This window comes from Hymenobacter sp. UV11 (genome assembly GCF_004684095.1).
GTDB lineage: Bacteria > Bacteroidota > Bacteroidia > Cytophagales > Hymenobacteraceae > Hymenobacter.
Genome location: NZ_SRII01000001.1, coordinates 288357 through 346027, shown reverse-complemented (window position 1 = coordinate 346027; position 57671 = coordinate 288357). Strand labels below are relative to the sequence as shown.

Genomic DNA, 57671 nt, shown 5'->3' with positions numbered 1-57671 from the left:
TAGGCCACCGAGCCGGCAAAGAAATTAGCAGACAGAACGTGCAGGATGCGCATAGCGCAAAGGTCCGTGAGAATGACTAGTGAGTAATGACTAATGTTGTGCTGGTTTTCTGTACGACATTAGTCATTAGTCATTCATCTTCTACGCCCAGGCGCGGCCGGCCACGTTGCTCATGTATTTCTGGCCGCTGCCGGTGTTGAGGAGCAGGATGCGCTCATCGGCCTTCAGCCAGCCATCGGCCAGCAGCTTGCGGGCGGCCATCCACACGGCGGCGCCCTCGGGGGCTACGAACTGTCCCTCGTGGCGGCCCAGCTCGCGCATACCTTCCAGCATACCTTCTTCACTGATAGCCACCACGGTACCAAGCGACTCGCGCAGCACTTGCAGCATCAGCGGCTCGCCCAGGGGGCGGGGCACGGCCAGGCCGTTGGCCAGCGTGGGGCGGCCCTGGTAGTTGTGGCAGTTGGGCTGGCGGCCGAGGTAGGTTTCGAGCAGCGGGCAGCAGTTTTCGGCCTGCACGGCCACCATGCGGGGTAGGGCCACGTCGGGCGCGAGCCAGCCCAGCGCCTTCATTTCCTGAAACGCCTTCCAGATGCCGATGAGGCCCGTGCCACCGCCGGCGGGGTAGAGCAGCACGTCGGGCAGCTGCCAATTGAGCTGCTCCGCGATTTCGTAGCCCATCGTTTTCTTGCCTTCGAGGCGGTAGGGCTCCTTCAGGGTCGAGATGTCGAGCAGCTCGCCGCCGGCGTTGAGCTGGCGCACGCGGGCCGCGCAATCGTTGATGAGGCCATCGACCAGCTCCACCTGGGCACCGTACCAGTAGCACTCTTCCTTGAAGGCTTCGGGTGTGTGGCGCGGCATCACTACGGTGGCTTGCAGGCCGCCGCGGGCGCAATAGGCGGCCATCGCTACCCCCGCGTTGCCGGCCGTAGGAATAATGCAGCCCGTAACGCCCAGCTCTTTGGCTTTGGAAATGGCCATGCTCAGGCCACGCGCCTTGAACGAACCGGTCGGGTTCTGCCCTTCATCCTTGAGCAGCAGCGAGTGCAGGCTATAGCGAGCGGCCAGCTGGGGCAGATTTAGCATCGGGGTCATTCCTTCGCCTAGTGTCACCTTGTTGGCTTCCTCGAGCAGGGGTAGGAGCGCGCCGTAGCGCCACATCGAGCTGTCGGCCAGGTTGATGCCGGCCTCGCGGCTCAAGGGCTCGTGCAGGTCGTAGTCGGCCACCAGCGGCTGCTGGCAGCAGGCCGACACCGCCTGCAATTCGAAGGGCGAATACTGCGTGCCGCATTGGGCACAGTGCAGGGCTTGGACCCGCGAAAGGGGCAGTGTGGCAACGTGGTTCATGGGGCAAAGTTCAGGTTGCCTTATGCAGGTTGCTATGCCCCAGCGAAATGTTGTTTTCGCATAGCCTATTCCTTTTCGGAATAGTAACGCTGGGTAAATCGCAGAAAATCCCGGTACGGCCCATTGTTCTCAGTGCCTCGCCGCTGAATGAAGCTGAATTGCCTTTTCAAGTATAAATCTTTGACTTTCACCTCTTTTAGTTCGCCACTCGCCAGTTCCTTCAGCACTGCTTGGCGGGGTAGGAAGGCCAGGCAGGTGGTTTCGACCCGCACGAAGTTCTTGAGCGCCTCGGTGCCGCCCAACCGTACCCGCACGGGCAGGGCCGCCAGCCGAATGTGGTGCCGCTCCAGCGCCTCTTCCAGCACGGCCAGCGTGCCAGAGCCCACTTCGCGCAGGGCCAGCGAAATGCTGAGCAAGTCGCTGGCTACCAGCTCGCGGCCGGCCAGCGGGTTGTCGGCGGCGCACACCGCCACTACCTCGTCGGTGAGCAGTGGCGTGTAGGTCACGTTGCTGACTTTGTGGATGCCCTCGATAATGCCCAGCTCAATCTCGTGCTCCAAGAGCGCCTTGAGAATGTTGTCGCTGTTCCGGTTTTTGAGGCTGAGCTGGTGCTGCGGGTGCTGCCGCAGATACGCCGCCACCACCGGGGGTAGCACGTAGAGCGAGATAGTGGTGCTGGCCCCGATGAGCAGGTGCACGGCCGGCGCGAAGGCCGGGCTCACCTCGCTCATCTCCTGCTGCAGCTCCTGCTGCAACTGCTTGGCCTGCAAAAGCTTTTGATACAGCTTCTGCCCGGCCGGCGTGAGCTGCACGCTGCCGCCCAGCCGCTCGAAAAGGCCCGTTTTGTAGTGTTCTTCCAGCGCCTTTACTTGCTTGCTCACCGCCGACTGGCTAATGAACAGCGCTTGCCCGGCCTTGGTAAAGCTCAGGCGCTGCGCTACTTCGAGAAAGACTTCGTGGGGGTGAGAAAGCATGGAGATTATACCAAACAGGTGGCCGAGCGGCGGTATAAAGAACGTCATGCTGAGCTTGTCGAAGCATCTCGCTCAAATCGTTTAATTAGTAATCCTCACGGCGCGAGCGAGATGCTTCGACAAGCTCAGCATGACGTTCTTTTAATCTCAAAGGGTCTGCTTTTTATCAACCAGCTACCCTACCTTTCCTGCCTCGCTCCTCCCCTACCCCGCTATGCCCCGACAACGCCTGCTGCCACTGCTCTTTCTGGCCCTGCTAGCCACTTTTTCCTGCTCCAAAAAAGATGGGCAAAGCCAGGCCGATGCGGCTGCTCAGGCGGCTGGCGACGAAATTGACCCGTACCAGAACCTGGTGTTCAGTTTCGATGAGCCGGTGGTACCGGCCGGGCAGGCGGGGCGCTGGGATACCACGCGCTACGTGCAGTTTGAGCCCGCCATCCGAGGCAAGTTTAAGTGGCAGAACGATGGGCGCGAGCTGGTGTTTTCGCCGCTAGAGCCGTTTCGGCCCAGCACGGCGTTTTCGGCTAGTCTGCGGCCGGCGGCGCTGCCTTCGGGCAAGCAGAAATTGACCCTGAGCCGGGCGAAGTTTCACACGCCGTTTTTGCAGCTGGGTGGGGCGCAGGTGTTTTACGGGCGCAGCAGCCGGGCGGCGGGCACCGCCGAAATGCGCGCCAACGTGCTCTTCAACTACCCCGTGCGGCCAGCCGACCTACGGCCCCGCTTGCGCCTCAGCCAGGGGGGTAGGCCGGTAGCGTTCACGCTCACTGCCGCCGAACCCGATAAGACGCTGGGCCTGACCATCAACCAGGAAATCAGGCCTGACCAGCCGCTGCACTTCGAGGTCGAAAGCGGGCTCGAAGCGGTGGCCGGCAGCCAGCCCACCACTGCCGCCCTGCAAGCCGACGCCCAGGTGCCCGACCAGCAAACCCTGCAAGTGCGCGAGCTGACCGGCCAAATCCTCGACGGTAAAGCCGTGGTGACACTGCTCACCAACCAGCCCGTGTCGGTGCCCGACATGCAGCCCCTGCTGAAGGTGACGCCCGCCGTGCCCTTCGAAATCGAGGCGCTCGAAAGTGGCCTGCTGCTGCGCGGTGGCTTCGAGGTAGGCAAGACTTACCAGGTGAGCATTGGCCCCGGCGTGCGCGGGGCGCTGGGCGGGCAGCTGGCCGAGAAGTTTGACCAGGCCGTGAGCTTTGGCAACAGCCAGCCGAGCATCGCATTTGCCAGCGCCGATAAAGCCATGTACCTGGGCGCCAACGGGAACCGCAACCTGGCCCTGCGCCTCAACGAGGTGGACAACGTGCAGGTGACGGTGGCCAAAGTCTACGCCAGCAACATCCAGGACCTGCTGCGCCAGGACAAGCAGTACGGCTACGAGAGCAACGATGACGGCGAAGGAGGGGGTAGCGAGGACGGCGAATACGTGGACCGCAGCTACCAGTATTACGACCTCGAAAACCGGGGCGACGTGCTCTTTACGCGGCGCTACGCCACGGCCGGGCTCAGCAAAGTGAACGGCCAGCGCCTGCTCAATCTCAGCCTGAAAGACCTGGAATTCAGCGGCCCACTCAAAGGATTGTACGTGGTGCGGGTGCAGGACACCGAGCGCCAGTGGCTGCGCCAGGACAAGCTGGTGGCCCTCACCGACCTGGGCTTGATTATAAAGCAGGGGGTAGGCGGCAACGCGGTGGTATTCCTGAACTCGCTGCGTACGGCGCGGCCGGTAAGCGGGGCCGCGGTGCGCTTCATCTCGACCAACAACCAGCTCATGGGCACGGCCACCACCAACGGCCAGGGCGTGGCCCGGCTCGACAGCGTGCTGGGCTCGCCGCTGAAGCTGGGCATGGTGACGGCCACCAGCGGCAGCGACTTTTCCTTTCTCACCCTCAAAAACAGCCAGGTCGAAACCTCGCGCTTTGAGGTGGGCGGGCTGACCAGCAACGCCGCCCACTACCAGGCGTTTTTGTACGGTGACCGCGACCTGTACCGGCCCGGCGACACTATTTATACCAACACCGTGGTGCGAGCCGACGATTGGCGCACGCCCCCCGCCGGCCTGCCCGTGAAGGTGCGCCTGCTGCTGCCCACCGGCCAGGAATACGCCAGCCTGGGTGGCCGCCTGAACGCCACCGGCGCGGTCGAGTCGCGCTTTATCCTGCCCGGCACGGCCATGACGGGCCTCTACTCGCTGGAAGTGCTGACCGGCAACGACGTGCTGCTGACCTCCAAGGCGGTGAGCGTGGAGGAATTCATCCCCGACCGGCTGAAAGTGACCGTGACCGCCGCGCCCGCCGTGCTGCGCCCGGCCCAAACCGTGACGGCCACTATCCTGGCCCAAAACCTGTTTGGCCCGCCGGCCGCCGGGCGCAAGTTTGAGGTCGAGTTTTCGCTGAAAGAGAAGAAGTTTTCGGCCAAAAACTATGCTGATTACGACTTCGATATCAACACCGGCGAAAGGCCGCAGCGCAACGATTATGGCGAGAATACGCCCCCGGCCGGCATCGCGGCGCGCTTCCAGAAGGAGGTGCGCCAGGGCGAAACCGACGCCGCCGGGCGCGGCACCGCTACCTACACGCTGCCCGATGCCCGCGACCTGGGCACGCTGGAGGGGGTAGCGTTTGCCACGATTTTTGACGAAACCGGCCGGCCGGTAAACCGCCTCGCCACCTTCGAGGTGCAGACCCAGGCGGCGATGTTCGGCATCCAGAAATTGCCCGAGCTGGTGAGCACGCGCCAGGAAGTGCCGATAAAGCTGGTGGCGCTCACGCCGGGCGGGCGGCCCACCACGGCGCCGGCGCAGGTGCGCATCGTGCGGCTGCTTTGGGAAACGGTGCTGGAGCGCCAGGGCGGGCGCTACGTATATAACTCGCAGAAGCGCGAGCAAGTGCTTAGCAGTCAGGTTATGAGCGTTTCCGGAAACGGAGTACCACTCCGTTTTACACCCATTTACTCGGGCGAGTACGAGGTGCGGGTGGCGCGGCCGGGCGCGGCCAGCTACGTGGCCACGCATTTCTACGCCTACGGCAGCGGCGACACGGCCGGCAATGCCTTCGAGGTGAACACCGAGGGCGAGGTGACGATAGAGGCCGACAAACCAAAGTACGAGCCGGGCGAAACGGCTCAGTTGCTGCTCAAAACGCCCTTCGCCGGCCGGGTGCTGGTGACGGTGGAGCGCGACCACGTATTCGACCATTTTTACGTTGATAGCGACCAAAAATCGGCGCGGGTGAGCGTACCCATCCGCGCCGGCCACGTGCCCAACGTGTACGTGACGGCCACCGCCATCCGGCCCATCACCGACAATTCCCTACCCCTCACTGTGGCCCGCGGCTTCGTGCCGCTGACCGTGGAGAAGCCCGGCACCCGCCTACCCCTCACCCTGAAGGCGGCCGCCCTGAGCCGCTCGCAGACCTTCCAGACCATTGAAGTACACACCGCGCCGCGTGCCCAAGTGACGCTGGCGGTGGTGGACGAGGGCATTTTGCAGCGCAAAAACTACCAGACGCCCGACCCCTACGGCTACTTCTACCAGAAGCGGGCGCTCGAAGTGAGCGCCTTCGACGTGTACCCCTTCCTGCTGCCCGAGCTGGGCAGCAGCAGCAGCGGCGGCGACGCGGCCGACATGGCCCGCCGCACTTCGCCCGTGCCCAGCCGCCGCGTGAAGCTGGTGGCCAAGTGGAGCGGCCTGCTCACCGCCGATGCCGCCGGCCTGGTGCGCTACCGGGTGCGGGTGCCGCAATTCAGCGGGGCGCTGCGCGTGATGGCCGTGGCCTACAAAGACGACGCTTTTGCCAACGCCGAGCAAACCATGCGCGTGGCCGACCCGGTGGTGATTTCCACGGCGCTACCGCGGTTTATGTCGCCGGGCGACACGATTGACGTGCCGGTGACGCTGACGAATACGACGAATAAGCCGCTCAATGTAGTCGTGGGAATTCAGGTGAGCGGTCCACTAAACTCACGTGAAGCGGGTACGGATGTTCCTAAATGGAATCTGCCGATGGTCAATCTACTGACCTTAAAACCAAACACTGAGCAACGGGCAGTATTTCACGCAAATGCTTCCCAACAGATTGGAAACGGACAAGTAAAAATTGTCGTGGAATCCAAGGATATGAGGAAGTTTATCAATGAAGAAACCATTGACATTCCCATCCGCCCGGCCGCGCCGCTGGCCTCGCGCACGGGCAGCGGGGAGGCCACGGCCAGCGCACCGGCCACACTCAACCTGCGCAGCGACTTCCTACCCAGCACCTTGCGCAGCAAGCTGGTTCTGAGCCGCTCGCCGCTCACGGCCTTTGCCAAGGACCTGAACTACCTGCTCGAATACCCCTACGGCTGCCTGGAGCAAACCGTGTCGGCCGCGTTTCCGCAGCTGTATTTCGGCGATTTGGCGGCCACGCTGCGGCAGCAAACAGGGACGCGGGCCAAAGCCCAGCGCTACAACCCCAACTACCACGTGCAGGAGGCCATCCGCAAAATCGAGAGCATGCAGCTCTACAACGGCAGCTTAAGCTACTGGCCGGGCGGCGACTACGACAACTGGTGGGCCACCGCCTACGCCGCGCATTTTCTGCTCGAAGCCAAGCAGGCCAGCTTCGCCGTGAACCAATCTATTCTGGATAAAACGCTGCGCTACTTGCAGCTGCGCCTCAAGAAGCGCGAGACGGAGAAGTACCAGTACTTCGACGCCGGCAACATCGCCCGCGAGCGCATCATTGCCCCGCGCGAAATCGCCTACTCGCTCTACGTGCTGGCCCTGGCCGGCCGCCAGGATGCCGTGGCCCTCAACTACTACCGGGCCAACCGGCCGCTGCTCACGGCCGATGCGCGCTTCCTGCTGGCCTGCACCTACGCGCTGGGCGGCCAACAGCGGGCTTTTCAGGAAACCCTACCCCGGCAGTTTAGCCCCGAGCGGGCGCAGCGCGAGCTAGGCGGCGCGTTAGCCTCGCCCATCCGCGACGAGGCGCTGGCTCTCAACGCCTTGCTGAGCGCCGACCCGACCAACCCGCAGGTGAATACCATCGCCCGCCAGCTGAGCCGGCAGGTGCACGACGCGCCCTACCTCAACACCCAGGAGCGGGCCTTCGCGCTGCTGGCGCTGGGCAAAATTGCGCGCCGCGCCCAGGCCAGCACCGCCGTGGCCGACCTGCTGGCCGACGGCAAGCTCGTGGGCAAGTTTGATGGCAAAGACCTCACGGTGAACAACGTGGCCAACCGCACGCTGATGATAAAGCCCAGCGGCGCGGGCGCGCTCTACTACTTCTGGCAGCAGCAGGGCGTGCGCGCCAGCGGCCGCGTGCCCGAGGAAGACCACTACCTCAAGGTGCGCCGCTACTTCGCCACCCGCGACGGTAAGCCGCTTACCAACCCAACTTTTCAGCAAAATGACCTGGTGCTGGTCGTCATCGCGCTGCAAAGCGGCGACGCGGCCGGTGAGGTCAAGAATGTGGCCATCACGGACCTGCTGCCCGCCGGCCTCGAAATCGAAAACCCGCGCCTCGGCGTGCAGCGCGACCTCCCTACCCTCCCCCACCTCGCCCAACCCGACTACCTCGACGTGCGCGACGACCGCCTCAACATCTTCACCACCGCCACGCCGCAGCCCAAAATCTTCGCCTACCTGGCCCGCGCCGTGAGCAAGGGCACCTTCCAGCTCGGCCCCGTCAGCGCCGAGGCCATGTACAACGGCGAGTACCGCTCGGTGAGCGGCGCCGGCGTGGTGCGGGTGCGGTGATGCAGGCCTACAAGGGCTCGCACACTGGGGCTGGCGCGGAGGGCGATGTCCTCTTGTTAGTGATTTGCGCTAGTCGCCGCCGCAACGCGCCACATTTTCTCGCGTCCCTACCCCCCGTTTCGTCTGGTAAAGCGCCGCTTTGGCAGACTTTACCCAGATTCTCAGAAACTTATACTTCGGCACGCCGCTTGTATTCGTAGATAACCAGCGGATATTCTGCTAACTTGCGCTGCCTTTACGGCTGCGCCTCCTAATTCTCCTGCCCATGCGCCTTGCTACTCGTATTTTATCCCTGGCTTTAGCTGCCCTGGCCTTGTTGCCGGCGGCCGTTGGGGCCACCACCTACGCCGCCCAGCGCACGCCGGGCAGCTCCGTCGCCTTCCTGCCTCAGAGCCGGTCGACCAACGGTCACTTTGAGCTGGCCTGGCCTTCGGAAGGGCACCCTACCCTAGCCGAGAGCGCGCCCGCCGTGTGGGCTATGCCCACGTTGGGCAGCTACGTGGCCATGCCGAACGCGACTATTACCAAAACGAACATTTACCTTGCGCTACGCGGCAACCGCACCCTGCACTCGGTGCTGGCCCCGGTGCCGCTTCAGGGCTTCAACCCGACCCTGAGCCTGTTTCCAAACCCGGCCCGCGGGCAGCTCATGGTGCAGCTCTCGGCCCAGCTCGGGCCCGATTACAAGCTGCGCTTGAGCAACGTGCTGGGCCGCGAGGTACGCCTGCTACCGCTGCCGCTGGCCACCGCCAGCAGCGGCCTACCCCTCGACGTGAGCGGCTTGCCGGCCGGGCTGTATTTCTGCTCGCTGCTGGTCAATGACAAGGCCGTGAGCACCAATCGCCTCACGCTGCTGTAAGGTTTTCAAAAAGCGTTGGTCATTGCGAGCGTAACGAAGTGGAGCGCGGCAATCTTTCCTTGTTATTTGGGTTACTAGCCCAACAAGCAGGAAAGATTGCCGCGCTCCACTTCGTTACGCTCGCAATGACAGACGTTTTTATGCGTCAGCCCTACCCCCCCACGCAACCCTCGGCGGTTGTTGCCTACTTTTGGGGGCTTCTTGCCAAATGGCAATGGTTTAGCTATAACGGAATTTCCCTCTGGTTGGCTGGTAGCTGCTCTTGGCAGTAATAGCCGGCCCTTTTTGCCCCGTATGCGTTCTTTTCAACGGTTGAATAACCTGGTCGGTTGGGTGGTATTTGCCATCGCTACCGTCGTTTTTATGCTCACGCTGGAGCCCACGGCTTCATTCTGGGACTGCGGCGAATTTATTGCCTGCTCCTACAAGCTGCTAGTGCCACACCCGCCGGGCGCGCCGACGTTCCTCATTCTGGGACGGTTGATGTCGCTGCTCAGCTTTGGTGACGTGACGAAGGTGCCGGTGCTGGTAAATGCCCTGTCGGGCCTCAGCAGCGCGTTTACGGTGCTGTTTCTGTTCTGGATTATCACCCGCATGGGGCGCAAGCTGTTGGTGGCCCGCAGCGAGTTTGAGACCGAAACGCCCGAGCCGACCGGCTACCAAACGCTGCTCATTCTGGGCGCGGGGGTAGTGGGCGCGCTCTCGTTTGCGTTCTCCGACTCGTTCTGGTTTAATGCCGAGGAAGGCGAGGTGTACGCCATGTCGTCGCTGTGCACGGCCGTTGTGGTCTGGATAATGATGAAATGGGAAGAGCACGCCCACGATGCCGACTCGGATAAGTGGCTCATTCTCATTGCCTACGTTATTGGCCTCAGCATCGGGGTACACTTGCTGAATTTGCTGGCCGTACCGGCATTGGCGTTCATCTACTACTACCGCCGCTCGGCCAACCCTAATGTGATGGGTGGCATTATCACGCTGGTGGTCAGCCTCATCATTGTGGGCTCGGTACTGGTGGGTATCATTCCGGGCTTGCCCACGCTGGCGGGCTGGTTTGAGGTATTCTTCGTAAACACCCTGGGCCTACCCTTCGATTCGGGCCTGGTTATCTTCCTGCTACTGTTCGTGGGCCTCATTTGGTTTGGCTTCCGGCTCTCGTACCAGCGCCGCAGCCAGCTGCTGAACACGGCCATGCTGTGCTTCACGTTCATCCTCATCGGGTACTCGACCTACCTGATTGTGCCGATTCGCTCGTCGTTTCACCCCACCATCAACGAAAACAACCCCGAGGATGTGCTGAGCTTCGTGAGCTACCTCAAGCGCGAGCAGTACGGCTCGCGGCCCCTGCTCTACGGCCCGCAGTTCAACGCCCAGCCCGACCACTACGAAGAAGGCGCCCCGCGCTACAAGCGCCAGGATGGCCACTACGTCGAAATCCTGCCCCGCGCCCAGGAGCCCGGCTACAACGACGCCGACAAGATGCTCTTACCCCGCATCTACAGCTACGAACCTTCTCACATTCAAGAGTATAAGAAATGGGTGCCCGACTTGCAGGAGGGCGTAAAGCCCACGATGGGTCAGAACCTGGGCTTCCTGTTCCGGTACCAGATTGGGCACATGTTCTGGCGCTATTTCGGCTGGAACTACATTGGGCGCGATTCGGACGTGCAGCAGGCGGGCGTAATCACGCCCTTCAGCCCACCCAAGAGCACGCTGCCCGACCGCGTTGGCGGCAGCTTTGCGCACAATAATTTTTACGCTATTCCGCTCATTCTGGGCCTCATCGGCTTGTTTGTGCAGGTAAAGCGGCGCGGGCACGACGCGCTCATCGTGGGCTTGCTGTTCCTATTTACGGGCATCGCCATTGTGGTGTATCTCAACCAGCCGCCGCTGGAGCCCCGCGAGCGTGACTACACGTTTACGGGTGCCACGTTCGCGTTTGCCATCTGGATTGGCCTGGGCGTGATTGGGCTGGGCCAGGCGCTGGCGTCGATGCTAAAGGCCGAGAATGCCCGCGCCACCGTGGCCATTCTGCTGGGCCTGATTTCGCCGACCATTTTGCTGGCGCAGGGCTGGGACGACCACGACCGCACCGGCCGCTACAACTCGGTAGACTCGGCCCGCAACCTGCTGAATAGCTGCGCCCCGAATGCCATCCTGTTCACCAACGGCGACAACGACACGTTCCCGCTTTGGTACATTCAGGAAGTGGAAGGCGTGCGCACCGACGTGCGCGTGGCCGTGCTCTCGTATCTGAACACCGACTGGTATATTCAGCAGATGAAGCGCCGCGCCTACCTCTCGCAGGGCGTGCCCATCTCGATGAGCGACGCGACCTACGCGCAGGGTAACAACGACATGCTGCCCTTCTCGCCCAACCCGGCCGTGGACAGCCTCGACCTCAAGCAGTTTATCAGCCTCGTGGGGCAGGGTAGCCCGCTGCTGAAGTACACCGAAGGCAACTACTCGACCATGACCTTCCCTACCCCCAAGTTTTTCCTGAACGTGGACACGGCGGCGGTAAAGGCGTTGGGTATCATTCCGAAAGACCGCCAGAACCAGCTCGTGAGCCACATGGAATGGAGCATGGGCAAGCGCGCCATTGAGAAGAAAAACCTGGTGATTCTGGACATGATTGCCACCAACAACTGGAAGCAGCCCATCTACTTCAGCTCCACGGTGGCCCCGTCGGACTACATGAACCTGCAGCCCTATTTCCAGCTCGAAGGCATGGCCTACCGCCTGCTGCCGCTGCGCGACCCGGCCTACGACAAGCGCGCCGACGAGGGCTATGTGGAGAAATCCATCTGCTACGACGACCTAATGAACAAATTCCGGTACCGCGGCCTCGATAACGCCAGCGTGTTCTACGACGAGAACAACCTGCGTTTCCCGGCCAACTACCGCGACAAATTCGCCCGCCTCGCCAATGCCTACGTGGCCGCCGGCGACCTGGCCAAGGCCAAGGAAGTGGCCAACAAATGCCTCACCGTGATGCCTGACAGCGCGGTACCCTTCGACTACTACACGCCGCAGCTGGTGCCGGTGCTCTACGCCGTGGGCGAAAAAGACAAGGCCAACGCCATCCTGGACAAGCTCACGACCCGCAGCATCAACATCCTGAGCTACTACCAGACCCACGACGGTGCGCTTTTCGACGACTCGCAGCGCGGCTACCTGCTCACCCTGCAGAGCGTGTACCAGGCGGCAGCCCAGGTCCACGACGAAGCCCGCGCCAAAAAGGCGTATGAAGTGCTCGCGCCTTACTTGCAGGAGCGGCAGTAGTATCATTTTTCCATAAAAAAGTCCCGCCAGCAGCTTGCTGGCGGGACTTTTTTGTAGCGTGGACTCAGGGATTCCGCGCTACTTCAGCTCGTAGCCCGCGAAGTCCTTGCGTAGCTGCGTTTTGAGCAGCTTGCCGGTGGCCGTATGGGGTAGGGAGGCCACAAACTCGACGGCGTCGGGCCGCCACCAAGGCGCGATTTTGCCATCCAGGAAGGCCAGCAACTCGGCGCCAGTTACCTCGTGGCCGGGCTTCATCACGGCAATCAGCAGCGGGCGCTCGCTCCACTTGGGGTGCGGCACACCGATGACGGCCGCCTCGGCGATGCCGGGGTGAGCGATGGCCAGGTTTTCGAGGTCGATGCTCGAAATCCACTCGCCGCCTGACTTTATTACGTCCTTCGAGCGGTCGGTGATGTTCATGAAGCCTTCGGGGCCGATGGTGGCCACGTCGCCGGTGCGGAACCAGCCATCGGCGGTGAGCTGGCCGGGGGTAGGCGACCCGAAATAGTCGCCCACTACAAACGACCCGCGCACCAGCAAGTCGCCAAAGGCCACGCCGTCGTGCGGCAACGGCTGGCCCTCGCCGTCCACTATTTCCATATCGATGCCAAAAATGACGCGGCCCTGCTTGATTTTCAAGAAGAACTGCGCCTCCTCGGGCAGGTCGAGCTGGTTGCCCTTGAGAGTACTCACGGTACCCAGCGGCGAAGTTTCGGACATGCCCCAGGCGTGCCGAATCTCTACCCCCAGCTCTTCGTCGAAGGCGCGCAGCAGGGCCGGCGGGCATGAGGCCCCGCCCACTATCATCTTGCGCAGCGTGGAGAATTGGCGCTGGCCCTCACGCATATAGTTCAGCAGGCCAAACCAGATGGTGGGCACCCCGGCCGAGAACGTAACCTTTTCGCTCTCAAACAGCTCGTAGAGGCTGGCCGCGTCGAGCGCGGGGCCGGGCAGCACCAGCTTGCAGCCGTTGAGCGCCGCCAGGTAGGGCACGCCCCAGGCATTGACGTGGAACATGGGCACAACGGGCAAAATCACGTCGCGCGCGCCGCAGTTGAAGCAGTCGGGCAGCGAGGCGGCGTAGCTGTGCAGCAGCGTGGAGCGGTGCGAGTAGAGCACGCCCTTGGGCTCGTCGGTGGTGCCGGAGGTGTAGCAGAGCGATGACGCCGTGTTTTCATCAAACGTAGGCCAGTCAAATTCAACGCTTTCGGCGGCCAGCAGGGTTTCGTAGCTGATTAGGCCAGGCAGGGCCGAGTCGGCGGGCAGGTGCTCGGGCCCGGCCATCAAAATCCACTTCTCGACGGTGGGACAGTGCGGCGCCAGCTTGTTGACGAGGGGTAGGAAAGTGCTATCAAAAAACAGCAGCCGGTCCTGAGCATGGTTGACGATGTACACCAGCTGCTCAAAAAACAGTCGCGGGTTGATAGTGTGGCACACCGCCGCAATGCCCGAGATGCCATAGTACAGCTCGAAGTGCCGGTGCGTATTCCAGGCCAGTGTGCCGACCCGGTCGCCATCTTTAATACCTAAGCGCGTGAGGGCGTTGGCCAGCTGCTTGGCGCGCTGGTGCGCGGCGGCGTAGGTGTAGCGGTGCAGCGGGCCGCCCTCGGGCAGGCGCGACACGATTTCGGTGGTGCCGTGCCACTTGGCGGCGTGTTCAAGCAGCCCCGCGATGCGCAGGGGCGTTTGCATCATGAGTCCGAGCATAAGCGGGGGGGTAGGGTGGGAAATTGGATAGAAGCTGGAAGATAGCAGCCAGCAGAGTTGACTTGCTAAATTGGCCCACAAGAAGGCAGTTGCTTCTGCGTCTTCTGCGCAAACCGCTGCGGCTTCTGCGGGCTAAAAGCTATTGGCAGTGTATGTCAACTTAGCAAACCCAAGTTGCGAGGCATGCTCCCCGGTCCGCCGGCTCGCGCCGGCGGACCGGGGAGCATGCCTCGCAACTTGGGTTTGCAAGTCAATTCAGCCAGGGGCTGCCCAGCCCTAGCGCAGCGCCTCAATCGCCACCTGCTGAATCTGGGTGCGCAAGTTCAGCTCGCTCAGCTTGTTGTTGCGCCGCGAGGGGTTAACGCGGTTGGTGAGCACGACTACCACCAGCTCCCGCTCGGGGTCGACCCAGAAATACGTACCCGTGAAGCCCGAGTGCCCGAAGCTACCCACCGAAGCGCCCGGCGCGGTGTTGCCGGCCGCTGCTGGGCTGGCGGGCCGGTCGAAGGCCAGGGCGCGCCGGTTGTTGGCCGCCTGCTGGCGCGTCCAGTCAGTCAGGATTTCTTGGCTGAAAAGCTGCTGGCCACCGTAGCGCCCGCCCCAGGCGTAGGCCTGCGCCAGCTGCGCCACGTCGTTGCTGGAGCCGAAGAGGCCCGCGTGGCCCGAGATGCCGCCCAGCAGCGCCGCACCCTCATCATCGACGTAGCCGTGCAGCAGCTGCCGCCGGAAAAGCGAGTCGTATTCAGTGGGCACGATGCGGCGCAGCGGCGCGTGGTGCAGCGGCTGAAAGTGCAGCCCAGAGCCCAGCGGCCGGTACACTTCCTTCGCCAAAAACTGCTCAAATGGCTGGCCCGTGCGCCGGAGCACCAGCTCGGGGTAGAGGTAAAAGGACAAGTCCGAATACACGTAGCCCGGCTTGGCATTGAGCGGCGCGGCCCCGATTTGCCCGTAGATGTAGCCCGGCAGCCGGCGGCTGCCCCACAGCCCGCGCGCCACCGGCAGCGGAAAGCGCGCCGATGAGTCGGCCCGAAACCAGGTGCGGCGCAGACTGCTATCGGGCTTGGTAAAGGCCTTCCAGAACGGAATCCAGGCGGGCAGGCCGGCTTGGTGGGCCAGCACATCGCGCAGCTTCAGGCCGGCCTTATTGGTCTTTTTCAGGAAAGGAAACAACTGCCCCAGCGTGCTGTCGGGGCTGAACCTACCTTGCTCTTGCAGCTTAAGCAACGCGGGCGTGGCGGCCAGCACTTTGGTGAGGGAGGCCAGGTCGTAGAGGTCGGTATTTTGCACCAGTGGGGGGCCGCTGGCCAATGGCCGGCTGGCTGCGGGCGCAGCGCTGGCGGCTTGCGCGCCGGGCTCGCTGGCCATGCTGCTCGCGGCTAGTAGCGCCGCTTGGCCCGCTGGCAGGGGGGTAGGCGCCTGCCCGGCCCCGGTGTATTGCTGGTAGCCGTAGCTTTTGCGCAGCACTATTACCCCGCGCCGGGCAATGAGCACCTGCCCGCCGGGCGTGGCGTGGGCCGCCAGCGCCTGCTGCATCAGGCTATCTACCCGCGCCTCCAGGCGGTTGTCCATGCCGGCATCCTCGGGGTGGGCGTAGGCTAGGCGCAGGCCGGGCTGGGTTGTGAGGCCGAAGCCGGCGGGCAGGTTATTCGCCACGGTGACGGGCAGCTTTCCCACGGCCCCTACCCCTCCAAAAATGAGCTGAGCCGCTAGCTGCTGGGCCTCGGGGCTTTCCTGGTAAGCCATGACCACGGCACTGGCTCGGTCGAAGTCGCGCACCTTGGCCGCCGCGTAGGCCGAGCCGAAGATGCTCAGAATCACTTGCTGGCCGGGTTTGGTCAGCTCGCGCAGCAGCAGGTTGGCCTCGGGCGCAATGCCGAAGTTGGTGGCGGGCAGGCGCCCCAGGCTTTGGAGCACCACCAGCACCACATCGTAGCCAAATAGCTTGGCGCGCATATCGGCCAGCTCATCGAGAGTAGGCGCGGCGGGCAGGTGAAAGTGCGCCACCTGGGCGTCGTAGTCCGTCACGGCCCGCTGAAACTCCGTGGTATCGGTAGGCTCGCCACCCAGCACCAGGGTAGCCAGGCGCAACGTATCGAGGCGTTGCAAGGGCAGCAAGTTGCGCTGGTTGCGCAGCAGCGTGAGGCTGCGCGCGGTGAGGCGGTGGGCCAGGTAGCGGGCGTGCGGCGGGTTAAGGTCGGCAAACAGGTTTTGCTCCGCAATGGGCCGGTAGCGGCGCAGGCCGGCCCACTGCTTGAGGGCCAGCACGCGCCGACAGCTCTCATCAATGCGCGCCTGCGAAATGCGCCCGCTGTCCACGGCGGCCAGCACGCTGGTGAGGGCCAGCGGCACGTTTTTGCTGAATTCCAGCACGTCGTTGCCGGCCAGCAAGGCGCGCACTTCAGCCTCGCCGGGCGGTACCAAGTTGGTGAGGCCCTTCATATTCATGGCATCGGTAAACACTACCCCCCGAAACCCCAGCTGCTGGCGCAGCACGCCCGTCACAATAGGTTTCGACAAAGTACTGGGTTCGCGCACGGTATCGAGGGCGGGCACGTTGAGGTGCGCCACCATCATGCCGCCTATCCCGTTGGCAATCATGTTTTTGAAAGGCGGTAGTTCCAGGGTATCGAGGCGCTGGCGGTCTACGCGCACCACTGGCAGGCCCAGGTGCGAGTCGGCGTCCACGTCGCCGTGGCCGGGGAAGTGCTTGGCCACGGCCAGCACGCCTGCGTCCTGCATACCGCGCATGTAGAGGCGGCTGAGGCGGGCCACGGCGGCCGGGTTTTCGCCCCACGAGCGAAAGCCAATTACCGGGTTGCTGGGGTTGTTATTGACATCGACCACCGGCGCGAAATTGACCTGCATGCCCAGCCGCCGAAACTGCCGCGCCACCTCGCGGCCCATGTCATAAATGAGCAGCGAGTCGGCCGCCGGGGCCGCACCCAGCGTCATCTGATACGGAAATTTCAGCACGCTGTCGAGGCGCATACCCACGCCCCATTCGGCGTCCATGGCCACCAGCAGCGGCACCCGGCTCTCTCGCTGAAAACGGTTCAGCAGCCGCGTTTGCCGCACCGGCCCACCCTGAAAATAGATGAGCCCCCCGATGCCATAGTCGCGTATCAGCGTCGAAATCGAGTCTTGGTAAATCGCGGGTTTATTGGAATACGCCGCCAGCATAAACAGCTGCGCCACCCGCTGCCGGGGCGTGAGCGTGCGCATCAGGCTATCGACCCAGCTGGAATGCAGGTATCGCAAAAAAGCGGGCGCCTGACCTACTACGGCCTTTTTAGGGGGGGTAGGCGCCGCGTGGCGCGGGTGCAAGCGGGCAGCCCGAGTAGCAGGGCGGCGCTGGGCCGAAGCCAGCAGCGGAGCCGCCAGCAACAGCAGCAGCCACAGGTATTTTTTAGAAATCAAGCGAAGGAGCGACAAAAGGGAGGGCTGCAAAAGTCGCACAAAATGGAGGGTAAGCCTCAGCTTACCAAAAAAAGTGTAGGGTAGGCTTTAGCCTGCCGGGCAAATGCGCGGTAAGCTTTAGCCTGCCGTAAAGCAACCTATTAATCCGGCTTTTACTTTTAGAAAACGGCGAGCTAAAGCTTCCCCTACGCTGGTAGCAGGTCTTGGTACCAGAAGCCGGTGGCAAAGGGGTCATCAGCCCCAGCCGGCGCGGCGCTGCCCGCGGCCGGCGCATACGTGCGGCGCACCAATTCGCCTTTGGTGAAGGAAATAGGCGCGCTGAAATACGGGGCGTCGAAGACAAAGCTGTGGTATTCGCCATTTTCGCCGCAGGGGTCTACACCGGGCGGCAGGTCGCGCAAAAAATCAGCATCGAGCAGCCGCCCGCAGAAGCTGGCATCGAGCCAACGTTCGTTCACGCACACGATTATCGCCCGAAAACCCAGGTCCAGAAACTCACGCAGCAGCTCGGCGCCCGGCCGCTGCCACAGCGGAAACTCGCCGCGCAGGCCCGCCCGCGCCAGCTGCTGCTCACGGTAGGCCCGCAAATCTTCCAAAAAAATATCGCCGTAGAAAGCGGCTTCCACGCCCCGCGCCCGCAGGCTGCCCAGCGTAGCCTGCTGCGCTTGGTCGTACTCCGCCATCGCGGGCATTTCGGGTAGGCGCAGCTGGGTAAGGGGCAGACCGATGCGCGTTGCTTGGGCTTCGAGCAGCGCCACCCGCACGCCGTGCATCGATACGCGCTCGTAGTGGGCGTTCACGCTCGTGAGCAGGTGCGCCACCTGGTAGCGCGGGTCGTGCCGGGCGTGGTACAGGGCCAGGGCCGAGTCTTTGCCGCCGCTCCAGCTCAGCAGCGCTTGGGTGGGCATAAGGGAGGGGGGTATGGAGGAAAGATAGAACAACAAAGAAGAACGTCCTACTGAGCTTGTCGAAGCATCTCTACCGCGCCGTTTGGTTGCTAATCCAGCGGCGTGACAGAGATGCTTCGACAAGCTCAGCAGGACGTTCTTCTTTGTTGTTTTTAATGCACCTAATGCACTCTACTTCAGCGTAAACGTGGCTTTGCCCATCAGGGCACCACCTTCGTACAGCTCCACCGTGTGCTGGCCGATTTTGTAGTCGCCGCCCTTGGCATACACAAAATTCAGTGCCTGCTTGCTGTTGTCAAATACCACGTCTTGCTTCATGGTATAGAAGGCCTCCTGGCCATCCACGGTGAAAGTGCCGCCGCCCGTGCTCAGGTTGTAGAGGGCCGCGCCGTCGGGCTCCAAGATGCGCATGTAGATAGTTTTGGTATCCTTGGGCGTCACATCGTTGCGGGCCAGGTTAAAGGTCACCTTCACGCGGTCCACCTTGCGGGCCTTAAACTCCTCCTTGTCGTCGTCCTTCTCCTTGTCGCGCTTGTTGAGCACGCTCACGTGGATGCTATTGGCCTGCACGCGTGAGGCTACCGTCACTTTATCGCTCAGGTCGCGGTTGGTTTTGGCGATGGTGCTGATGGTGTCGGTCAGCTTGTTCTGCCGTTCCTTCAGAGTGGTGGTTTCGGTATACAAATTCTCGTTCGACTGCTTCAACTCGGCAATCTGCTCATCTTTTTTCTTAAGCTGGCTTTCCAGATTGATCGCTCGCTGCTTGAAAAGCCGCTGTTGCGCCACCGAAAACGAGCCGGCTTTGAACGAGCGCAGTTTCAGCAAGTCGGCGTTAATGCTCGAAATACGGGCTTGGAGCGAATCATTGCTCAGACCCAGCTTTTGCAGGTCCTGGCTCTGGCGCTCGTAGCTGGATTTCAAATCTTCGTACTCCTTTATCTGGGCTTGCAGCTTCGTGTCTTTGGCCTGCACTTGCGTCGTGAGTTGCTCATTCTCAGTCTTCTTCTGCGAGTTCAGGTAGAATAGCACCCCGTTGATGCCCAGCAGCACGAGCACGAGGGCGACCCATAAAAGGACACGGCTGTTGTTTTGGCGGGGTTCGGGATATTCCTGTTTTGGCTCCATAAAGAGGGGGGCTGGGTGGATGAAGTGGCAGAAAACAAAGGTGCTCGTCAGGACCGGCCTGGTCGCTACTTACCTTTGCCACGGGTAAAAATAGGCGTAATTTCCAATCGGCTCCGGCCTTCTTTATACTTAGCTGCGGTGCAAACGGTTTTCCCGCCCTTCGATGCGGCCTATTGGCAGGCCCGCTACGCCACTCCCGGCCGCGCCGGCTGGGACGTGGGCGGCCCTACCCCCCCGTTGCGCGCCTATTTCGACCAACTAGCTGTGGTTCAGCAGCCTCGCATCCTGATTCCGGGTGCCGGACGGGCCTACGAGGCCCAGTACCTGCACCGCCTGGGCTTCCGAAATGTAGTAGTGGCCGACCTGGCGCCCGAGCCCCTGGCAGCCCTTGCCGCCCGCGTGCCCGACTTTCCCAAAGAAAACCTCTGGCTAGCCGATTTCTTCGCCCTACCCCCCACCGAAGCTTTCGACCTGGTCATTGAGCAAACCTTTTTTTGCGCCCTCGACCCCAGCCTGCGCCCTGCCTACGCCCGGCAGTGCGCCGCGCTGCTACGACCAGGTGGCAAGCTGGTAGGCCTGCTCTTCGACACCGAGTTTCCCAACGCCGCCGAGCCGCCGTTCGGCGGCAGCCGTGAAGAATATCGGGCGTATTTCGCGCCCTATTTTCAATTTAGCCACTTCGACACGGCGTATAACTCGCTGCGGGCGCGGGCCGGGCGCGAGCTATTTATTTGCCTGCGCCTAGCATAAGCGTTAGCTTGTGCGAAACCCGTTTAGTCTGACCAAGCACAAGCTAACGCTTATGCTACATTTTCCTTCCCATGCTCACTTCTCTGGCCCAGGCCCTACCCCACTTCCGCAACACCAACTCCGGCCAGTTTTTTCTAATGGCCGGGCCCTGCGTTATCGAGGGTGAAGACATGGCCCTGCGCATTGCCGAGCGCATCAAGCACATCACCGATAAGCTCCAGATTCCTTACATCTTCAAGGGCTCGTACCGTAAGGCCAACCGCTCGCGGCTCGACTCATTCACGGGCATCGGCGACGAAACGGCGCTGCGCATCCTGCAAAAAGTGGGGCGCGAAATCGGGGTGCCCACCGTCACCGACATTCACGAGTCGGACGAGGCCGCGCTGGCCGCTGAGTACGTGGACGTGCTGCAAATTCCGGCCTTCCTCTGCCGCCAAACCGAGCTACTGGTAGCCGCCGCCAAAACCGGCAAAGTGGTGAATATCAAGAAAGGCCAGTTCCTGAACGGTGAGGCCATGCGCTGGGCCATGGACAAAGTGCAAGGCGCTGGCAACCCCAACGTCATCCTCACTGACCGCGGCAACTCCTTTGGCTACAGCGACCTGGTGGTGGATTTCCGCAACCTGCCCACCATGCGCAGCTTTGGCGTGCCCGTGGTGATGGACGTGACGCATTCCTTGCAGCAGCCCAACCAGGCCAGCGGCGTCACTGGCGGCCAGCCCGCCCTCATCGAAACCATCGCCAAGGCCGCCATCGCCGTGGGCGCCGACGGCCTCTTCATTGAAACGCACCCTACCCCCGCCACCGCCCTCTCCGACGGTGCCAACATGCTACCCCTCGACCAGCTCGAAGCCCTCCTGCAGCGCCTCACCCGCGTGCGCGAAGCCGTGCGCCCCACCGGCGATATTGACCCGCACGGACTGAATGCCTAAGGCTGGCAGTTTATTTCAGCTTCTCTTTTAAGTAATCGAAAAGCTGGTCGAACCGCTGATTCACTTGTTCAAACCGCTGGTTCACTTGTTCGAACCCTTGGTCCATTTGCTCGAACCGCTGGTTCATTTCCTGGCGCAACTCATTCTGGCCTTGTTCCAGTTGAACCGTTTTATTGAGCGAAAACTCAATATTATCGCTTTGAGCAGTTATTGAGTTTGTAACTGTGAGCGTGAGTTGGCGCACTTGGGCTGATACCCGCTCCACTTTCGCAGCGGTTTCGTCCAAGCGAGCGAGCATCTCGCTGATGACAGGTTCTAATTGGTCGAGGCGCTGGTCGGCGGTGGGCATGAAAGAAGGCAAGTGAGGATGAAAAACGAAATTAGCGCCAAAGGTGGCTACGTTCAATACCGAAGCCAGAAGTCCTGCCGAGGCTGCTTCTTCCGAAAAAACACCAAGCCGACGTAGAATAAATCGACTGTGATGGTCACGGCTGAGTGCGCCTTAATGGCCGCCCAGGCCTGCTCCATCTCGGCCGACCAGTGGATATCATCCAGCACGAATACACTGTGTTCGTGCGCCTTAGCCAGGCACGCTTCGAAATAGCGCAGCGTGGGCTCGTAGCGGTGGTTGCCATCGAAGAACACGAAATCGAGCGGCTTGTCTAAATCGGCCAGGGTAGCGGGCAGCGTGGCATCGAGGTTGCCTTCGACCAGCTGCACGTTCGTGATTTTCAGCTGCTCAAACGTTTGGCGGGCCACGGCCGCCGTGTTGGGGCAGCCCTCAAAGGTGAGCACCTGGCTGCGCGAATCGGCCAGGGCCAGGTAGGCCGTGGTGAGGCCCAGCGAGGTGCCCAGCTCCAGGATGGTAGCGGGCTGAAAGTGGTTGACCAGCCGAAACAGCAGCTGTGCCAGCCGCGGTGACTTAGCCGCGTGGCGGGCAATGTCGCGCACGGCCCGGCGGCGCCCGCCAGCTCCGGCCACCTGCGAGCCGGCCCCGAAGTCCGTCACGTCCAGCACTTGGTCGCTGGCCAGCAGCTCCTGGCGTCGCTTTTCTACGAGGGGGTAGGCGCGAAACTCGCCGTCGTGGCGGATAACGGTGGTATACAGCCCAAACACGAAAGGCGAGTGCAGCCCGTGGGCATTGCCCGAGCGCAGCAGCCAGTGGCGGAGATAAGCGAGTAGTTGGTACAAATTTTTAATCGTCTGTCATTGCGAGCCTGCGAAGCAAGCGCACCTGCACGATAATCCAAACAATTCGTTCTGGTGCGATTGCTTCGCAGGCTCGCAATGACAGACGATTTCAGTGCCGCATTTCTGCCTTAATTCATCCGGAACGGCACCATCAACGTAAACTCCGGGATGTTGACCCGAAACTGCTCGCCGTTGGCCACGCGCTCCATGAGGTAGGTACCGCGCATCTTCCCTACCCCCGATTTCAGGTTGCAGCCGCTCACGTATTGGTGGCCCTCGCCGGGTTCCAGCACGGGCTGGCGGCCTACCACGCCCTCGCCCTCCACTTCGCGCATACCGGTATTTACATCGGAAATGTACCAGTGCCGCCGCAAGAGCTTAATAGTGAATTCGCTATCGTTTCGAATATCAATACGATAGGCAAACACAAAGTGCTCCTGAGCGGGGCTGGAGTAGTCGGGCAAGTAATTAGTCGTAACCGTAACGGTTACGCCCTGCGTAGTGGTAGTTGGCATAGCGGCGGCCGGCGAAATTACGCTCTCGGGGCAACAGTGGCCCCACAAGTTTGGTTTTGAAGACTCAACGCGAGGCCTCCTGGTTTAGTTGTTAGCTGCTTTTTTCCTTTTCCTACTTTTCTCTCTCATGGTCAAAATTGCCGAAAGCTGGCGGCCGGTACTCGCCGCCGAATTTGAAAAACCCTATTTTCAAAAGCTCACGGCCTGGGTGCGGGGCGAATATGCCACTACCACCGTGTACCCGCTGGGCTCGCAAATCTTTCATGCCTTCGACGCGTGCCCATTTGACGAGGTAAAGGTGGTTATCCTGGGGCAAGACCCCTACCACGGCAAAAATCAGGCCCACGGCTTGGCTTTTTCGGTGAATGAGGGCGTGCGCACCCCGCCGTCGCTGCAAAATATTTTTAAGGAGCTGCAAGACGACCTGCCCGGCACGCCCGCGCCCGCCAACGGCAACCTCGACCGCTGGGCTCAGCAGGGCGTTTTGCTGCTAAATGCTACCCTCACCGTGCGGGCCGCTACCCCCGCCTCACACCAGAAAAAAGGCTGGGAAGAATTTACGGACGAAGTAATTCGCAAGGTGTCGGCGGGCCGGCCGCATGTGGTTTTTATTCTGTGGGGTGCCTATGCTCAGAAAAAAGAAGAGCTGATTGACGCTGGTAAACACCTGGTTTTGAAGGCCGCCCACCCCTCGCCCTACTCCGCCGACCGCGGCTTTTTCGGCTCCAAGCCCTTCAGCCAGGCCAATGGGTGGTTGCAGAAACATGGCGAGCAGCCGATTCAATGGTAAGTAGCGCGAACTTTCCAGTTCGTGCGCGAGCGCAGCGAGCATCATCGTGCGCGGTGCCGTCTGCCTTGCTGCACTCGCGCACGAACTGGAGAGTTCGCGCTACAGCAAGCGCTTGATTAGGCGCAGCTTGTGGCCGTATTTCTGGCGGTCGCGGTTGAAGATGCCGTGGTGGTCGAGCGGGTCGAGGCGCACCTCGCCCGAGGCGTGCAGAATGACACCATCGTCGAAGACCATGCCCACGTGCACGATGGCGCCGTCGGCATTATCGAAAAAAGCCAGGTCGCCGAGCTGGGCCTGGGTCACAAAATCGACGGGCTCGCCCAGCGTAATCTGCTGCTTAGCATCGCGCGGCAGCTGCACGCCGATGAGGCCAAACAGCGTCTGCATCAGCCCTGAGCAGTCGATGCCGAAAATATTCTTACCCCCCCACACGTAGGGCGCTTTTAGGAACTGCTGGCCCATCTTGCGCAGTAGCACTAGCTGGCGCTCGGGCAGGCACGACTGCGCTAGGTTGGTAGCCGTGCCGTTGAAAAACAACGGGTTATCGTCGCCCAGCTGCAGCGTCATGCCGTCGAAGAAGGGTAGGCGGCAGCCCAGCGTGATGGGTTGCCGGCGGTCGGCACTGGATACTACCTGCACCACGTCGAGCACGCGCGGGTGGTCCTGGCCGCGCCAGGCGGCGAAGTAGGCGTCGCTCACGGGCCGATGCTGCTTGAAGTCAATCCAACCCAAATAGTTGTCAGCGGCGGCCTCGATGCGCAGCCAGTTGCCCTGGGTTTGCAGCACCGTGTAGCACTCGCCAAACAGCAATTCGGTGACCAGCTCGGCGCGGTCGGTGGGCTCGGCGCGAACCGGAACGGCGCTAAGCGCGCAAATACCGTGGTTCAAAAGGCAGGTAAGTAAATGAGTAGATGAGTAAATGAGAGGCGGCGGCAAATGAGCAGGACCCCAAAGGGAAAACTTACTCAGTTGCTCACCTACTCATTTACCGAAAGCGCTCCATTTCTCGTTTCTGGTCTTTGGCCTTGAGGTCTTCGCGCTTGTCGAAGAGCTTTTTGCCCTGGGCCAGCGCGATTTCGAGCTTGGCGAAGCCGCGGTCGGTCACGAAAAGACGCAGCGGAATGATGGTGAGGCCGGTATCCATCTTGCCGGCCAGCTGCTTGAGCTCGCGCTTATTGAGCAGCAGCTTGCGGGCGCGCATGGCGTCGTGGTTATTGTAAGTACCTAGCGTGTAGGGTGCTATGCGCACGCTGTGCACCCATAGGTCGCCCTTGTGGTCGAAGGTGCAGTAGCCATCCTGGAGGTTGACTTCGGAGGCGCGCACGCTTTTTATCTCGGTGCCTTGCAGCATCATACCCGCGTCGTACTTGGCCAGGAACGTGTATTCGTGGCTGGCGCGGCGGTTTTTAATGCTGACGTTGGCGGGGGTCTTGTCTTTCATACCGCAGATTTAACGGATTTAACGGATTGTGCGGATGCAGGCGTAAAGGTATTGCGCGTGTAGGGTACGCTTTAGCTTGCCGTTTTGACGCTACTTATTTGGTAGTGCGGCAAGCTCAAGCTTACCCTACGCTAGTTTCAAGCGCGGGTCGGGGCTGGTGAGCTGGCTGGCAAAGTCGCCGGCTTCGTATTGAAAAATAGCCGCTTGGCCCACCATCGCCGCATTATCGGTACAAAATTCGAAGTCGGGAATAAATACTTCCCAGCCTTCGGTTTCGGCCATTGCTTGCAGGCCCTGGCGCAGGCCCGAGTTGGCCGCTACCCCCCCGGCCAGCGCCACTTGCCGCAGGCCGGTGGCTTGGACCGCTTTCTTGAGCTGGCGCAGCAGTGTTTGCACAATGGTATGCTGGATGCTGGCGCAGAGGTCGGCCAGGTTTTCTTCAATAAAGGGGGGGTAGGCGGCGGTTTCCTTTTTCAGAAAATAGAGCACCGACGTTTTCAGGCCGCTGAAGGAGAAGTTGTAGCCCTCCAGCGCGCCCTCGGGAAACGTGAAGCGGCGCGGGTTGCCGGTTTGGGCCAGCTTGTCGAGGCGCGGGCCGCCGGGGTAGGGCAGGCCGAGCAGCTTGGCCGTTTTGTCAAACGCCTCACCGGCCGCATCGTCGATGGTTTGGCCCAGAATTTCCATATCGGCCGCGCCGCGCACCACCACCAGCTGCGTGTGGCCACCGCTCACGGTGAGGCACAGAAACGGAAACGCCGGCTTGGGCTCCCGGATGAAATGCGCCAGAATATGCGCCCGCATGTGGTTCACGGCCAGCAGCGGCTTGCCCAGCGCCAGCGCCAGGCTCTTGGCAAAGAGGTTTCCTACTAATAAGGAGCCCAGCAGGCCCGGCCCCTGGGTTACGGCTACGGCGTCGAGGTCGTCCTTCGTAATACCCGCCTGGCGCAGCGCGGCCGTGACGACGGGCAGCAAGTGCTGCTGGTGCGCCCGCGAAGCTAATTCGGGCACTACCCCCCCGTATTGCTCGTGCACAGCCTGGCCGGCCACCACGTTGCTCAGCAGCTGGCCGTTTTGGAACACCGCCGCGCCGGTGTCGTCGCAGCTCGATTCGATGGCGAGAAGAGTCATTTCAATTAGCAGTGAGCAATTAGCAAGTAATCATTTGTCATTGCGAGCCTGCGAAGCAATCGCACCCGCACGATGTTCGAACGACTCGTTCTGGTGTGATTGCTTCGCAGGCTCGCAATGACAGATAGGGTATGGCAGCCTCGGTTACTTCCCAGTAGAAACCGCAAAGGTCGGGCGAACCTGCGCGCCACTGGCTACGTTGGGCCGACTGGTACGCGCGAAAAGCTGCACCTTTGCGTTAGTACCGGCTCATCTGGGCGTTTTTCTTAACCTGCTTTCGCCTTTTTTCGTGCGTCGCGTCCTCCGTATTCTGCTCCGAATCTTGCTTGGGCTGGCCGTGCTGCTGGTGCTGGCAGTGGGCGGGGCGCTGCTGGCGCTGCGCGTGCCGAGCGTACAAACGCGAGTGGCACACGAGATTGCCGACGTGCTGACCAAGAAGCTGGGCCAGTCCGTAACTATTGGTAGCGTCGATGTGCGGCCGTTTTCGCACGTGCTGCTAGAGGGCGTGCGGGTGCTGGACCGGCGCGGCGGCGAGCTGTTTGGGGTGGGTAGGGCCGATGCGGATATCAAATTATTTTCGGTGTTTGACCCACGGCACCTGCACGTGGGCACGCTCACGCTCACCGAGCCGCACTTTGCGCTGCGCGACGTGGCCGGGCGCCCCGACTCGACCACGCTCGACCAGTTTCTGGCGGCCATCAAGCGCCTGAGCGGGCCGCCGGATACGACCACGACATCCAAGCCGTTTGACTTTCAGCTGCACGACGTGGCTATTCGCAACGGGCAGTTTATCCTGGAGCGGCCCGATGAGCCGCGCCAGCCCCACTATGGGCGCGCCGTGGACTATGCCCACATGCGGGTCGATAGCATTTATGCCGACATCTCGGCTCTCAACTGGAAAACCGACACGCTGCGCGCCCGCATTGCCAACCTGCGCGCCGTGGAAGTACCGTCGAACACGCACCTACGCGAGCTCACGGCCGATATTCAGTACAACGCGCACTTCTGGGATTTTGGCGGACTAACCCTGCGCGTGGGCCGCAGCGAGCTGCGCAAATACGTGCGCTTCGAGTACAAGCGCTTCGGCAATTTTTCGGACTTTAATGACTCGATGCGGGTGGTGGCGCAGCTGCGCGGGGCCAAGCTTTACACCGACGACATTGCCAAGTTTGCCCCCGATTTGGCGTCGCTGAAGGACTCCATCTTCATCTCAGGCGATGCCAAGGGCTACGTGCGCGACTTCCAGCTTAAGAACCTGGACGTGCGCTACGGCCGGCGCACCCACATCGTGGCCACCCGCGCCCACGCCGACAACCTGCCCCGCTGGCGCGAAAGCCTAATTGACCTGCGCCTCCGGCCCTCGCAAATCGACGCCGCCGACCTGCGCCGCTTCCTACCCCCCTCGGCCAACAAGCTGGTGCAGCGGCTGGGCCTGATAAAGCTGGACGGGCAGTTTGTGGGCTTCTACAACGACTTTGTGGGCAAGGCCAACTTCGACACGGCGCTGGGCGCGGTTGCGACCGATGTGAACCTGAAGACCAAGACGGATTTTGATCACGCCGTGTACGAGGGCACCATTCGCAGCACAGCATTTAACATTGGTAAGTTTGTTGGGGATGAGTCGTTTATCCGCGATGTGACGCTGAGTGGCAAAGTGCGGGGCACGGGCTTTGTGCCGCCTGTGGCCAAGGGCCACGCCGTGGTAACAGTGCCCGCCATCTGGCTCAATGGCTACCGCTACCACAACCTGAGCCTAGACGGCGACTTTGCCGGGCAGGGCTTTAAGGGCCAGGTAACGGCCGATGACCCGGCTGTGCGCCTCACCGCCAACGGCGATTTTAACCTCGACCCCAAGCATCAGCACATCGACGTGCTGGCCAACGTGGCGCACGCCAACCTGGGCACGCTGGGCCTGCTGAGCGTGCCGCTGACCGTGAGCACCACCGCCCGCGTGAACCTGCGCGGCACCCAGCTCGATTCGCTGCTGGGCACGGCGCAGCTACGCGGCTCGCACTTTGCGCTGCGCGGCCAGCGCCTCGACCTCGACACGCTGGATGTGCACAGCACCCGCAGCAGCCGCGGCCAGCGCGAAGTCACGCTGCGCTCGGAAATGGTAGATGTGGCGGCCAACGGCGCGTTTGAAGTGGCCACGGTATCGCGCGACTTGCAGACACTGTGGCACGAGTACCGGCTCAACTTTGAGAGCGATGCCGCCGCCACGGCCGACTACTACCGGCGCAAGCGCCAGGTACGCCAGCCCACCTACGCTATTGAGCTGGATATCAATCTCAAGCACATCAACCCCGTGCTGAACCTGTTTATGCCCGACTTGCAAGTGGCCGACCGCAGCCACCTCGACGGCTCATTTCGGCAGGGCGAAACGTCGATTTTGCAGCTCGGGGGCAAGTTTGACAGCATCTGGTACGGGCCGGTGCACACGGTGGCGACGGAGTTTGACTTCACCACCTCCAAGCTGCCCTACCAGCCCGAAGTGCTGGCGCAGGCCAGCGTGACCTCGGCACAGCAGCTGGTGCCGGGCCTGGGCCGCACCGAGAAGTTTGTGGTGGAAGGCGTGTGGGACCAGCAGCGCATCAATTTCTCGACCTCGCTGGCCCAAACGGGCACCACTAACCGCGCCACCATTAACGGGGCACTGGAGTTTTTGCCCAACGCGGTGCAAGTCATTTTTCGCAAGAGCGGCCTGCACCTGCTCGACCAGGAGTACACGATTGCGGCCGACAACTCGGTGCGCATCAGCGGGGGGGGTAAGGAGTTTGACATTCAGAATTTCACGCTTACCAACGGGAATGAGCGCATTAGCGCGCAGGGGTTCATCTCGCCCGATGCGCGCCGGCCGCCGCTCAAGCTCGATGTGGCCAACTTCGATTTATCGGCGCTGACCTCCGTTATCGGGCAGCGGCTGGGCGGACGGCTGAACATGCAGGCCGCCGTGAGCGGCATCTATAACCAGCTGGCTATCAATAGCACGCTGGCCGTCGATTCGCTCGTGTACGAGGGCACGCCCATTGGGCAGGTGGCGGGACGCGGCGACTGGGACAACCCCAGCGGCCAGCTGCGGGTGAACCTCGACGTGGCCCGCCAGCAGCAGCGCGTGCTGACCGTGACGGGCTACCTGGCGCCCGGCTCGGCCACCCAGCAGCTCAACCTGACCGGCGAATTGAACGACGCGCCGGTGGTGCTGGCCCAGCCTTTCCTGGGCAGCATTCTGCAAAACCTGGGCGGCACGGGGCGCGGCAGCTTGCAGCTCGGCGGCATGTTCAGCGGCCCTACCCTAGCTGGCGCGGTCGATGTTACGGATGGCCGCTTCACCTTTGGCTACTTGGGCACGACCTATAAGTTTGCGGACCGCATCAGCTTCACTACTACTTCGATAAGCTTCAACAAGGTGCAGCTGCGCGACCAGCAGGGCAACCTGGGCACCGTGACGGGCCTCATCCGGCACCAGGGCTTTCAGAATATGGTGCTGAGCATGAACGCCAGCTTCCGTAAGTTTCAGGTGCTGCACACCACGCGGCGCGACAATGACTTGTATTTCGGCACGGCCTACGCCACCGGCACGGCCACCGTGCGCGGCCCCGCCGACGACCTGGTGGTGGACGTGCAGGCCACCTCCGAGGCCGGCACCCGCCTGGCCCTACCCCTCGACAACGCCGCCAAGGCCGAGCAGGCCAGCTACATCAAGTTTGTAAACCGCAACCTGCTCGACTCGGTGCTGCGCCGCCAAGCGCGGCGGGCGGCGATAGTATCGGCCCAGGACAAGGTAGACCTTTCGGGCATTCGGCTGAATATGAACCTGACGGTAACGCCCGACGCCTACCTGGAGATTTTGCTGGATGAGGCCACCGGCGACGTTATTCGGGGCGCCGCCACCGGCCAGCTGCGTTTGAACATCGATACGCGGGGCGATTTTAACATGTACGGGCAGGTCGAGATTGTGCGCGGCGCCTACAATTTCACGCTGCAAGGGCTGGTAAACAAGGAGTTTGTGGTACGGCCGGGCGGCATCATTACCTGGAACGGCGACCCGCTCGACGGCCAGATGAACGTGACGGCCACTTACACTCAGCGCACCTCGCTGGCCCCGATTTTGTCGACCACCGGCTCGGGCACGAGCGGCGCAGTAGTGCCCGTGACGGCCGTTATGAACCTGACCGGCCCGCTGCTGCTGCCGGTTATCAAGCTGGCGCTGGAGTTTGACGACGCGCCCAGCTCGCTGCAAAACGACCTGGCGGCCTTTATCGCACTGCTGCGCAACGACGAGCAAGAACTGAACCGGCAGGTATTTAGCTTACTGGTTTTCCGCACGTTGTCGCCGACTAATAACAGTAATTTCAGCGGCGTCTCGCTCACGGGGCAAGGCAACGCGGTGCAGAACAGCCTGGGGCAGATTATCTCGTCACAGCTCGGCTTGCTGACTTCGCAGATTGACCAGAACCTGGAGATTGACTTCAATATCAACGGCCTCACTGCCGACCAGCTGCAGGCGCTGCAAGTGCGCCTGAGCTACTCGTTTTTGGGTGGCCGCCTGCGCCTCACCCGCGAGGGCGGCATCAGCAATTCGGCCAATACCTCGACCATCAACCCGGCCACCGGCTTACCCTATACGCAGTCGTCGTTGATTGGCGATTTCAGCCTCGAATATTTCCTGCGGCCCGACGGCAAGTTCCGGGCAAAGCTGCGCTACGAAACCACCCCGCGCGACAACATCGTGACTACCGTGAACCAGCCGCGTGCCGGTATCTCGCTGCTGCACACCAAGGAATTCAACAACCTCGGCGAGCTCTTCAACCGCGAAAAACCGAGCCGCCGCCAGCGCGATACCGAGCGCGCCCGCGAAGTGCTGACGGTAGACGAGGACAAGCGCACGACCCTTTGACCGCAGATTTAACAGATTTCGCGGATACGCCCACTGCGTGGGCTGCCTAGGTGGGCGAGCGTAGAGGAGAACTATCGCATAGTCAGCCCACGCAGTGGGCGTATCCGCGAAATCTGTTAAATCCGTTAAATCTGCGGTTACCTTTGCGCTTCTATGGCCCGGCCCCGCAAAAAGAAACTTGGCTCCTACCCTACCCTGCTGGTGGTGTTCAGCGTGACGCTGGCGCTGGTGGTCATTGGGCTGTTTGGCCTGCTGTTGCTGCACGCTCACAAGCTGGGCGAGTCGGTGCGCGAAAACCTGGAGGTGCAGGTGTACCTGGAGCGCAACCTGCCCGAAACCGAGCTGCTGCGCCTGCAACAGGACCTGGAGCACCAGCCCTACGTGGCCGAGCGCGAGGGCCGCGCCCAGGTGCGCTTCGTGAGCAAAGAGGAAGGCGCCCGCCAGCTGCTCGAAAGCACCGGCGAGGATTTCCACAACTTCCTGGACGACAACCCGCTGCGCGACGCCTACGCGCTCAAAATCCGGCCCGAGTACACCGACACCATGCACCTGCGCCTGCTGGGCCGCAGCCTGAGCCAGCAGCGCGGCGTATTTGAGGTGCAGTACCCCAAGAGCCTGTTTGCCAGCATCAACCAAAACCTGGCGCGGGTGAGCCTGCTGCTGCTGGGCTTTGCAGCGGTGCTGGTGCTGGTGGTGGTCATTTTGATTAACAATACGATTAAGCTGGCCATGTTTTCGCAGCGGCTACTCATCCGGTCCATGCAACTGGTAGGCGCAACGCGGTTCTTTATCCGGCAGCCGTTCATCAGGCGCGCCACCTGGCAAGGCCTGGCCAGCGGCTTTCTGGCCGCGCTGGTGCTGCTGGGTTTACTGCAATACGCTTATCTGGAAATCACGCAACTGCGCCTGCTACGCGACGACCACCTCATCGGCCTGCTGCTGCTGGGCGTGCTGGGGCTGGGCACAGCCATCGGCTTTTTCAGCTCCTATTGGGCAGTTAATAAATACTTAAACGTGTCGCTCGACGAACTCTACTAGTAATCAGTACTCAAAGAAGAACGTCATGCTCATCTGGCGTCCTTTTTTGTCCTTTGAAACTTATGCAACCGACCTCCCCTACCCCCCGCTTTGCCTTTGGGCCCCGCAACTACCGCCTGATGTGGGCGGGCCTGGCCGTGCTGGCCGTGGGCTTCATCACCATGATGCTGGACAAGGCCGACTACGGTGAGGGCTTCCTGGGCCTCACGCTGGGGCCGATTTTGCTGTTTGTGGGCTTTCTGATTGAGTTTGCGGCCATTATGGTGCGCAGCAACCCCGGCGAGCTGGTGCCCGCTGCGGCCGCGCCGGTGGTAACCACCGCGCCCGTGGCGGCACCGGTTGCGCCGGTAGCCGCGGCCCCGGTGGCCCCTACCCCCCCTCGCCCAGCCAAACCGGCTTATAAGCGGCCGAGCTAATACTGTTTGTCATTGCGAGCATGTTGCGCATCAAGCAAGGGCGAAGTGAAGCGCGACCATCTTTCCTTCATGCTAGGCTTACTAACCTAGTGAAGTGAACGACCAAGGAAAGATGGCCGCGCTCCACTTCGTCCTTGCTTGATGCGCAACATGCTCGCAATGACAAACGACTAATAATCAATAACTAACAAATACCAAGAATGACTTACTGGCAAGCGCTGCTGCTGGCGATTGTGGAAGGAATCACCGAATTTCTTCCCGTTTCGAGCACTGGCCACATGATTATCGCCTCCAAGCTGCTGGGCATCGCGGCTACCCCTTTTGTGAAGCTCTTTTTAGTGGTGATTCAGCTCGGAGCCATCCTATCGGTGCTGGTGGTGTACTGGAAGCGGTTTTTTCAGAGCATTGACTTTTATTTGAAGCTGCTGGTGGCGTTTATGCCCATTGTGGTGGTGGGGCTGCTGCTAAAAAAGCACATCGACGCCCTGCTGGAATCGGTGACGACGGTGGCCGTGATGCTGCTGCTGGGCGGTATCGTGCTGGTATTCATCGATAAACTATTTCCGCAGGAAGACTCGCAGCACGGCGGCCACCCGGTCACGAACCCGAGCTACAAGGAGGCGTTTATCATCGGCTTGTTTCAGTGCATAGCTGTGGTGCCGGGCGTAAGCCGCTCGGCGGCTACCATTATCGGCGGCCTCACGCAGAAGCTGACGCGCAAGGCGGCGGCGGAGTTTGCCTTTTTCCTGGCCATGCCTACTATGGCGGCGGCGGCGGCCAAGGATATGTATGACTACTACAAAGAAGCTCATAGCCAAGGCATTGAACTAGGCAACTTGTTTTCGGGGCAGGAAGTACAACTGCTGGTGCTCGGCAACGTGGTGGCCTTTGTGGTGGCGCTGCTGGCCATTCGGCTGTTTGTGGGCTTCGTGGCGAAGTATGGCTTTCGGGCGTTCGGTATTTACCGCATCATTGTGGGCGGGCTGCTTTTATTGATGATTGGGCTGGGCCTCAATCTGCAACTGGTTTAGTATGAGCGAGAAAAAACAGCTGGCAGACTTTGACTTCGAAACGGGCGAAGTGCTGTTGCTCGATAAGCCGCTGACCTGGACTTCGTTTGACATCGTGCGCAAGGTGAAAAACACGCTGCGCCCGCGCAAAATCGGCCACGCCGGCACCCTCGATCCGCTGGCCACTGGCCTGCTGATTCTCTGCACTGGCAAGAAAACCAAGGACATAGACCAGATTCAGGCGCAGGAAAAGGAATACGAGGGCACCTTCCGCCTGGGCCAGACTACCCCCAGCTTCGACCGCGAAACGGCCGTGGACGCCGAGCTGCCCTACGCGCACCTGACGGAAGCCGAAATCCGGGCTGCCGTGCTGCCCTTTCTGGGAAAAATTGAGCAGATACCCCCGCTGTTTTCGGCGGTGAAGGTAGACGGTAAGCGCGCCTACGATTTGGCCCGCAGCGGCCAGGAAGCCGAAATCAAGCCCAAAACGGTGGACATAAAGGCGTTTGATATCACGCGCATCGAGTTGCCGGAAATCGACTTTCGGGTGGTGTGCTCGAAGGGCACGTATATCCGCAGCCTGGCCCGCGACCTGGGCACGGCGCTGGGGGTAGGCGCGCACCTCACGCGGCTGGTACGCACGCGCATCGGCGAGTACAAGCTCGCCGACGCCTGGACGGTGGCCGAGGTGCAGGCCCTGCGCCCGCCCCGCCCCGAGCCCACTGAGGCCCAGCCGGACGCGGCCCCTACCCCCCGCCGCCCGCGCGAACGCCACCTGGCGCCGCGCGTCGGCCTCGACTACTTCGCCGCCCAGCAGGCCGAAGCGCAGGTTGCGCCGCCCGCAGATGCAGCAGAATCAGCCGAACCCGCGTAGTACCAGGCCAGGGCCAACGGAGCCGTCCACAAAATCCGTGAAATCCGTTAAAATCCGCGTAATCCGTGATTTATGGTAGTTATCACTGACCCCGCCGACTTTCCGCGCCTGAATAATGCCGTGGTCACGAGTGGCACCTTCGATGGGGTGCACCTGGGGCACCAGCGCATACTGGCGCGGCTGCGGCAGGTGGCCGACGCGGTGGGCGGCCCTACGGTGGTCATCACCTACTGGCCGCACCCGCGCCTGGTGCTGGGCCCGCCGCCCTCACACCCCGAGCTGCTCGAATTGCAGCTGCTCAACACCCTGGACGAGCGCGCGGCCCGGCTGGCCGAGCACGGCGTCGATTACCTGCTGGTGATGCCCTTCACCCGCGAGTTTGCGCAGTGGACCTCGGAGGAGTATATTCAGGAATTATTGGTAAAAACTGTGGGCACCAGCCATTTGGTGATTGGCTACGACCACCGATTTGGCAAAAACCGGGAGGGCAGCTTCGACTACCTCAGCCAACACGCGGCGCGTTATGGCTTCACGGTGGAGGAAATCTCCAGGCAGGATGTGGACGCGGTGGGCGTGAGCAGCACGCGCATTCGGCGGGCGCTGCGGGCCGGCGATGTGGCCACTGCCACCGCCTACCTGGGCTACCCCTACCCCCTCACCGGGCTCGTGGTGACGGGCCAGCAGCTGGGCCGCACCATCGGCTACCCCACGGCCAACCTCGACGTGCCCGAAAAGCTGAAGCTGGTGCCGGCCATCGGCATCTATGCGGTGTGGGTGACCACGGCGGCGGGCACCCGGCACCCCGGCATGCTGGCCATTGGGGTGCGGCCGACTATTGGGCAGGACCTGGCGCAAACTATTGAGGTTAATATACTTGACTTTCGGGGTGATTTGTATGGGCAATTACTGACGCTGGAGTTCGTTGCCTGGCTGCGGGGCGAAGAAAAGTACGACGGCCTACCCGCCCTCACGGCCCAGCTGGCGCTCGATGCGCGGGCTACGCGGGCGGCGCTCGGCGCTTAGGCACTTTTCTTGCCCTACCCCCTCGCTCGCCGGCGAAGGCGACCACTCCCTCACTCATTGACTTATGCAGAAAATACTGGCGTTTATACTTTGCTTGCTACCGGGGCTGGCCCTGGCGCAGGGCCGCGTGACGGGCGTGGTGCAGGACTCGGCTACCCACCAGCCGCTGGCGTTTGCCAGCGTGTTTTTGGCTAATACCACGCTGGGCGCGACCACTACCGAGCAGGGCGAATTTGTGTTTCCGAAGGTGCCGGCGGGTAGCTACGAGCTGGTTGGCTCCTACGTGGGCTACAACTTGAGCAAGCAATCCATTACCATAGCCAAGGCCGCCGCGCCCCAGAGCGTAACGCTGCTGCTGAGCGCGTCGGGGCCGGCGCTGGATGAGGTGGTGGTGCAGGCCAGTGCTCATAGCCAGGAGGATTACGACAAGTTTACGGGCCTGTTTTTGGGGCAGACCGCGTTTTCGCAGCAGTCGCGCATCACCAATCCCAAGGACGTGGTGGTGTTCGTCAACGACTCGACCCAGGAGCTGGTGGCCTCGGCCAAAAACTTCGTGGAAATCGAAAATATGGCCTTGGGCTACCGCCTGAAGTACTACGGCATGAGCTTTCGCTTCAGCCCCGACGGCAGCGCCGGCAGCTTCGACGGCCAGCCGGTGTTTGAGGAAATGACGCCGCAGGACGAGCAGCAGCGCCAGCAGTGGGCCGCCAACCGCGCCAAGGCCTACGCGGGCTCATTCACACACTTTTTGCGCAGCGTGTACCGCAACGAATTGAAAAAACAGGGCTTTTTGGTGCAGCTGGTGCGCCTCACGCCCGACGGCACCTCGGCCGTGGTGTACCCAGGGGCGCGGCCCATCGACAGCCTGCGCCGGCTATCGGCCGACCAGCGGCACATGTACCTGCGCTTTACCGGCGACCTGCAAGTGGCGTATTTTGGCGAAACGCCCGACCCGGCCTACGACCAGCCGATGTCGCCGCTGGGCTACTCGCGCACGCCCTACCCTACCGAGCGCGAGGTATCGAAGGTGCGCCTGCTGGCTCGCCAGGTCGAGATTTTGCCCAACGGCTCGCTCCGCGACTCGGAGGCCGTGGCGCTGGGCGAGTACTGGGGCTTCGAGAAAATCGGCGAGTTTATGCCCCTCGACTACGAGCCGCCGACTATGGTTTCGGCGCCAGCGGCACCCGCTTCTACTCCTGCGCCGGCACGCGCGCAGCCAGCCGCTGGCCGGGCCCAGATGCGGTAAGTCAGGTCGATAACCGGACGCGCCTATTTTTGCGAAAAGCCTTTTTCACCCCGGGCTTTTGCACGGAAATATGCGCGCCATTTGGGCACTTCTACTTTGGCTGCTGCCGAGGCTGGCGCTGGCGCAGGCCAGCCTCAGCGGCACCGTGCGCGACTCCGTGACGCGGCAGCCGCTACCGTTTGCCAGCGTGTTTTTGGTGAATACCACGCTGGGCGCTACAACCAATGAGCAGGGTCACTACGTGCTGCCGGCCGTGCCGGCGGGCCGTTACGAGGTGGCCGCCACGTACCTGGGCCACCGGCTGCGGCAGCAGTCGGTGGTGGTAGGCAGCGTGCCGCTGACCGTCGACCTGGCCCTACCCCCCTCGGCGCAGGCGCTGGGCGAAGTAGTGGTGCGGTCCCGCCCGACGCTGGCCGATGACTACCAGCGCTTTATCGAGTTATTTCTGGGTACGTCCAGCTTCGCGCGCCAGTGCCAGGTGCGCAACCCGGCCGATGTGCAGGTGGACTATGACCCCGCAACACGGGCGCTCACGGCCGGCGCGGCGCGGCGGCCGCTGCTGGTCGATAACCTGGCGCTGGGCTACCGCCTCACGTTTTACAACCTGTATTTCCGGGCCGATTTTGCCGACCAGTCGGCCACGCTCACCACGCTCAGCCAGGTAGTTTTCAAGGAGCTGACTGGTACTGACAAACAACAAAAGCGGTGGGCCGCCAACCGCCTGCGGGCGTACCAAGGGTCGTTTATGCACTTTTTGCGCAGCGCCTACGCGGGCGACGTGGTGCAGCAGGGCTTCCGGCTGCAACGCTTGCAGCGCCTGCCCAACCGCCGCTGGGCCGCCGCCGACAGCCTGGTGCGCGCCCGCCAGGCTTCGGGCGCCATCCTGAATCAGAATAGCCTACCCCCCTCGATATGGCAGCAACTGGCCGAGCCGCACGTGGTTTCGATTCTATACAAGCCCTACCTGCCGCCCGATAGCGTGCGCCGCGCCGAGGCCAGCGGCCGGGTGTGGCTGCGCTTTCGCGACCTGCTGGCGGTGACCTATGACGGCGAGCGGCCCGATGCCAACTGCCGGCTGCCCGGCTCGGTATCGGGCCGGCCCCTACCCCGCTACCAGGAATCGGTGCTGCACTTGCAGCCGCCCCCGGCCGCCGAAGTAGAGCCCAACGGCGTGCCCACTCAGGCGCTGGCGCTGCTCACGGAGGGCTATTGGAGCTTCGAGAAAATCGGCGAGCTACTGCCCCTTGACTATCTTCCGCCCGCTTTTCCCACCCACTGATTTCGCCCGCGAAATCTTCGCTTATGATTGATAAAACTGTTTCCGATGCCCAGGCCGCCCTCGCGGGCCTCGCCGATGGCATGACCCTGATGCTCGGTGGCTTCGGCCTCTGCGGCATCCCCGAAAACGCCATTCAGGAAATATTGCGCCTGGGCGTGAAGGACTTGACTTGTGTTTCGAACAACGCCGGCGTCGATGATTTTGGCATTGGGCTGCTCTTGCAAAAGCGGCAGGTGCGCAAGATGATTTCGAGCTACGTAGGCGAGAATGCTGAGTTTGAGCGGCAGTTATTGGCCGGCGAGCTGGAGGTAGAGCTGATTCCGCAGGGCACGTTGGCCGAGCGCTGCCGGGCCGGCGGGGCGGGCATCCCGGCGTTTTTCACCCCGGCCGGTTACGGCACCGAGGTGGGGGTAGGGAAGGAAAGCCGCGAGTTCAACGGCAAGATGTACCTGCTCGAAACCGGCCTCACCGCCGATTTTGCCCTCGTCAAAGCCTGGAAGGGCGACACCGCCGGCAACCTCATCTACAAGGGTACGGCCCGCAACTTCAACCCCATGATGGCCACCGCCGGTAAGATTACCGTGGCCGAGGTGGAGGAATTGGTGCCCGCCGGCGAGCTCGACCCCAACCAGATTCACACGCCAGGCATCTTCGTGCAACGTATTTTTCAGGGGAAGGATTACGAGAAACGCATTGAGCAGCGCACCGTGACTGTCTGAACCGCGGATTTATCGGATTTATCGGATTGGTCGGATTTTGTTGGCTACACGGATTTTATTGATGAAAGCTATGAGAAATAGTATCTTGGCTTGGCTGCTGGCGCTTGGCAGCGCTGTTCCGGTATTGGCGCAGCCAGCGGCACCGGCCTCGGCGATGTTGCCGGTGGCTGCGCCCGCCAGCGTTGGGATTAGCCCCGAGGGCCTCACGCAAATTGACCAGCTGCTACAAGGCTACGTGGCCGATGGCCGGCTGCCGGGCGTTATTGCCTTGGTGGCCCGCGATGGCCAGGTGGTGTACCGCAAAGCGTTGGGCTACGCCGACGCGGCGGCCAAAACGCCCCTGCGGCCCGACGCTATTGAGCGCATTGCCTCGCAAACCAAGGCCATCACGAGCGTGGGGCTGATGGAGCTGTACGAGCAGGGCAAGTTTCAGCTCGATGACCCCATTGCCAAGTACCTGCCGGCGTTTGCGCACCCGCAGGTACTGGCCAGCTTCAATCCCAAAGACTCGACGTATACGACGGTGCCGGCGCGCAGCGAGATTACCATTCGGCAGCTCCTGACGCATACTTCGGGTATTGGCTACGCGGTGATTGGCTCGGCTGAAGCGCGGGCCATTTATGCCAAGGCGCACATTCCGTCGGGGGTAGGGTCGCCGCAGGGCACGCTGGGGCCGGCCATCGACGCGCTGGCCCGGCAGCCACTGATGCACCAGCCGGGCGAGCGCTTCACCTACGGGCTGAGCGTGGACGTGCTGGGCCGCCTGATTGAGGTGCTGAGCGGGCAGCCGCTCGACCAGTACCTACGCGCCCATGTGTTTGAGCCGCTGGGTATGCGCGACACCTACTTCTACTTGCCCACCGACCGGCAAAGCCGCCTTGTGCCGCTTTATAGCGAAGACGCCGCCCACCACACCGTGCCGATGCCGGCCAAGGGCATGCTGAGCCTGCGGCCCGACTTCCCGAACCAGGCGGGCACGTACTTTTCGGGTGGCGGCGGGCTCTCGTCGACCATCGACGACTACGCCGTTTTCCTGCAGATGATGCTCAATGGCGGCACCTACGGCGGCCACCGCCTGCTGAAACCCAGCACAGTAGCCCTGATGACTCAAAACCAGATTGGCGACGTGAACCAGGGGCAGAACAAGTTTGGCCTGGGTTTCAGCATCGTGACGCCGGCCGGCGCGGCCCAAACCGGGCAGTCGGTGGGCAGCTACGAGTGGGGCGGCGCGTTTGGCACCGACTACTGGGTTGACCCCAAGGAGCACCTGGTAGTGCTCCTTTACACCCAGAAATTTCCGCACAACAACACGCCCGACCTGGTACCCCGCTTCCGCAAGGCTGTGTACGCGGCGCTGGCCAAGCGCCAGGCCCCCAAGCAACCCTAGAAGCAGACGCCAAGCAAGGCATCCCTACCCCCTCTCCCACCCGCGTAGTCAGCTTGCGCAGCAAGCGTATCCGCGAAATCTGTTACATCCGTTAAATCTGCGGTTTATGGCTCTCGACAAACACGGCATCGCCCGGCGCATCGCGCAAGAAGTAGAAAATAATTCTTACGTCAACCTCGGCATCGGCATCCCGACGCTGGTGGCGAATTACATCCCGGCGGGCATCAACGTGGAACTGCAAAGCGAGAACGGGCTGCTGGGCATGGGGCCATTTCCGACGGAAAGCGAAGTGGACCCCGACCTCATCAACGCGGGCAAGCAGACCGTGACCACGCTGCCGGGCTCCAGCCTGTTTTCGTCGGCTGACTCGTTTGCCATGATTCGCGGCGAGCACGTGGACCTCACCATCCTGGGCGCGATGGAGGTGAGCGAGCGCGGCGACATTGCCAACTGGAAAATCCCCGGCAAGATGGTGAAGGGCATGGGCGGCGCGATGGACCTCGTGGCTTCAGCCAAAAACATCATCGTGGCCATGCAGCACGTGGCGCGCGACGGCTCCAGCAAGCTGCTCACTGACTGCACGCTGCCCATCACGGGCCTGCGCTGTGTGAAGAAGATAGTAACCGAGCTGGCCGTGCTCGACGTGACGCCCGACGGCTTTGTGCTGCGCGAGCGCGCCCCCGGCGTAACGGTGGCCCAGATACGGGCCGCCACGGCGGGCCGGCTGCTAGTGCATGGCCCCGACGACGAAGTGCCCGAAATGCGCGGCGTTTAGCCCCCGCAGGGGGGTAGGGCAAGGGCCTCACACGGGGCCGACGCATCTTTTTTGGCCTAACTACGGTTTATATAAGTGGCTGGCCCCGTGGCCGGCCACTTATTTTTGTTTGATTTCCCTCTATTTATGGCTACTTCTGCTAGCACCAAAACCGCATCTGGCGGCGCACATCACCACAAAAAAACGGGCAAAACGGGCTCTGCCCTCGATGAGCGCCTGACGCCAACCGCCGTGCCGGCCCACAAGCTGGTGTTGCGCCAGCTACGCCGCTCCGACTTCAAGGCGATTGAGGAGATTATGGACAAGGTGTACTCCAACATGGAGGGCGCCTGGGCGGCCGACGAGTTTGCGGCGCTCATCCGCAAGTTCCCGGAGGGTCAGATTGGCATTGAGGACAACGGGCGGCTGGTGGCCGCCGCGCTGGCTATCATCGTGGATTACACCAAGTTTGGCGACAAGCACACGTATGCCAAAATCACCGGCAACGGCAAGTTTGACACCCACGACGCCGACGGCGACACCCTCTACGGCGTGGACGTGTTCGTGGACCCCGAGTACCGCAGCCTGCGCCTGGGCCGCCGCCTCTACGACGCCCGCAAGGAGCTGTGCGAGAACCTGAACCTGCGCGCCATGGTGGCCGGCGGCCGCATTCCGGGCTACGCCGGCTACGCGGGCGAGATGACGCCCGCTAAGTACGTGGAGCTGGTGCGCAACAAAGAGCTGGTGGACCCGATTCTGACCTTCCAGCTTTCGAACGAGTTTCACGTGCGCAAAATCATCCGCGGCTACCTGCCTTACGACTCGGAGTCAAAGGCTTACGCTACCCTGCTGGAGTGGATTAACGTGTATTACGACGAGGAATTTGACAAGCTCATCGGCAACCAGAAGTCGAACGTGCGCATCGGCATCGTGCAGTGGCAGATGCGGGCTACGGCCAGCCTAGAGGACTTTTTCCAGCAAATCGAGTTTTTCGTGGACACCGTGAGCGGCTACAAGGCTGACTGCGTGCTGTTTCCGGAGTTTTTCAACGCGCCCATGATGGCCCTCACTGGTGAGAAGGCCGCCTCGGCGGCTATTCGGGGCATGGCGGCGTTTACCGAGCCCATCAAGGTGCGCATGATGGAGCTAGCCGTGAGCCACAACATCAACGTAATTGCGGGCTCGATGCCCGTGTATGAGGATGGAATGCTCTACAACGTCAGCTACTTATGCCGGCGCGACGGTACCGTGGACGAGCAGTACAAGCTGCACGTGACGCCCGACGAGGCCAGCTACTGGGGCATGCGCGGCGGCGACAAAGTGAAGTGTTTCGACACCGACTTTGGCAAAATCGGCATCTTGGTGTGCTACGACGTGGAGTTTCCGGAGCTGTCGCGCATTTTGAGCGACGAGGGCATGAAAATCCTGTTCGTACCCTTCTGGACCGACACTAAGAATGCCTACCAGCGCGTGCGCATCTGCGCCCAGGCCCGCGCCATCGAAAACGAGTGCTATGTGGCCATTACGGGCTCGGTGGGCAACCTGCCGCGCGTCGAGAACATGGACATTCAGTACTCGCAGTCGGCGGTGTTCAGCCCTTCGGACTTCGCGTTTCCGCACGATGCCATTGTAGCCGAGGCTACCCCCAACACGGAGATGACGCTCATCGCTGACCTCGACCTGGACTTACTTAAAGACTTGAACACCAGCGGCGCGGTGCGTAACCTACGCGACCGCCGCAAGGACCTCTACAGCGTGAGCTGGATTCCGAAGAAGACCGAGCGCGACGAGGAGCTGCTTTCGCAGGGCGAGGAGCGCCAGCCCGCTACTAAGCCCAGCCGCCGCAAGGCCATCGCGGCGGGGTAGGGCGTAGGTACCGTGCCTTTACCAAGATGAGGGAGCCGTTCTGTGAGGAACGGCTCCCTTTTTTATTCTGTAAATCAAGGAGTTGAGGCTGTCTACTGGTCAAGTTATTACAATATGGCTTTTTTGTTAAAACATTGATTAACAGATTTTTACATTATAACCAAAATTAAATCGACGTTAAATTTCATGGATACTTCATCCGATTGCCGGGTGTAGGCGTAGGTTTCGTGAGGTGAGTAAAGAGTTCACCGGCCATTCTCTAACTTTTATCGCGTTTCCTACCCTGCTCATGCTGACACACGTTATTCGCTGGACCAAACTCCACAACCGCCTCGCACTGAGTGCGCTCCTGGCCGGGGCTACCGCGCTACCCGCCGCCGCCCAGACCGTTTATGGTCTATCCACGACCAGCGACCCGGCCGTGGTGAGCCTGGTTACGTTTGCGGCCACCACGCCGGGCACGTTCACGGCCACGGTGCCGATTACGGGCTTTACGGCGGGCCAGACCATTGTGGGCATTGATGTGCGGCCCAACACGGGCCAGGTGTTTGCGCTGGGCTACGCGGCCACCGGCACCCAGGCGCAGGTATACAGTATTAATCCCACCACGGGGGTAGCCACGGCCGCGGGCCCGGCGCTTACGCTGAACCTGGGCACCACGACGTCGCGCATCGGCTTCGACTTTAACCCCACCGTGGACCGCATCCGGGTGACGGCCGGCAACCGGGCCGACTTCCGCCTGAACCCCAACAACGGTGCCCTGGCCGCTACCGACGGCACCCTGACCTACGCCGCCACCGATGCCAACGCCGCCCAGACGCCGGGCGTGGGCTCGTCGGCCTACACCAACAGCTACATCGGCACCACGGCCACTACCCTCTACGACCTCGACGAAGCCAACAGCCGCCTGGTGATGCAAAACCCGCCCAACGACGGCACCCTCGTGACGGTGGGCGCGCTGGGCGTGGCCACCAACGGCGCGAGCCAGACGTCGGACCTGGATATTTATTTTAACTCCGCAACGGGCACCAACGTGGCCTACATGACCACGGCTATTTCGACCAGCCCCACGGCGGCTACTTCGACGCTGTATACCGTGAACCTGACGACCGGCGCCGCCACGGCGGTGGGCGCCATTGGCAGCGGCGCGCTGGTGGCAGTTACGGATATTGCCTTTGCCATTGCGCGTCCGGCGACCCAGCCGGCCGTGACGGGCCAACTGGCCTACGCGCTGGCTGGCACCAATTTGCTAACGTTTGACACGGCGCTGCCCACCAGCATTCGCACGTCGGTGGGCATTACGGGGGTAGACGCCGCCCAGACGCTGGCCGGCCTCGACGTGCGGCCTGCCACCAACACGCTGTATGCCATGGGCTACAATGCAACGGCAGCGGCCGGGGTGGCCAACGCCCAGATTTACGCGCTCAACTCGCTCACGGGCGTGGCCACGGCCGCCGGGCCGGCCGTGCGGCTGGAACTGGGCACAGGCAGCATCGGGTTTGACTTCAACCCGACGGTGGACCGCATTCGGGTGGTGGCCGGCAACCGCGCCAACTACCGCCTCAACCCCACCGACGGCACCATTTCGGCCACCGATGGCACCCTGACCTACGCTACCGGTACCGCCACGCCCAGCATCGGGGCAGCCGCTTACACGAATAGCTTCATGGGCGCCACGGCCACGTCGGGCACTACCCTCTACGACTACGACGAGGCGCTGAACACCCTCAATACCCAACTGCCGCCCAACGACGGCACCCTGAACGCCGTGGGCGCCTCGGGCATTACGGTGAACGCTACTACCGCCAACGTGGACCTTGACATCTACAGCACGGGCATTGGCGTCAACACAGCCTACCTGGTGGCCAACACCGGCACCTCGGCCAACACCTCGCTCTACACGGTGAACCTAACCACTGGTGCCGCTACCCTGGTGGGCGCCATCGGCAACGGCATCGCGGCCCGCGACATTGCCATTGCTGCCTCAACGGGCGTGGTGACGGCAGCCCGGGCCACTGAGTTGGCTACTGATTTTGGCCTCTACCCCAACCCGGTACTGGCTGCGGCCAGCGTAAGCTTCGGCCTGCCCCGCGCTGCCCGCGTCGAGCTGGTAGTGACCGACGCGCTGGGCCGCACGGTAGATAAAATTGACGCCGGCCAGTTGCCCGCCGGTACTCAGACTATCCGGTGGAACCGCCAGAACCAGGCGGCGGGCCTGTATTTTTTCCGCCTCCGCTTCGATGGCCAGCCGGCCGGCACGCGCCAAGCGGTGCTGCTGGGTCGCTAGGCCCTACCCCCTCTTTAGTATTTGAAAGAGGCTGACCCCAATGGGGTCAGCCTCTTTTTTATATCTCTGCTTATCAAGCAAGTAATCGATTACTCACTCGTAATAAATGGACAACCAGAAATTTATTTTCACGAGCAAGAATGACTACTTTTTAGTGGCTGAATAATAAGTATTTATCCAATTTAACGGCTTAGCATTTTCAATTAAAGCGAGTGAATGAGGCTGGAATAGTTACGCCTTATAACATAATTAACAGCTTTATTTTCAGTATTTTACTCATTATTTGATGAGTTAAAAATGAAAAAGGATTTGGGTATGTGAAATGGGTCCCTATATTTCACCAAAATACCCAACTTTTTTTCTACAAAATCATACTCATGAGAAGACTTTTACTACTGTTTCTTTCGCTGGTTCTGGTGCTGATGGCTCCTGACCTGAAGGCTCAGAATCGCACGGTATCGGGAACGGTAACCGGAAATGATGGCCAAGAGATTCCGGGTGTTACGGTATTGGTGAGGGGCACCTCACTCGGCACCTCGACGAATGTGCAGGGTAAGTACGAGCTGGCGGTGCCGGCTTCAACTACTACCCTCATCTTTTCGTTTGTGGGCTACGAGAGCAAGCAGGTAGCCATCGGCACCCAATCGACGGTAAACGTGAAGCTAACTGCCGCCGCCGCCGGCCTCGACGAGGTAGTGGTGGTGGGCTACGGCACGCAGGCGCGCCGCGACCTCACGGGCTCGGTGGCGACCATCTCGGGCAAGGAGATTGCCACGGCCCCGGTGCAAAGCTTCGACCAGGCCCTGCAAGGCCGGGCACCGGGCGTCAACATCACTACCCCCAACGGGGTGCTGAATGCGGCACCCGTTATCCGCGTGCGGGGCGTAAACTCGATTTCGCTGAGCTCGGCGCCGCTGTTTGTGATTGACGGTATTCCGACGTATTCGGGCAATACCTCGGCGGTGGGCAGCGTGCCCAACAACCCGCTGGCCAACATCAACCCCGAAGACATTGCCAGCATTGACGTGCTGAAAGATGCGTCGGCCACGGCCATCTACGGCTCGCGGGCGGCGGGCGGGGTTATCCTCGTCACGACCAAGCGTGGCAAGAAAGACCAGAACCACATTTCCTACGACACGTGGGTAGGCATAACCAAGCCGGTGCGGCTCTACGATATTCTGGGCGCGCAGGACTACGTGACCATCAAGAACGAAGCGGTGCGCAACCTGAACGCCAACCGGGCGGCCATTGGGGCGGCAGCTACTAACATCGAAGGCTTTAAGCTGGCTACCGATGCGGCGGGCAACCCCGTCGACACGCGCTGGTACGACTATATCTACCGCACGGGCGTGTCGCAAAATCACAACCTGAACTTTTCGGGCGGTACGGAGCGCACCAACTACTACGCGTCGGTGAACTACACCAACCAGAAGGGCATGCTGACCAACAACAGCTTCCGCCGCTACGCTGCCCGCGTCAATGTGGAGCACACCCTGTTCAAACGCTTTACGGTGGGCGCGCGCTTCAATTACTCGAACTCGCTGACGGCCGCGCCCAACTCGGGCTCGGTGGGCGACGGTGCCTTTGGCACGGCCGGCCTGGGCCGCCTACCCCTGGTGCTCCCCCCCAACGTGTCGCCCTACCTGCCCGATGGCAGCTACAACGCAGGCGCTGCCGTGGGCACCGCGGGCCTCGGGCCGGGCCCCAATATCAACCCTACCACGGGCTCGCCGCTGCTGGCCGGCTACTACAACCCGGTAGTGGACCTGGAGAACAACTACTTCACCTCGCAGAGCAACTCTATCCAGGGCAGCGTGTACGCTAACTACGAGATTATCAAGAACCTGAACTTACGCACAACCTTCGGCATCGACAACCTGTCGTTTGAGGACAAGTCGTTTGCCACGTCCTTGGCGGGCGATGGCTACTCGACCGGCGGCTCGGCCAGCAACTACTACCGCACCAACAAGCGTTGGGACTGGCAGAACACGCTGCAGTACGACCACACCTTTGGCGAGAAGCACAACTTCTCGCTGCTGCTGGGCAACGAGCAGCAGAACACCGACGTGTTGCGCTGGGGCGCTACCCGCACCCAGGTGGCTGACCCCTTCTTCACCACCTTTGAGGGCAACTACACCAACATTGCCTCTTCGGGTAATTTTCAGGGCACTAACTACCTGGTGTCGTTTTTTGGACGATTGAACTACAATTTCGACCGTAAGTATTTGCTCACGGTCAATGCCCGGCGCGATGGCTATTCGGCCTGGGCCCAGAAATTTGGCAACTTCTACGGGGCTTCGGTGGGCTACGTGCTGTCGGAGGAAGAATTCTGGAAAAACTCCAGCTTTGGTCGGACATTAGACTTCTTCAAGCTGACCGGCAGCTACGGCAGCGTGGGCAACAACCAGGGTATCGACGACTTCGCGGCTCTTCAGCTCTACGGCTCGGGCCTGTACGGGGCCACCCCCACCATCTACTATGCTAGAGCGGGCAATCCTAACCTGACTTGGGAGATAAGCAAGAAAACGGACATCGGCCTCTCATTTGGCCTGCTTCAAAGCCGCCTGACGGGCGATTTTGCTTACTACCGCAACCTGGTGGATGGCTTGATTCTGGACGTACCGCAGGCCGCATCGAGAGGTATTCCTAATAGTTCTACGCCTGGCCCGGCCAACATCGGCACCACTATTCCGGTCAACGTGGGCTCGGTATCGAACGAAGGTATTGAGCTGAACCTGCGCTTCAACGCCATTCAGAACAAGGCGTTCTCGTGGACAGTGAGCGGCAACCTGACGACCCTCAAAAACCGGGTGCGGTCGCTGGCTTATGAAGGCCAGCCTGCCATCGGCACGGCTACCTCGGGCCTCGAAACCGTGAACTACACGCAGGTGGGCCACTCGGTAGGCGAAATTCTGGCGGTGCAGTCGCTGGGCGTGAACCCGCTCAACGGCCAGCGCATTATTAAGAAGATAGACGGCACGCTGGTACAGTACAACTACCAAGGCACCACGGGCACCGGCTCGACGGGCTGGACCAAGGTATCGGACGGCTCAAACACCACGGCCCCCACGCAGTTGGGCGATGGCCTGTACTACGGCCCGGTGCTACCCACCTGGTACGGCGGCCTGGACAACACCTTCCGCTACAGCAACTTCGATTTGGGCGTGTTCATCCAGTTTTCGGGCGGTAACTACATCTACAACGGCACCAAGGCTGGCCTGCACGACCAGCGCTTCTGGAACAATGCGTCGGACATCAAAAACCACTGGACGGCCGACAATACCAACGCCCTCTACCCCCGCGTGGTGTATGGCGACAACGTGTCGAACGGCTCGGCCCTGGTGATGTCGTCGAACGTGGAGCGTGGCGACTTTGCCCGCCTGCGCAACGTCCAGCTGGGCTACACCATTGCCCCTACCGTGCTTAGCCGGTTTAGCGTGGCCAGCGCCCGCATCTACGTGCAGGTGCAGAACGCGGCCCTCGTGACCAAGTACTCGGGCATCGACCCGGAAATTTCGACCAATGGCGCTAGCAACACCGGCGCGGGTGTTGACCGCAACTCGGTGGGCCAGGCCCGCACCTACACCGCTGGCTTAAACATTGGCTTCTAATCGCATTTATCCTTATGAAATTCGCATTACCGAAGCAGGCGGCCATCCTTAGCGCCGCGCTCCTAAGCCTGGGCACGTTTTCGTGCAACAACAACCTGCTGAACCCGACGCCGCAAATTCAGTTTTCGGACCAGGTAGTATTCAATACCCCCGACCGCATTGCCCTGCAAGTCAACAGCTTGTATAGCTTCGTAAAGACGGGCAACTTTTTGGGGGGTAGGATGCAGATTTACGGCGACATCCGGGCCAATGACTTTATCAACCTCACGTCGAACGGCGTAACGGGCGTTGGCGTCTGGAACCACACCCTCACCGAGCAGTCGCAAAACGACGTTATCAATGCCTGGGGCTACGGCTACGGGGCCATCAACCAGATAAATGTATTTCTGGCTGGCCTCGATGCCAACGCCACCAAGTTTGTGGCGCCCACCTTCCCCAGCACGTTTGCTGCCACGGCGCTCAACTACCAGGCCGAGGCCCGGCTGCTGCGTGCGCTGTGTTACTACTCGCTGCTGCAACTCTACGCCCGGCCCTACATCGAGAGCGCAGGCACTAAGCCTGGCCTTCCTTTGCGCCTCAAGGCCGAAACCAGCCCAGGTAATAACGACCTGGCCCGCAGCACCGTAGCCGACGTGTACGCGCAAATTTTGAGCGACCTCAACTTTGCCGAGCAAAACCTACCCCTCTCGTATGGTTCCGGCACGCTAAACGTGACGCGGGCGCACCGCAACACGGCTATCGCCCTTAAAACGCGGGTGTACCTGAGCATGGGCCAGTATGCCAGCGTGATTACGGAGGCCAACAAGCTGGTGCCCACAGCCGCGCCCTACGCGGCGCCCATGGGCGTGCCCAACGCCCTCAACCCCTCGGTAACGGCCGTATTTGCCGCGCCCCAGGAAACTACCGAAAGCATTCTGGCCTTCCCCTTCACGGCCCAGGATGCGCCCGGCACCCAGAACCAGCTGGCCTACTACTTCCTGCCCACCGCGCTGGGCGGCAACGGCGAGTATAGCCTAAATACGGCCGCCGGCAGCATCGTGGCCAACACGGGCTGGGATGCCGCCGATGCCCGCCGCACCAACTTCGTGGTGAAAGCGGGCACGCAGTCTTTCCTGAAAAAGTACCCCACTGGCACGCCCTACACCGACAAAGCGCCGGTTATTCGCTACGCGGAAGTGCTGCTGAACCTGGCCGAAGCACGGGTTCGCTCGACCAACTCGGTCGATGCCCAGGGCCTGGCACTGCTCAACGCCGTGCGCACCCGCTCGCTGCCCACGGGCGCCTACCCCACTTTCGCTTCGGTAAGCGCTATGACCGACGCCCTACTGCTGGAGCGCCGCATCGAGTTTCTGGGTGAAGGCCTGCGCAACAACGACCTGCTACGCCTCGATATGACCATCCCTGGCAAGGCCTCGATAGGCGCGATAGAACCCGCCAACACGCTCTACGTGTGGCCTATCCCATCTACCGAATTGGCCACCAACCAGCTCATGACCCGCAACTAGGCCCTACCCCCCCTAGCTAACCTGAAGAGGCTTGCCCGTAGTGGGCAAGCCTCTTTTTTTTGGGCGGTAAGCGCTGGCTGGCGGCAGGCTACGCAGTATCTTGGGGCTTCTATTCTGCCGTAGTTGCTTTATATGAAAAACCAACAGCTTTGGCTGGCCCTGGCGCTGCTGGCCACCGGCCCGGCAGCCTTGGCCCAGCGCACCCCGCCGGCGCCGTTTGAGCGGGGCACCCTCACCAAAGGCCAGCCCACCGGCGTGTGGGAATATTTTGACGAGGCCGGCCAGCTGGAGCTGCGCATGAACTACGACTCCAGCCGCATCGGCTACCGGCGGCCCGACACGGCCCGCTACGAGCTGCGCGTGGGCGACGCCTGGCAGCTGGTACACCCCGACCGGGCGCCGGGCCCCCTGGGTAGCCGCGCCGGCCGGCGGCGCGAGCTGCAGAAACAGCTGCACTACCCCGTGGCGGCAATTCAGCAGCACTTGCAGGGCGACGTTATCCTGTCGTACCTCGTGGACCCCGACGGCCACACCAGCCACTACCTGGTCGAGCACAGCCTGTCGCCGGCCTGTGACGAGGAAGTGTGGCGCGCGCTGCAGCTACTGCCCGACCGCTGGATTCCGGCCCGGTACCAGGGCCAGCCGGTGGCGGCCCGGTTCTACCTGCGCGTGCGGTTTGAGATGCTTGCCGGGCTGGCGCAGCTTCAGAACCAGCCGCCCACCACCCCGGCCGGGGCGCCCTACACCGATGTCGTTACCGTGACGGCGGTCGGTATTGAGCGCGCCAGGCGCAGCGTGCAGCGCTAGCGCCCGACCTGCAACCGCGCTACCCCCTACCCCTGCGCCGCGAGGTAGGTGTGGTCACGCAGAATAGTTTGCAGAAAAGCCTCGTCGGGCAGGTCGGTATGCACGCCGAGCAGCTGCTTTATTTTGGTAGCTGTTTCGTTGAGCAGCACGTAATTACCCTGCTTTATGGAGCGGCTCAGCAGCTGGCGCAGCAGGGCCACGTCGTGGTCACTGAGGTCGGCGGCCTGCGGAAAAACGGGCTGGTAGCCGGCCAGCGCGGCCGGGCTGGGCAGGTCGGCTAGCACCTGGGGCCGGTGCCGCAGGCTGATAACGCTGGTGCCGGCCGCCATGTCGCCGAGGCGCTGGCCCTTGCCGCCAGCGGCGATGGCCACTACGGCCACAATGCCCCCGCCAAACCCAAAATCGACCAGCCGCAGCAGCCAGCGCAGCAGGTAGTCGCCCACGCGCGGCGCGGTGCCGTCGAGGCGCACCACGCGCAGGTCGCGGGCTTTTTTACCGATGGTCTGGCCGTTAAAGAAGATTTCGCTGAGCAGAAAATACAACAAATAGGGTGCTAAGATGATGGTTATAATGACGATGGCAACGATGCCGGCGGCACTGCCCCAGTCAGTAGTGCCACTCTCGTGGTTGCGCGAGGCTACTGAGGTGAATAGCACCCCCCACAGCACGCCCCAGGCCAGGAGCACGAAGTAGTCGATGAGCGTAGCCACGATGCGGTCGCCGAGGCTGGCTACCTCGTATTCGAGCGTCACGTTTTGGGTAGTGTGGATGCGGATGGTCGCCATAAAGCCGGGGTCGAGAAATCGAGCCGAAAAATACATCCGTACCGCGGAGTAGCTATGCGGCCGCCGCCTATCTTTAAGGCTCAAACCCCGCCACTTTATGCGCGAAGCCGCTTTTCTGCGCCAAAACCAGGCCCGCTGGCAGCAGTACGAGGCGCACCCGGCCACTAATCCCGACGAGCTGGCCGCCCGCTTCGTGGCCCTCACCGACGACCTGGCCTACGCCCAGACCTTCTACCCCGCCTCGCCCACCACGGCCTACCTCAACCAGCTGGCCGGCCGCCTGCACCAGTCGCTTTATAAGAATAAGGCCGAGCAGCCGCGCCGGCTGGGCCACTTCTGGGCCGTGGAGGTGCCGCTGGTGGTGGCCCGGCACCAGGCGGCGCTGGCCTGGGCGATGGGGCTGTTTGTGCTGTTCACGCTGCTGGGGGCACTTTCGGCGGCCTATGATGTCGATTTTGTGCGGGTAGTGCTCGGCGACGATTACGTAAACCAGACGCTGGCCAACATCCGGCGTGGCGACCCAATGGCCATATATAAGTCGGGCGGCTCGGGGGTGATGTTTCTGGGCATTGCGGGCAACAACCTATACGTAGCGCTGCGCACCTTCGCCTGGGGCCTCACGCTGGGGGTAGGCACGCTGTACTCGCTCTTTTTTAATGGGGTAATGCTGGGCGCGTTCCAGTATTTTTTCTACCAGCAGCACGTGCTGCTGCCCTCGCTGCTCACCATCTGGATTCACGGCACGCTCGAAATTCCGAGCATCGTGCTGGCCGGCGGGGCGGGGTTTATTCTGGGCGGCGGGTTGCTGTTTCCGGGCACCTACGGGCGGCGCGAGTCGCTGGCCCGCGCCGCCCGCGATGCCATTAAGCTGGCGCTGGGGCTGGTGCCCATCATCGTGGCGGCCGCTTTTCTGGAAAGCTTCGTGACGCGCCACACCGAAATGCCGGTGGCCCTGAGCCTGAGCATCATTGGCGGCTCGGCGGCGTTTATCATCTGGTACTTTGGCATTTATCCGCGCGTGGTGCAGCGCCGGGTAGCGGGTAATAGGTAGAGGATAATGGGTAATGGGCAAACTGTCATTGCGAGCCTGCGAAGCAATCGCACTAGAACGATATTCCAACTGCTCGTTCTGGTGCGATTGCTTCGCGGGCTCGCAATGACAGACGATTACTTACACTAACAAACGGTTACTCGCCACGACAAACGACTACCAATCAACCCTTCACCAATCAGCTATGAGAAACACCTACACTACCCCCGCCGACTTCTGGCAAGAGCGAGATTTTGGCGCCAAGATTTCGGCCACGTTCGAGTTTATCGGCATGCACTGGCGGCCGTTGGGCAAGTGCCTGGTCTACTTTGTGTTGCCGGTAGCGCTGCTCGCTGGCATCGGGCTGGGGATTTATGCAAGTTCGGCCTTTCGGGCAGTGGCGAGCCAACAAGGCCGCTCAGTCATCAATTACAGCAGCAGCGCTTTTCAGTTCATGAATTTTGGCGCGCTGGGGCTAAGCGTAGTGGGGATAATGCTGGGCTTTTTACTGCTGACCAGCACCCTCTACGCCTACGTGCGGGCCCGGCTGCAGCTGCCTGCTACCGAGCCCATAACGCCCACCATCGTGTGGGCCGAGCTGCGCGGCCGGTTTGGCCGCCTGGCGCAGGCCATTGGGCTGGCAATAGTGGTGGGCCTGCTGCTTGGCGGAGTGGTATCCATGGTGTTTCTGGGAGCCGTGGGCAAGGGCAAGGGGGGTAGCGGGGGAAGCATTATGCTCGCGGGCATTTTGCTTCCCATCGCCTACATTTTCATGATTTACGCGGGCATTGCGCTCAGCTTGCTCCTGCCGGTGCTGTGGTTTGAGGACGGACCCATTTTTGCTTCCGTTGGCCGGTGCTTTCGGCTGATAAAGGGGCGCTGGTGGGCTACCTGGGGACTTCTTTTTGTGGCCTCCATCATTCAATCTATGCTCACTATCGTGTTTGCCCTGCCTAGTTATGCGCTCACGGCCGGGCACTTCCTGGGCTTGCCGGGCCTGAGCAGCAGCGTGCTGGCCTATGCAGGGCAGGGCATCTATTTAATCGGTTTCATCTTCACCTATTGCGTGCCGCTGCTGGCACTTGCATTCCAGTATTTCAACCTCGTGGAGCAGAAAGACGGTTATGGCACAAGCCTGCTGGTGAGCCAGTTGGGGCAGCCTGCGCCCACGGCTCAGTCGGGCTATTACCAGCCCGACGAGGAAGGCGAGTACTAAGCTTCTTCTTCACGACTTCTGGCATTCGTATGCGCCGCCTACCCTTCTTCTTTTTGCCCATGCTGCTGCTGGCGGCCGGCCCCGCTCCGGCGCAGGGGCCGACCGCCTGGAACCGCCTGGCCCCGCCGCGCGCCGACACCAGCGTGGCGGCGCCCCTACCCCCCCCTTCTGCGCCGGCCGTGGTGCGCCGCCCGGCCGCCGCCCGCCTGCGCGAATTGCGCGGCCAGCACGACTTGCAATACGTGGAGGTGCGCGAGGAGCCAGCGCAAGCCAGCTTTTGGCAGCGGCTACTGCGCTGGCTGTGGCGGCAGCTTACCCCTGCCATGAGCAGCCAGGGTGGGAAGAAGGCCTGGGACGTGTTTTTCTACGGCCTGATGGCGGCGGCGCTGGTGTTTGCGGTGCTGAAATTGTTGCAGGTGGATATTACCCGCGCTTTTGGCCGGGCGCCTCGCGGCCTACCCCTCGCCTACGAGGTGGGCCAGGAAAATATTCACGAGCTAAACTTTGGCGAGGCCATTGCGCAGGCCGAGGCCGCTGGCAACCGCCGCCTGGCGCTGCGCCTGGGCTACTTGCAGCTACTCAAGCAGCTCACCGACCGCGACTTTATCTCCTGGCAGCCCGACAAAACCAACCAGACTTACCTGCGCGAGCTGGCCGCCAGCTACCCGGCCGGCCGGCTCGCCTTCGCCGAGCTCACGCGGCAGTTTGACTACAGCTGGTATGGCGAGCTGCCCCTCTCGGCCGACCTTTACCAGCAGGCGCGGGCCGCCCAGCAGCAGCTGGCCCAGCAGCTGGCTGCCGCGGCGCCGGGCCGCGCGCAACCCGCCTGATTTTTCTGCCCCGCTTATCCTGATGTCGTTACCCCGTATTCTGCTGGATTGTGAGCCGCTGAAAGACCGCAACAGCGGATTCAGTCACTTCGTGGTGCCGCTGGCCCACGAGCTCATTCGCCAGAACCACCGCTACCGGCTCTATTGCTACGTGCCGCCCCGCGAGGTGGGCGGGCTGGGGCGCGCGGGCGTGCGCTACCTCACGCAACGCAGCTTTCACAAGTACCTAAACCCGCCCAGCTACGGCTTTCGGCTGTGGCACGCCACCTCGCAGCTGAGCTGGTACGTGCCCACCAGCCCTTTCACCAAGGTGGTTTTGACGGTGCACGACCTCAATTTTTTGCACGAAAGCCCCGACGAGCGCACCTACGTGCGGCAGCTGGCCATGGTGCGCCGCAACATTCAACGCGCTGACTACCTGGTGACCATCTCCGATTTTGTGCGTCAGGACATCCTGCGCCACGCCGACCTGCTGGGCTACCGCGGCCGCCAGCCGCTGCGCTACGTGCCGCGGGGGGTGGAGGCGCTGGCGCCCCTACCCCCCGCCCACGCGCCGGCCTACGTGCCGCGCCGGCCCTTCCTGTTTGGGCTGGGCACCATCAACGCCAAGAAGAACTACCACGTGCTGACCGCGCTGCTGCAAGACCCGGCGTATGAGTTGGTGCTGGCCGGCAGCTTTGCCGAGCCCGACTACGTGGCCACCATTCGGGCCGCTGCGGCGCAGGCCGGCGCGGCCGACCGCGTTACGGTGCTTACGCGCATCAGTGAGGCCGATAAAACCTGGTATTATCAGCACTGCGTGGCGTATTTGCAGCCCTCGCTGGCCGAGGGCTTTGGCCTGCCGGTGGTGGAGGCTATGCAGCTGGGCAAGCCGGTGTTTTTGAGCCGCCTTACTTCGCTGCCTGAGGTGGGCGGCGACGCAGCCTATTACTTCGACGATTTTGCCCCCGACACGCTGCGCCGCACGCTGGCCGCCGGGCTGGCGCGGCACTCGCCCGCGCGGGCGGCCGAGGCGCGGGCCCAGGCCGGGCAATTCAGCTGGGCACAGGCGGCGGCCGGCTATCTCGCTGTTTACCAAGAATTACTGGGCCGTTAATCCGCTACGCACTGTGACTACCTTCCGCTGGTATCTGCTCGGTATTATGGCCCTGTTCGGGGGCTACGTGGCGCTGGAATATTACCGCCCCAAGCCCCTCGACTGGTCGCCCACGCTCAGCAGCAAGGACAAGATTCCGTACGGCACTTATGTGCTGCTTGATGTGCTGCCGCAGGTGCTGGGCACCGACTCGGTGGCCAACGTGCGCCTGCCCATCTTCAACCAGCTGCTGGGCAGCGAGGAGCCCCAGCTACGCACCGGCCGCTCCGAAAACGTCACCTTCGACAACGACTCGGTAGATGCCGCCAACGACGCGGCCGCCGCCACGCTCGAAGCCACCTCCCTACCCATGGTTGCCACCCGTGCGCAGTATATTTTTATCAACCAGGAATTTGCGGCCAGCCGGCTAGAAACGAATGCCCTGCTGCGCTTCGTGGCGCAGGGCCACGACGTGTTCATCGCAGCCGAAGATTTTTCGGCAAGTCGCCGCGCGGGTTCGCTGGCCGATACGCTGGGCTTCCGCACCTACCCGGTCGACTCGACTTTGGCGCGCGTGCTGGCTCCCGGCCTGGGCCGGCGCGACTCGGTGGCGCTGCACCTGCTAGGCGCGGGCGCGGCGGGCGCGGCGTTCTGGTTCAATACCTCGGCCGCGGGCTACCGGCTGGCCCTCACCAAGCGGCGGGCACACCAGGGCGCTACCCTCGCCGCCGATGCCCAGGGCCGGCCGGTGCTGCTGCGCCTCGACCACGGGCGCGGTCATTTTTACCTGTGCTCGGTGCCGCTGGCTTTCGGTAACTATTGGCTGCTGCGGCCCCGCACCGCCGATTTTGCGTTTGCGGCGCTCTCGGCGCTGCCCGCCGGCCGGCCGGTGTGGTGGGATGAGTACCAGAAGCAGGGCCGCGCCGGCGAGCAGTCGGTGCTGCGGGTGGTGCTGGGCCACCCGGCGCTGCGCACCGCTTACTACCTGCTGCTGGCCACGGGCCTGCTGTTTGTGCTGGTGGAGGCGCGGCGGCGGCAGCGCATTATTCCCGTTATTAAGCCCTTGCCCAATACTACGCTGCTTTTCACGCGCACCGTGGCGGGCCTCTACCAGCAGGGCCGCAACCACGCTCGCATTGCCGAAAAGAAAACCGCCCTCTTTCTGGATTACCTCCGCACCCGCTTCCACGAGCCTACCCCCGACCTGGCCGACGACGCCTTCCGCGAGCGCCTGAGCCAGAAGGCTGGCGTGCCGCGCCCCCGCGTGGATGAGCTGGTACGGCTCATCAACTTCGCGCGCACCGCGCCCGCCGTGACGGACCGCGAGCTGCTTATCTTGAGCCGCGCCATTCAGGATTTTAAGCGCGAAAGCCGATGAAAAATCACTTTTGCACTGTGCCGGGAATTGGCCTTTTTAGCAAATTGCACTTTACTAATAAACTTGCTTTAAAGCTAATCTGAGGCACTTTTTGCGCGTTTTTTCGACTGTTTCGTGCTTTGTTGGTCTGCAAGTTAGGGCCCGGCGCGGTAGGCAACCACTTATTATTCGCTACTTAATTATCCGGCTTCGCCACGTTTCATGGAACCCGAAACTCACTTACCCGACCCCGCCAGCCCTACCCCCCCGCTCGCGCCCGAAGCGGCCGCCATGCCTGCGGCTGCGACATCCGATGTGCCGGCCGAAGCCTTTGCCCCGCGCACCGACTTGGCGCAGCTCACGGCCCGCACCCAGGCCGTGCGCGAGCAAATCGGGCAGGTAATAGTGGGCCAGCAGGATTTGCTGGAGCTGCTGCTCACGGCCCTGCTCGCCGATGGCCACGTGCTGCTGGAGGGCGTGCCCGGCGTGGCCAAAACCCTCACCGCCAAGCTCCTGGCCCGCACGCTCGACGTGCCGTTCAGCCGCCTCCAGT

General features: G+C 62.0%; 42 protein-coding genes (2 of these 42 cut by a window edge). 28 read left to right on the top strand and 14 right to left on the bottom strand.

The annotated features are described in order from the left end of the window. From E4631_RS01310 to E4631_RS01300, 3 genes are all read right to left on the bottom strand, one after another. On the bottom strand, nt 1-53 hold the 5' portion of the coding sequence (locus tag E4631_RS01310; protein WP_133658293.1) for a polysaccharide deacetylase family protein. The gene continues 1804 nt to the left of window position 1, outside the view; the window shows 53 of its 1857 coding nt (coding positions 1-53); it begins with the start codon at nt 51-53; the stop codon falls past the left edge of the window. A gap of 88 nt (nt 54-141) precedes the next feature. Continuing rightward, nucleotides 142-1347: a threonine synthase gene (locus tag E4631_RS01305; RefSeq protein ID WP_133658292.1), complete on the bottom strand. Its 1206-nt coding sequence runs from the start codon at nt 1345-1347 to the stop codon at nt 142-144. 65 nt (nt 1348-1412) lie between these two features. Then, nucleotides 1413-2321 carry a LysR family transcriptional regulator gene (locus E4631_RS01300; RefSeq protein ID WP_133658291.1) on the bottom strand — a complete coding sequence of 303 codons (909 nt, stop codon included), beginning with the start codon at nt 2319-2321 and terminating at the stop codon, nt 1413-1415. A 214-nt stretch (nt 2322-2535) separates the two neighbouring features. Here E4631_RS01300 and E4631_RS01295 point away from each other — a divergent pair, with 214 nt between their 5' ends. The 3 genes from E4631_RS01295 to E4631_RS01285 all read left to right on the top strand — a co-directional run bounded on the left by E4631_RS01295 (nt 2536) and on the right by E4631_RS01285 (nt 12202). Then, entirely contained in the window at nt 2536-8058 is a 5523-nt protein-coding gene (locus tag E4631_RS01295) for an alpha-2-macroglobulin (protein WP_133658290.1), read from the top strand. A gap of 265 nt (nt 8059-8323) precedes the next feature. Beyond that, nucleotides 8324-8917, top strand: coding sequence for a T9SS type A sorting domain-containing protein (locus tag E4631_RS01290; RefSeq protein WP_133658289.1), 594 nt, complete (start codon nt 8324-8326; stop codon nt 8915-8917). Between the two features lie 294 nt (nt 8918-9211). Next, on the top strand, nt 9212-12202 hold the full coding sequence (locus tag E4631_RS01285) for a DUF2723 domain-containing protein (RefSeq protein WP_133658288.1): 2991 nt from the start codon (nt 9212-9214) through the stop codon (nt 12200-12202). A 78-nt stretch (nt 12203-12280) separates the two neighbouring features. Here E4631_RS01285 and E4631_RS01280 read toward each other — a convergent pair whose 3' ends face one another. The 4 genes from E4631_RS01280 to E4631_RS01265 form a co-directional block, all read right to left on the bottom strand. Then, nucleotides 12281-13909 carry a 3-(methylthio)propionyl-CoA ligase gene (locus E4631_RS01280; protein ID WP_133658287.1) on the bottom strand — a complete coding sequence of 543 codons (1629 nt, stop codon included), beginning with the start codon at nt 13907-13909 and terminating at the stop codon, nt 12281-12283. 276 nt (nt 13910-14185) lie between these two features. Then, nucleotides 14186-17326 (bottom strand): glycoside hydrolase family 3 N-terminal domain-containing protein, encoded by a 3141-nt coding sequence (locus tag E4631_RS01275; protein ID WP_133658286.1) that lies wholly within the window; start codon nt 17324-17326, stop codon nt 14186-14188. 185 nt (nt 17327-17511) lie between these two features. Further along, nucleotides 17512-18234, bottom strand: a complete 723-nt coding sequence (locus E4631_RS01270; protein ID WP_166648139.1) for a diphthine--ammonia ligase — start codon at nt 18232-18234, stop codon at nt 17512-17514. Nucleotides 18235-18405: 171 nt separating this feature from the next. Then, nucleotides 18406-19359: a hypothetical protein gene (locus E4631_RS01265; protein ID WP_133658285.1), complete on the bottom strand. Its 954-nt coding sequence runs from the start codon at nt 19357-19359 to the stop codon at nt 18406-18408. 138 nt (nt 19360-19497) lie between these two features. On the opposite strand from E4631_RS01265, the gene E4631_RS01260 reads away from it, so the two are divergent. After that, nucleotides 19498-20109 (top strand): methyltransferase domain-containing protein, encoded by a 612-nt coding sequence (locus tag E4631_RS01260; RefSeq protein ID WP_133658284.1) that lies wholly within the window; start codon nt 19498-19500, stop codon nt 20107-20109. A 71-nt stretch (nt 20110-20180) separates the two neighbouring features. Then, nucleotides 20181-21041 (top strand): 3-deoxy-8-phosphooctulonate synthase, encoded by an 861-nt coding sequence (kdsA, locus tag E4631_RS01255; RefSeq protein ID WP_133658283.1) that lies wholly within the window; start codon nt 20181-20183, stop codon nt 21039-21041. 10 nt (nt 21042-21051) lie between these two features. Here kdsA and E4631_RS01250 read toward each other — a convergent pair whose 3' ends face one another. The 3 genes from E4631_RS01250 to apaG all read right to left on the bottom strand — a co-directional run bounded on the left by E4631_RS01250 (nt 21052) and on the right by apaG (nt 22747). Continuing rightward, on the bottom strand, nt 21052-21390 hold the full coding sequence (locus tag E4631_RS01250) for a hypothetical protein (RefSeq protein ID WP_133658282.1): 339 nt from the start codon (nt 21388-21390) through the stop codon (nt 21052-21054). 53 nt (nt 21391-21443) lie between these two features. Continuing rightward, entirely contained in the window at nt 21444-22232 is a 789-nt protein-coding gene (locus E4631_RS01245; protein WP_133658281.1) for an O-methyltransferase, read from the bottom strand. A 128-nt stretch (nt 22233-22360) separates the two neighbouring features. After that, complete coding sequence (gene apaG, locus E4631_RS01240; protein ID WP_133658280.1) at nt 22361-22747, bottom strand: Co2+/Mg2+ efflux protein ApaG; 387 nt, start codon at nt 22745-22747, stop codon at nt 22361-22363. A gap of 127 nt (nt 22748-22874) precedes the next feature. On the opposite strand from apaG, the gene E4631_RS01235 reads away from it, so the two are divergent. Then, nucleotides 22875-23537 carry a uracil-DNA glycosylase gene (locus E4631_RS01235; RefSeq protein ID WP_133658279.1) on the top strand — a complete coding sequence of 221 codons (663 nt, stop codon included), beginning with the start codon at nt 22875-22877 and terminating at the stop codon, nt 23535-23537. Nucleotides 23538-23636: 99 nt separating this feature from the next. Here the strand turns inward: E4631_RS01235 and E4631_RS01230 are convergent, their stop codons facing one another. The 3 genes from E4631_RS01230 to tsaD all read right to left on the bottom strand — a co-directional run bounded on the left by E4631_RS01230 (nt 23637) and on the right by tsaD (nt 26106). Next, nucleotides 23637-24425, bottom strand: a complete 789-nt coding sequence (locus E4631_RS01230) for a C40 family peptidase (RefSeq protein ID WP_240734586.1) — start codon at nt 24423-24425, stop codon at nt 23637-23639. 97 nt (nt 24426-24522) lie between these two features. Further along, on the bottom strand, nt 24523-24978 hold the full coding sequence (smpB, locus tag E4631_RS01225) for an SsrA-binding protein SmpB (protein WP_133658278.1): 456 nt from the start codon (nt 24976-24978) through the stop codon (nt 24523-24525). A gap of 126 nt (nt 24979-25104) precedes the next feature. Further along, nucleotides 25105-26106 (bottom strand): tRNA (adenosine(37)-N6)-threonylcarbamoyltransferase complex transferase subunit TsaD, encoded by a 1002-nt coding sequence (gene tsaD, locus E4631_RS01220; protein WP_133658277.1) that lies wholly within the window; start codon nt 26104-26106, stop codon nt 25105-25107. A 289-nt stretch (nt 26107-26395) separates the two neighbouring features. On the opposite strand from tsaD, the gene E4631_RS01215 reads away from it, so the two are divergent. The 16 genes from E4631_RS01215 to E4631_RS01140 all read left to right on the top strand — a co-directional run bounded on the left by E4631_RS01215 (nt 26396) and on the right by E4631_RS01140 (nt 50825). Beyond that, entirely contained in the window at nt 26396-31003 is a 4608-nt protein-coding gene (locus tag E4631_RS01215) for a translocation/assembly module TamB domain-containing protein (RefSeq protein ID WP_133658276.1), read from the top strand. 153 nt (nt 31004-31156) lie between these two features. Continuing rightward, nucleotides 31157-32041: an ABC transporter permease gene (locus E4631_RS01210; RefSeq protein WP_133658275.1), complete on the top strand. Its 885-nt coding sequence runs from the start codon at nt 31157-31159 to the stop codon at nt 32039-32041. A 62-nt stretch (nt 32042-32103) separates the two neighbouring features. Further along, nucleotides 32104-32457, top strand: a complete 354-nt coding sequence (locus E4631_RS26200; RefSeq protein ID WP_205704184.1) for a DUF3098 domain-containing protein — start codon at nt 32104-32106, stop codon at nt 32455-32457. Nucleotides 32458-32657: 200 nt separating this feature from the next. After that, the gene (locus tag E4631_RS01200; protein ID WP_133658274.1) at nt 32658-33488 is read left to right on the top strand and encodes an undecaprenyl-diphosphate phosphatase; all 831 of its coding nucleotides are present in this window, start codon (nt 32658-32660) and stop codon (nt 33486-33488) included. A 1-nt stretch (nt 33489) separates the two neighbouring features. Further along, on the top strand, nt 33490-34341 hold the full coding sequence (gene truB / locus E4631_RS01195; protein ID WP_133658273.1) for a tRNA pseudouridine(55) synthase TruB: 852 nt from the start codon (nt 33490-33492) through the stop codon (nt 34339-34341). Nucleotides 34342-34413: 72 nt separating this feature from the next. Continuing rightward, a complete protein-coding gene (locus E4631_RS01190) occupies nt 34414-35364 on the top strand; it encodes a bifunctional riboflavin kinase/FAD synthetase (protein ID WP_133658272.1) in 951 nt (316 codons plus the stop codon). A 64-nt stretch (nt 35365-35428) separates the two neighbouring features. Next, the gene (locus tag E4631_RS01185) at nt 35429-36610 is read left to right on the top strand and encodes a carboxypeptidase-like regulatory domain-containing protein (protein ID WP_133658271.1); all 1182 of its coding nucleotides are present in this window, start codon (nt 35429-35431) and stop codon (nt 36608-36610) included. A gap of 70 nt (nt 36611-36680) precedes the next feature. Beyond that, nucleotides 36681-37889, top strand: coding sequence for a carboxypeptidase-like regulatory domain-containing protein (locus tag E4631_RS01180; RefSeq protein WP_133658270.1), 1209 nt, complete (start codon nt 36681-36683; stop codon nt 37887-37889). A gap of 23 nt (nt 37890-37912) precedes the next feature. Continuing rightward, nucleotides 37913-38608 (top strand): CoA transferase subunit A, encoded by a 696-nt coding sequence (locus E4631_RS01175; RefSeq protein ID WP_133658269.1) that lies wholly within the window; start codon nt 37913-37915, stop codon nt 38606-38608. 70 nt (nt 38609-38678) lie between these two features. Further along, a complete protein-coding gene (locus tag E4631_RS01170) occupies nt 38679-39995 on the top strand; it encodes a serine hydrolase (RefSeq protein ID WP_133658268.1) in 1317 nt (438 codons plus the stop codon). 106 nt (nt 39996-40101) lie between these two features. After that, a complete protein-coding gene (locus E4631_RS01165; RefSeq protein ID WP_133658267.1) occupies nt 40102-40770 on the top strand; it encodes a 3-oxoacid CoA-transferase subunit B in 669 nt (222 codons plus the stop codon). A 297-nt stretch (nt 40771-41067) separates the two neighbouring features. Beyond that, entirely contained in the window at nt 41068-42615 is a 1548-nt protein-coding gene (locus E4631_RS01160) for a carbon-nitrogen hydrolase family protein (protein WP_240734625.1), read from the top strand. Nucleotides 42616-42904: 289 nt separating this feature from the next. Then, a complete protein-coding gene (locus E4631_RS01155) occupies nt 42905-44902 on the top strand; it encodes a DUF4394 domain-containing protein (protein ID WP_133658265.1) in 1998 nt (665 codons plus the stop codon). A 377-nt stretch (nt 44903-45279) separates the two neighbouring features. Next, complete coding sequence (locus tag E4631_RS01150; RefSeq protein WP_133658264.1) at nt 45280-48513, top strand: TonB-dependent receptor; 3234 nt, start codon at nt 45280-45282, stop codon at nt 48511-48513. 14 nt (nt 48514-48527) lie between these two features. Then, nucleotides 48528-50018, top strand: coding sequence for a RagB/SusD family nutrient uptake outer membrane protein (locus tag E4631_RS01145; RefSeq protein WP_133658263.1), 1491 nt, complete (start codon nt 48528-48530; stop codon nt 50016-50018). A gap of 132 nt (nt 50019-50150) precedes the next feature. Next, a complete protein-coding gene (locus E4631_RS01140) occupies nt 50151-50825 on the top strand; it encodes an energy transducer TonB (protein ID WP_133658262.1) in 675 nt (224 codons plus the stop codon). Between the two features lie 26 nt (nt 50826-50851). On the opposite strand, the gene E4631_RS01135 is transcribed toward E4631_RS01140, so the two are convergent. Then, complete coding sequence (locus tag E4631_RS01135) at nt 50852-51610, bottom strand: RDD family protein (protein WP_166648138.1); 759 nt, start codon at nt 51608-51610, stop codon at nt 50852-50854. Between the two features lie 97 nt (nt 51611-51707). On the opposite strand from E4631_RS01135, the gene E4631_RS01130 reads away from it, so the two are divergent. From E4631_RS01130 to E4631_RS01105, 6 genes are all read left to right on the top strand, one after another. Beyond that, complete coding sequence (locus E4631_RS01130; RefSeq protein ID WP_133658260.1) at nt 51708-52661, top strand: stage II sporulation protein M; 954 nt, start codon at nt 51708-51710, stop codon at nt 52659-52661. Nucleotides 52662-52845: 184 nt separating this feature from the next. Continuing rightward, nucleotides 52846-53856 carry a hypothetical protein gene (locus tag E4631_RS01125; RefSeq protein ID WP_133658259.1) on the top strand — a complete coding sequence of 337 codons (1011 nt, stop codon included), beginning with the start codon at nt 52846-52848 and terminating at the stop codon, nt 53854-53856. Between the two features lie 29 nt (nt 53857-53885). Then, nucleotides 53886-54686 (top strand): DUF4129 domain-containing protein, encoded by an 801-nt coding sequence (locus E4631_RS01120; protein ID WP_133658258.1) that lies wholly within the window; start codon nt 53886-53888, stop codon nt 54684-54686. Nucleotides 54687-54708: 22 nt separating this feature from the next. After that, complete coding sequence (locus tag E4631_RS01115; protein ID WP_133658257.1) at nt 54709-55782, top strand: glycosyltransferase family 1 protein; 1074 nt, start codon at nt 54709-54711, stop codon at nt 55780-55782. A 13-nt stretch (nt 55783-55795) separates the two neighbouring features. Next, nucleotides 55796-57139 (top strand): DUF4350 domain-containing protein, encoded by a 1344-nt coding sequence (locus E4631_RS01110; RefSeq protein WP_133658256.1) that lies wholly within the window; start codon nt 55796-55798, stop codon nt 57137-57139. Nucleotides 57140-57340: 201 nt separating this feature from the next. Then, nucleotides 57341-57671: the start of a MoxR family ATPase gene (locus tag E4631_RS01105; RefSeq protein WP_166648137.1), read on the top strand. 740 nt of this gene lie beyond the right edge of the window; the window shows 331 of its 1071 coding nt (coding positions 1-331); the start codon lies at nt 57341-57343; its stop codon lies beyond the right edge, outside the window.

What these genes read in the sequence shown, in the direction of transcription:
- E4631_RS01155 (WP_133658265.1), top strand. Translation starts at nt 42,905, where the DNA reads ATGCTGACACACGTTATTCGCTGGACCAAACTCCACAACCGCCTCGCA.
- E4631_RS01305 (WP_133658292.1), bottom strand. Translation starts at nt 1,347, where the DNA reads ATGAACCACGTTGCCACACTGCCCCTTTCGCGGGTCCAAGCCCTGCAC.
- E4631_RS01140 (WP_133658262.1), top strand. Translation starts at nt 50,151, where the DNA reads ATGAAAAACCAACAGCTTTGGCTGGCCCTGGCGCTGCTGGCCACCGGC.
- E4631_RS01300 (WP_133658291.1), bottom strand. Translation starts at nt 2,321, where the DNA reads ATGCTTTCTCACCCCCACGAAGTCTTTCTCGAAGTAGCGCAGCGCCTG.
- E4631_RS01200 (WP_133658274.1), top strand. Translation starts at nt 32,658, where the DNA reads ATGACTTACTGGCAAGCGCTGCTGCTGGCGATTGTGGAAGGAATCACC.
- E4631_RS01160 (WP_240734625.1), top strand. Translation starts at nt 41,068, where the DNA reads ATGGACAAGGTGTACTCCAACATGGAGGGCGCCTGGGCGGCCGACGAG.
- E4631_RS01175 (WP_133658269.1), top strand. Translation starts at nt 37,913, where the DNA reads ATGATTGATAAAACTGTTTCCGATGCCCAGGCCGCCCTCGCGGGCCTC.
- E4631_RS01295 (WP_133658290.1), top strand. Translation starts at nt 2,536, where the DNA reads ATGCCCCGACAACGCCTGCTGCCACTGCTCTTTCTGGCCCTGCTAGCC.
- E4631_RS01130 (WP_133658260.1), top strand. Translation starts at nt 51,708, where the DNA reads ATGCGCGAAGCCGCTTTTCTGCGCCAAAACCAGGCCCGCTGGCAGCAG.
- E4631_RS01235 (WP_133658279.1), top strand. Translation starts at nt 22,875, where the DNA reads ATGGTCAAAATTGCCGAAAGCTGGCGGCCGGTACTCGCCGCCGAATTT.
- E4631_RS01135 (WP_166648138.1), bottom strand. Translation starts at nt 51,610, where the DNA reads ATGGCGACCATCCGCATCCACACTACCCAAAACGTGACGCTCGAATAC.
- E4631_RS01285 (WP_133658288.1), top strand. Translation starts at nt 9,212, where the DNA reads ATGCGTTCTTTTCAACGGTTGAATAACCTGGTCGGTTGGGTGGTATTT.
- E4631_RS01270 (WP_166648139.1), bottom strand. Translation starts at nt 18,234, where the DNA reads ATGCCCACCCAAGCGCTGCTGAGCTGGAGCGGCGGCAAAGACTCGGCC.
- E4631_RS01190 (WP_133658272.1), top strand. Translation starts at nt 34,414, where the DNA reads ATGGTAGTTATCACTGACCCCGCCGACTTTCCGCGCCTGAATAATGCC.
- E4631_RS01145 (WP_133658263.1), top strand. Translation starts at nt 48,528, where the DNA reads ATGAAATTCGCATTACCGAAGCAGGCGGCCATCCTTAGCGCCGCGCTC.
- E4631_RS01180 (WP_133658270.1), top strand. Translation starts at nt 36,681, where the DNA reads ATGCGCGCCATTTGGGCACTTCTACTTTGGCTGCTGCCGAGGCTGGCG.
- E4631_RS01120 (WP_133658258.1), top strand. Translation starts at nt 53,886, where the DNA reads ATGCGCCGCCTACCCTTCTTCTTTTTGCCCATGCTGCTGCTGGCGGCC.
- E4631_RS01125 (WP_133658259.1), top strand. Translation starts at nt 52,846, where the DNA reads ATGAGAAACACCTACACTACCCCCGCCGACTTCTGGCAAGAGCGAGAT.
- tsaD (WP_133658277.1), bottom strand. Translation starts at nt 26,106, where the DNA reads ATGACTCTTCTCGCCATCGAATCGAGCTGCGACGACACCGGCGCGGCG.
- E4631_RS01185 (WP_133658271.1), top strand. Translation starts at nt 35,429, where the DNA reads ATGCAGAAAATACTGGCGTTTATACTTTGCTTGCTACCGGGGCTGGCC.
- E4631_RS01280 (WP_133658287.1), bottom strand. Translation starts at nt 13,909, where the DNA reads ATGCTCGGACTCATGATGCAAACGCCCCTGCGCATCGCGGGGCTGCTT.
- E4631_RS01115 (WP_133658257.1), top strand. Translation starts at nt 54,709, where the DNA reads ATGTCGTTACCCCGTATTCTGCTGGATTGTGAGCCGCTGAAAGACCGC.
- E4631_RS01265 (WP_133658285.1), bottom strand. Translation starts at nt 19,359, where the DNA reads ATGGAGCCAAAACAGGAATATCCCGAACCCCGCCAAAACAACAGCCGT.
- E4631_RS01170 (WP_133658268.1), top strand. Translation starts at nt 38,679, where the DNA reads ATGAGAAATAGTATCTTGGCTTGGCTGCTGGCGCTTGGCAGCGCTGTT.
- E4631_RS01250 (WP_133658282.1), bottom strand. Translation starts at nt 21,390, where the DNA reads ATGCCCACCGCCGACCAGCGCCTCGACCAATTAGAACCTGTCATCAGC.
- E4631_RS01290 (WP_133658289.1), top strand. Translation starts at nt 8,324, where the DNA reads ATGCGCCTTGCTACTCGTATTTTATCCCTGGCTTTAGCTGCCCTGGCC.
- E4631_RS01150 (WP_133658264.1), top strand. Translation starts at nt 45,280, where the DNA reads ATGAGAAGACTTTTACTACTGTTTCTTTCGCTGGTTCTGGTGCTGATG.
- truB (WP_133658273.1), top strand. Translation starts at nt 33,490, where the DNA reads ATGAGCGAGAAAAAACAGCTGGCAGACTTTGACTTCGAAACGGGCGAA.
- E4631_RS01210 (WP_133658275.1), top strand. Translation starts at nt 31,157, where the DNA reads ATGGCCCGGCCCCGCAAAAAGAAACTTGGCTCCTACCCTACCCTGCTG.
- E4631_RS26200 (WP_205704184.1), top strand. Translation starts at nt 32,104, where the DNA reads ATGCAACCGACCTCCCCTACCCCCCGCTTTGCCTTTGGGCCCCGCAAC.
- smpB (WP_133658278.1), bottom strand. Translation starts at nt 24,978, where the DNA reads ATGAAAGACAAGACCCCCGCCAACGTCAGCATTAAAAACCGCCGCGCC.
- apaG (WP_133658280.1), bottom strand. Translation starts at nt 22,747, where the DNA reads ATGCCAACTACCACTACGCAGGGCGTAACCGTTACGGTTACGACTAAT.
- kdsA (WP_133658283.1), top strand. Translation starts at nt 20,181, where the DNA reads ATGCTCACTTCTCTGGCCCAGGCCCTACCCCACTTCCGCAACACCAAC.
- E4631_RS01165 (WP_133658267.1), top strand. Translation starts at nt 40,102, where the DNA reads ATGGCTCTCGACAAACACGGCATCGCCCGGCGCATCGCGCAAGAAGTA.